Genomic DNA, 57671 nt, shown 5'->3' on the forward strand with positions numbered 1-57671 from the left:
CGCCGTGCGGTGCTCGAGGCAGCGTGGCGTCGCCGCCGCCATGCCGTCGTCGCCGTCACCACCGTACGACGGGCCAGCCCTCGTCGTCCCACTCGAGGTCGGGGAGCGCGAGGCGGAACGCGCCCCCGGCATCGGCGTCGTAGTAGTGGAACGCCAGCACGTTGTCGAACACCGACTGTCCTCCGGGCCCGACCCGCGCGCCGTCGGTCGCGAGTAGGGGCGTTCCTCCGTCCTCGAGCAGGGGAACCCCGTCGCGGTCGAGGAACGGGCCCGTCGCGGCATCCGCTCGACCGACCGCGATGTTGTAGGTGCTCTTCGCGCCCTGGCAGCAGGCGTCGCGCGAGACGAAGAGGAACCAGTCGCCGTCGTGCTGCACGAGGTACGGCGCCTCGATGGCGTTCGGCGGCGCGCCGCGGTCGGCGATGCGCCGCGGCTCGGCGTCGTCGGCACGCAACCCGGTCGGCCACGAGAGCTCGACCATGCGGATGCCGCTCCAGAAGGAGCCGAACGCCATCCACGGGGTCCCGCCCTCGTCGACCGCGATGCCGGGGTCGATCGCGTTGAAGTCGTCGGTGGTCGTCGACTCGATGACCGCGCCCCCGTCGATCCACTCGTAGTCGGGGTCGTCGGGGTCGAGCGTGGTGTTCGTGGCCAGGGCGATGAGCGAGGTGTTCTTGCCGAACCGGGAGGCCGAGTAGTAGAGGTACCAGGTGCCGTCGTGCTCGACGAGCTCGGGCGCCCAGAGGTTGTCGACGCCCTTCACGGCGTCGGTGAGCCACTCGGGCTTCTCGTCCCAGACCTCGCCCTCGTACCGCCAGGCCTTCCCGTCGGTCGAGGAGCGGATCTGGATGTTGCCGTCGGCGACGGTGCCGTTGCCCGTCGAGTACACCCACCACGTGCCGTCGTCGTCGCGGGCGAGCGCGGGGTCGTGGGTCGCGAGGTCGCCCGACGCCTCCCAGACGCCGCCCGGAGCGCTGCACCCGGCGAGCCCCGCGAGGAGGGTCGCCGCGAGCAGCGCCGCGGCTACCCTCATCGAGCCTCTCGGCCCCGGCACGGCCTGCCGCGTCGCGCTCAGCCGAGCGAGACGGCGGACCACGAGACCGGCGGCAGGGTGATCGTGAGCTCGCCGCCGTCGATCGAGATCGACTCGTTCGCGCGAGGCGCGACGCGCTCGGGCTGCTCGAGCGTGTTCTTCGCGTACACGTCGTCGTCGGTGAGCGTGTGCGACTCGAGCACCGACACGTCGCCGAGGCCCGCGATGTCGACGGTCACGGTGAGCGCCTCGGTCTGCGAGCGGTTCACGAGGAAGACGGCCGAGCGACCGTTCTCGCCGTCGTGGGTCGCGACCGCGTCGACGAGCGGCACGTCGCCGTATGCCTTGGTCGCGTACGAGGGCGCGTCGAGCTTCAGCTCGAGCGCCTCCCCCTGGGCGAGGCGCGAGGTGATCGAGAACGGGAAGAAGGTCGTCTGGCGCCAGGCGATGCCGCCGGGCTCGGTCATGATCGGGGCGATGACGTTGACGAGCTGGGCGAGCGAGGCGCTCGTGACGCGGTCGGCGTGCTTCAGCAGCGAGATCATGAGGTTGCCGAAGACGACCGCGTCGGCGACGGAGTAGACGTCCTCGAGCAGGCGCGGAGCGACGGGCCAGTTGTCGATCCCCTCGATCTTGTCGACGCCGTGGAAGCGCTCGATGTACCAGACGTTCCACTCGTCGAAGGAGATGTTGATGCTCTTGGAGCTGCCGTTCACGGCCTTCACGTGGTCGGCCGTCGCGACCACGGACTCGATGAAGTGGTCCATGTCGACCGCCGAGGCGAGGAAGGAGCCCAGGTCGCCGTCGCGCTCCTCGTAGTAGGCGTGGCACGAGATGTAGTCGACGTCCTCGTAGGCGTGGGTGAGCACGACGCGCTCCCACTCGCCGAAGGTCGGCATGTGGGCGCTCGACGACCCGCAGACCACGAGCTCGACCGAGGGGTCGAGCTGGCGCATTGCCTTGGCCGTCTGCGAGGCGATCTTGCCGTAGTCGTCGGCCGAGCGGTGACCCAGCTGCCACGGACCGTCCATCTCGTTGCCGAGGCACCACATCTTCACGCCGAACGCATCCGTGCGGCCGTTGTCGATGCGGCGCTGCGAGAGGGCCGTGCCGCCGGCGATGTTCGTGTACTCGAGCAGGTCCAGGGCCTCGAGCGTGCCGCGCGTGCCCAGGTTGACGGCGAGCATGAGGTCGCTGCCGACCTTGTCGAGCCAGTTCTGGAACTCGTGCAGGCCCACCTCGTTCGTCTCCGTCGAGTGCCAGGCGAGGTCCAGCCTGCGGGGGCGCTCCTCGCGCGGGCCGACCGAGTCCTCCCAGCGGAACCCGGACACGAAGTTGCCGCCCGGATACCGGATCGTCGAGACGCCGAGTTCCTTCACGAGCTCGACGACGTCGGAGCGGAAGCCCTCGGCATCCGCCTGCTCGTGGCCCGGCTCGTAGATGCCGTCGTAGACGTGGCGGCCGAGGTGCTCGACGAACCCTCCGAAGACCCGGCGGTCGATGCGACCGACGGCGAAGTGCGGGTCGACGGTGAGGCGTGCAGTGGTCATGATGCTCATTTCAGGTCTTGGACGCGAGGTCGCGCGGTCGAGAGGTCGGTGATGCGAGAGGTTCGTGGGGTCGAGGTCGAGGTCGAGGTCGAGGACGTCGAGGTCGGATGCCGCGGCGGCCTTACTTGATCGAGCCGATGGCCAGGCCGCCCTGCCAGTAGCGCTGCAGGAACAGGAACGACAGCACGAGCGGGATCACCGAGATGAACGAGCCCGAGGTGATGAGGTTCCAGACCTGCTCTCCGCCCGCGCCCGCATTCGAGAGCGCGGTCCACCGGTTCAGGCCGACGGTGACCGGCAGCAGCTGCGGGTCCGTCAGCACGGCGAGGGGCAGGAAGAAGTTGTTCCAGGTGCCGACGACCGAGAGGAGCAGCACCGTCACGATGGCGGGCTTCAGCATCGGCAGCGCGACCTGGAAGAAGGTGCGGATCTCGCCGGCGCCGTCGATGCGCGCGGCTTCGAGCATCTCGTCGGGCACGGCGTCCTGCGTGTAGACGCGCATGAGGTAGACGCCGAACGGGCTGAGCAGCGACGGGAGGATGACGGCCCACGGCGTGTTGATGATGCCGTACTGGCTCAGGAGCATGAAGGTCGGGATCACGAGGGCCGTGAGCGGCACCATGACCGAGCCGAGGATGACGCCGAAGACGCCGTTGCGGCCCCGGAAACGGTACTTGGCGAAGCCGTAGCCCGCGAGGATCGCGAGGATCGTCGCGCCGATGCCGCCGGCGAACGCGTAGAGGAACGAGTTCGCGAGCCAGCGCCAGTAGATGCCGCCCTGGTGGGTGAACAGCTCGGCCACGTTCGAGAAGAACGCGAAGTTGCCGTCGAACCAGAACGCCGGACTGCCGAAGAGGCCCGCGGTGTCCTTCGTCGCGGCGACGAAGAGCCACCAGATCGGCACGATGAAGTAGATCGCGAGGATGATGAGGAACACGTGGGAGCCGATGCGGCGTCCGCCCGATCGGCGATCCTTGCCGCGCGGGCCGCGGTAGGCGTGACCGGGAACACCGGTGACGGTGGTGAACGCGTCGTTCGGGGCCGTGTCGTTGGCGAAGATGGCCATCACTTGAGTCCGCTCTGCTTGCGGGTGAGGAAGAGGAAGAGGTACGAGCCCGCGAACACGAGGGCGCCGAGCGAGAACGCGATCGCCGAGGCGTAGTTGAACTGGCTGTACGAGAACGCCAGGGAGTACGCGTACATGTTCGGCGTGTAGGCGGCGTCGATCGCGCCCTGCGCGATGTTGCGCAGCACCACCGGTTCGGTGAAGAACTGGAGCGTGCCGATGAGGGCGAAGGTGATCACCATGACCATGGACGACGAGATCATCGGCAGCTTGATGCGGCTGGCCGTCTGCCAGCCGTTCGCCCCGTCGATGCGCGCCGCCTCGTAGATCGACGGGTCGATCGAGCGCAGCGCCGCGTAGATGACGACCATGTAGTAGCCCGACCACTGCCACGTGACGATGTTGACGAGGCTGCCGAACACGGTGTCGGAGGCGAGGAAGTCGGGGGTCGGCAGGCCGACGGCGCTGAAGATCGTCGCGCTCGGGCCGAACTTCGGGCTGTAGAGGAAGCTCCACATGAGGGCGCCGATGACCACTGGGATCGCGTACGGCACGAAGATGAGCAGCCGCGAGAGCTTCGAGAGCCACGACGTGAGCGAGTCGAGCACGAGCGCCGCAGCGAGCGCGACCGCGAGCTGGGCCGGGATCATGACGATCGCGAACGCGGCGACGCGGAGCAGCCCCTCCATGAAGAGCGGGTCGGAGAACGCCTTCACGTAGTTCTCGATGCCCGTGAACGTCGTGCCGGTCGCGAGCGTCGAGGTGAACAGGCTCATGCCGAAGGCGTAGAAGAGCGGGAACACCAGGAACAGGGCGAAGACGACGAGGAACGGGGTGACGAAGAGCCAGCCCCAACGTTGGCGGCGTCGTTCGAGCCGGGAGCCGCGGGGCCTCCGCGGCTGCCTGACGTCGGCGGATGCCGCGCCTGCAGCGACCCCGGGGGCCGTGCTCGCGTGCGTGGTCATTGCAGTCTTCTCCACATCGAGGGTCGTGTCGCCGCGCGGATCGCGCGGTGGTGGTCGGGGCACGATGATCTCATCGCGCCCGCCCCACCGTGGTGGGTCCCGCCCCGGCGCGGCGACGCCGGGGCGGGAGGTCGTGCTACTTCAGGGTGAAGCCCTGCTCGCTCGCGTACGCCTCGAGCGAGGCCTGCAGGTCGTCGAGCGCCTGGTCGGACTCCTTCTCCCCCTGCACCATCGCGTAGAGCTCCTCGGTGAGCTGGTCGTACGCGTAGTTCTGGAACGGGCTGAAGGTGAAGCCGGTGTAGCCGGCGGCCGCCTCGAGGAAGACGTCCTTGTTGATCTGCTGGCCGCCGAAGAACGGGTACTCGAGGTCGCGGAAGTAGTCGGACTCCAGGATGGGCTTCCAGAGCGGGAACAGCGCCGCCTCCTCGATGCCGATCTTCCACGCCTCCTCGGTGCCGAAGACCTCCTTGGCCACGACCGCCGCGGCCTCCTTGTCCTTGGCCTGGCTGGTCACCGCGAACGTCGACCCGCCCCAGTTGATCTGCACGGGGTTCGCCGCATCCCACTGCGGAACCGGAGCGGCACGCCAGACGGCGTCGCTGTCGGCGTCGGAGAGTCCGCCGAGGTAGCCGGGGCCCCAGGCCGCGGCGACGTAGATCGCGTAGCTGCCGTCGACGAGCTTCGTGTTGTAGTCGGCGGTGAACGCGTCGTCGGTCGCGACGAGCCCCTTCTGCACGAGGTCGTTCCAGTACGAGAGCACCTTCTTCGAGCCGTCGTCGTTGACGTCGATGCCGATCTCGGTGGGGTTGGCGTTGTCGTACTCGAACGGCACAGACCCGGCCTGCGCGAACAGCGCCTGGTTGTAGGCGCGGCCGTTGGTCGGGAAGTCGGCGAGCACGCCGGGGGCGCCCGCGTCCTTCAGCGTCTGCGCCGCTGCCGCGAACTCGTCCCACGTGGTGGGGGCCGCGATGCCGTACTCGTCGAGGATGTCCTGGCGGTAGAGCATGCCCATGGGGCCGCCGTCGACGGGGATCGCGTAGACCGCGTCGCCGCTGGAGACGTCCTTCCACGCCCCCTCCGTGTAGTCGCCCTGCACGTCGGCTGCGCCGTACTCGGTGAGGTCGACGAGCCCGTCCCGGATCGAGAAGCTCGAGAGCACCTCCGACTCCAGCATGATGACGTCGGGAGCGCCGGAGCCGGCCTCGAGGGCGGTCGAGAACTTCGTGTACTCGTCGTTGCCCTGGCCGGCGTTGGTCCAGCAGATCTGGACGTCGTCGTGGGTCTCGTTGAACAGGTCGACGACCTGCTCGAACGCGGGGTACCAGGCCCAGACGCTGACCTGGGTGGCCTCGGCGTTCACGATCTCGTTGGTGCATTCGGTTGCGGAGGACTCGCCTGCGCTGCAGCCGGTGAGGGCTGCGGCCGCGACGGCGACCGTGCCGCCGACGGCGATGAGCTTGCTCTTCATCGTGCGGTGCTCTTTCTGTTGCGGTGGACAACTCTGTCTGGTGTGGCCCGTGTGCTCGGGCTGTACAACGTTGTAAAGTAAACGTTGTAGAGACATGATGCCCAAGGCGGCCGACGGTGTCAAGTGCAGTCGGGACAGGAGTCCCGGAGCCCCTCGGAGGCGGTCGTCGAACCCTGCGGTAGGCGCCCGACGGTGCTTCCGGGCAGGGGAAGGGCGGGTCTGCCCCGGGCAGCGAGCCGCGCTCGAGGCCGTCAGCGCGCGACGGCCAGCGCGGCGGACTCGCGCTCGGCGATGCGGAAGTCGGCGAGCCGCAGTCGCGGCGGACCGACGACGTCTCCCCCGGCGATGCGCTCCACGAGCGTGGCCACCGCCGTCTTCGCGATCCACGCGCGACCGGGGTCGACCGTCGTCAGCGACGGGATCGAGTAGCCGGCCTCGTCGAGGTCGTCGAAGCCCATGACGGCGACGTCCTCCGGCACGCGGCGCCCCGAAACCTGCAGCACCCGCATCGCGCCGAGGGCCAGCGTGTCGTTCAGGCCGAACACCGCGTCGAACGGGACCTCCCGCTCGAGCAGCTCGGTCATCGAGCGGGCGCCGTTGGATCGATGCCACAGCGTCGTGTACCCGATGAGCGAGTCGTCGTACGCGATGCCGTGCGCCTCGAGCGCCTCGAGGTACCCCTGCATGCGGAGCGCCGCGGAACCCACCACCTCGCCCTCGTGCGCGCCGACGACGGCGATGCGACGCCGGCCCGACGAGATGAGGTACTCGGTCGCCGCTCGCGCGGCCTCGACGTTGCGCATGGTCACGTGGTCGGTCGGGCCGCCGAAGATGCGCTCGCCGAGCAGCACCAGCGGGAAGCCGACCGAGAGGCTCGCGACATCCGCCTCGCTCATGCCGAGCGCGCTGAAGATCAGGCCGTCGGTCATCTTCAGGCGTGGACTGCGCAACAGCTCGAGTTCGCGCTCGCGATCCCCGCCGGTCTGCTCGACGAGCACCACGAGGCCGGCCGCCTCGGCCGCCTCGATGACGGATGCCGCGAGCTCGGCGAAGTACGCCAGGCCGAGGTCGGGCACCGCCAGGGCGATCGCACCGCTGCGCCCGGAGCGCAGGCTCCGCGCCGTGAGGTTCGGCGTGTAGCCGAGCTCGGCGATCGCCGCCTCGACGCGCTCCTTCGTGGCCGGGCGGATGTGCGGGTAGGCGTTGATGACGTTCGACACGGTCTTGATCGACACGCCGGCCACGCGCGCCACATCGTGCAACGTCACGGACATGCGACCTCCTGGGTTCCTGCGGGTACTCTACAACGTTGTAGTCGAGGGAGGTCGCCGTCGTTCACCTTCGGGCCGGTGGCGTCACGTGCGCCTGCGCGAACGCGGCGTTCCGCTCCGAGATGCGCGCGAGCCTCGCGAGGCGCTCCCGCTCGAGCGGAACCGCGAACGCGGCCCACAGCACGAGCGCGACGCCCGCGCCCACGAGGGCCCCGCCGATCGTATCGGTGAACCAATGCACGCCGAGGTACGTCCGACTCACGGCCATGAGCACGGTGTACACGACCCCCGCGACCCAGACCCACGCGCGCGGGAAGATGATGCCGAGCGCCACCGCGATCGTCGCGGCGTTCGCCACGTGCCCCGACGGGAACGACCCGAAGTCGCTCGTGACCATCATGTCCTCGGGCCGCGGTCGGCCGACGAGCTCCTTCAGCAGTTGCACGAGGAGGGCGCTCGCGGCCGAGACCACGGCGAAGTAGAGCGCGGCCCACGGGCGGCGCAGCGCGAGCAGCACGATGATGATCGCGAGCGGGACGACCAGCACCCCGACGATGCCGCCGCCGAGCATGTTCATGAACAGTGCGAACGCATCGCCGACCGGCCCGTGGATCTCGAGGACGTCCTCGGCCCAGTCCTCGTCGACCTCGAGCGGCAGGTTGCCGTTGCGCAGGGCGATCACGAGGCCGAGCAGCGCCGCGACCACGACCGCGGCGATCCCGGCGATGAGCGGCGCCCGCCGGCCCACGCGACGCACCTGGGCCGCGCGCTGCGGCGCGCTCGGGGCCGCGTCGGCCTCCGCGCTCGTCGCCTTCGCGCTCTCGCCGCGCGCGTCGGCGTGGTCGGGGCTCGTGGTCGCGTCGTCGATCTCGTCTGGCTCGGCCATGGCCCCACGCTAGCGACGGTGACGGATGCCGCGGCGGCGGCACGCGGCATCCGTCGCCGCCGGCACCCGGGACGCGCGAGCGACGAAGGGGGCGACCAGGGGCGACCAGGGGGCGAACGGGGGCGAACGGGGGCGACCGGCAGGACGTCGCTCGCCGGGCCGGCCGCCTCAGGCGGAGGACTCGGCGAACGTCCGGGTGTCCGCCGAGCGAAGCGAATCCCACTCGCCCGCAGGAGTCCCGTTCGAGCGGGATTCCGCCGCGCCAGCGGGACTCCGCCGCGTGTGCTCCGCCCGCCGGCCGGCGTCAGTCGGTGAGCGGGGGCACCGTCCTCGGCCGCACGAGCAACCAGAGGGCGGCGATCGCGACCACCGCAGCGGCGGCCTGCACGAACGCCATCGGCACAGCGCTCCCGACGCCCATGAGGCCGATGAGCGGCGAGATGAGTCCCGCGAGGCCGAAGTTCAGCGCACCGAGCAGCGATGCCGCGGTGCCGGCCTCGGCGCCGTGGTGCGCGAGCGCGAGCACCTGCACCGCGGGGAACGAGAACCCGCAGGCGAGGATGTAGATCCAGAGCGGGATGGCGGTGCCCCAGAACCCGGCGCCCGACGAGTCGAGCACCAGGATCGCGATGGCCATCGCGAGGTGCACCACCGTGGCGATCGCGAGGATCCACTGGGGCTGCACCGGTCCGCGCATGAGCCGGGAACTCGTCTGCACGCCGATGATGATGCCGACGGAGTTGACCGCGAAGAGCAGGCCGTACTGCTGCGCGGTGAACGCGTAGAGCTCCTGGAAGAGGAACGACGACGTGGAGAGGTAGCCGAAGAGGCCGGTGAACGTCATGCCGCCGATGATCGCGGCGCCGAGGTACACGCGGTCGCGGAACAGCGCGGCATAGCGGTCGCGCAGGGTGGAGTGCCCCGCGACGTGCCGGCGCGATTCGGGAAGCGTCTCGATGATGAGGAACGCGACGGCGAGCACGACGACGACGCCGTAGATCGCGAGCACGACGAAGATGCCGCGCCAGTCCATGACGTTCAGGAGCTGCGAGCCGATCACCGGCGCGAGCACGGGCGCGAGGCCGTTGACCAGCGCGAGGCGCGAGAGCATGCGCACGAGCGGCTTGCCGCCGAAGAGGTCGCGCACCATCGCCATCGCGACGACGCCGCCCGCCGCGGCGCCGAAGCCCTGCAGGAGGCGGAAGATGCTGAGCCAGACGATGTCGGGAGCGAAGGCGGCGCCGACGGATGCCGCGATGTGGAGCAGGGTCGACAGGATGAGCGGGAGCCGGCGGCCGACCTTGTCGCTCCAGGGGCCGACGATGAGCTGGCCGAAGCCGAACCCGATCATGGTGCCGGTGAGCGTGAGCTGCACGGCCGCGGCCGAGACGCCGAGCTCGGACTGCAGCACGGGGAACGCGGGCAGGTAGAGGTCGACCGTGAACGGCCCGAGCGCCGTGAGCGCACCGAGGACGAGCACGTAGACGAGGCGCTGGCGACGCGTGAGGAGGTCGCCCGGATGGGTCGGCGCCGAGTAGTCGTCGGGGCGGATGATGGGGATTGAGGCGGTGGCAGACATGCGTGTTCCAGGCGTGCTCGAGTGCGGCGGCGCACGCCCTCGGACGCCGGGAGACAGGAAAGCGGCGCCCCTGGGACGCCGCCGTGATGAGACTCGGCCTTCGCGCGGCTCGAATCGATTCGACTGCCTTCGATTGTAGCCGGAACCCCCCTCCCCCTCGCAAGTCCGAACCCCATTCGGGTTTCCCCGGTCGGGCGCGGCCCGCCCGCACCGCCCTCGCCCGCACCGCCCTCGAACGTCTGCCCGATTCGGAGATTCGGGCGACACGCCGCGCCGAGGACGTCTTCGCCCGGCGTGTCGGCGACATCTCCGAATCCGGCAGACGCGACGAGCGAAGTGAGCGGATGCCGCGGCGCTTCGTCGCGGCATCCGCTCGGGTTCGAACGGGGTGATCCCGGTGCGCTACGCGGTCTGCGCCTCGGCGCCGGCATCCGCCCGCGTGGCGCCCGACTCGGCAGCCGCGGGCGACGTCGTGGCGGCATGCATCGCGGCGAGGTAGCCGAAGACCGCGGCGGGGCCGATCGTCGAACCGGGGCCTGGGTAGGTGCGGCCCATGACCGACGCCGACGTGTTGCCCGCGGCGTAGAGGCCCTCGATGACCGCGCCCTGCACGTCGATGACGCGCGCGTGCTCGTCGGTGAGGAGTCCGCCCTTGGTGCCGAGGTCGCCCGGCACGAGCTGCACCGCGGTGAACGGGCCCTTCTCGAGGGCGCCGAGGTTCGGGTTCGGCTTCACGCGCGGGTCGCTGTAGTAGCGGTCGTACGCGGTGCGACCGCGGCCGAAGTCGACGTCGACGCCCGTGCGGGCGAAGCCGTTGAAGCGCTCGACCGTCGCGAGGAAGGTCGCACGGTCGACGCCCATCTTCTCGGCCAGCTCGCCGAGTGTGGCGGCCTTGACGACCACGCCCTGCTCGACCAGCGCCTTGCCGCCCATGAGCAGCGCGCCGAACATGTACCGCTGCCGGTGCCGGCGGTCGACGACGAGCCATGACGGGTTCGCGGGCGAGATCGGGTCGCGCTCGAGCAGGTGGTGGCCGAAGTCGATGTAGCTCTCGGACTCGTTGAGGTAGCGACGGCCCGACTGGTCCACGACGATGCTGAACGGGTCGGAGCGCTCGTTCAGCACGAACTGCGCCTGCTTGCCCGGGATCGGCACGGAGGCCCCCCACCAGGCGTCGTCCATGAGCGCGACGTCGGCCCCCGCCGCGATGCCGGCCTCGATGGCGGTGCCGAGGTCGCCCTCGGCCGCCGAGGTGTAGCCCGGGATGCCGTGGTACCGCTGACGCCACTCGGTGTTGGCGGCGAACCCGCCCGCGCCGAGGATCACGCCGCGGCGGGCGCGGATGCGCTGCGCGCCGGTCGGCGTGGACACGACGGCGCCCACGACGCGGCCCGCGTCGTCCTTCACGAGTTCGGTGACCGGGCTGTTCAGCTGCAGCTGGACACCGCGCTCCTTCGCGATGAGCCCGAGCTGGAGCATGAGGCCTCCGCCGAAGCCGTAGAGCTTCTTGCCGGTGACGAGGCCCCCGAGCGTCCGGAACACGAAGCGGGCCCCGCGCACGAATCCCGAGAACGAGGACCACGCGCGCATGAGCAGCCACACGTCGTCGGTCTGCATGGGCGCGGGGATCGAGTCCCCGGTGCGGGAGGTCTCGCGCCAGTCGCCCAGCCTGCGGGCATCGAACGGCCTGGACTCGATGCCCCGGCCGATCTTGCCGCCCGGCCGGTCGGGATAGTAGTCGGGGTAGTCCTTCGCGACCGCCCAGCGCACGCCCAGCTGCTCGAGCCGGGTGACGAGCTCGGGGATCGTGTCGACGAAGGCGGCCCGTCGCTCGGGCGAGCTGGCCGGCCCGATGGACTCACTCGGACCGATCGCGGACTCGAGGTAGGTCAGCGCCTCCTCGCGCGAGTCGGCGATGCCCCGTCGTCGCATGACCGGGTTGTTCGGCATCCACAGCCCGCCGCCGCTGCGCATGGTGGTGCCGCCCCAGCGGTCGGTGCTCTCGACGACGAGCGTGGAGAGCCCCCGATCGGCGGCGGTGATGGCCGCCGTCATGCCAGCCGCGCCGGATCCGGCGACCAGCACGTCGACCTCGCGGTCCCAGATGTGCGTCATTGCTCCTCCTTCGACCGGACACCATTGTCCGGTTACTGGGTTGTACGCTAACACCCGTGTCGGATGCGGGGAAGCGCGAGTCGGTGAACGGGGCCGACGATGCCGCCCGGACCAAGGCGAACCGGGGGCCGGGCGCCGGCCCGGGCAACCGCCGCGCCCTCATCGCCGCCGCCCGCGAGATCTTCGCGGAGTCGGGCCTGAACGCGCCCTTCAGCGCGGTGGCCAAGCGCGCCGGCGTCGGCCAGGGCAGTCTCTACCGGCACTTCCCCGACAAGGTGGCGCTCGCGATGGCCGTCTTCGACGAGAACTTCGACGCGCTCGAGGCATCCGTCGCCTCCCCTGAGACGACGCTCGACGCGCTCATCGACGACATCATCGACCTGGCCGCCGTGTCGACCGCCCTCATCGACCTCATCTGGCAGCACCAGCACGAGGAGCGCATCGCGCACCTCACCACGCGGCTCGCGGCCATCGTCGGCACGGTCGCCGCCCGCGAGCGCGCGGCGGGGCGTCTCGGCGAGGAGGTCGCCGACGCGGACGTGCTGCTCGCGATCACGATGCTGACCGACCTGCTGTCGCGAGCGGATGCCGCGGAGCGACGCCCGCTCGCCGAGCGCGCGTGGGCGATCTTCCGGAGGTCGTTCGCGCCCTAGCGGGCCGAATCGCGGCGCGAGCCCGCATTCGCGCGGTCGGGCGCGACCGAGAAGTTTCGAGAGCTTTCGAACGGGCGCGCCCTCGGGCGCCGCCCAGCCCTCGTGCGCACGGCGCTCCGGATTCCCGCCCGGCAAGATCCGTCCCGCCGGGTTCTATTTGTTGCGCTTGACGCCAAATCCGTGCCGGGCTAGAGTTCCGATGTCCAGATCACTTTCGGCGTTGAGGCCGAAACTTTCGAGAGGTTCAACGATGAACAGACGACGCATCGGCAGGGTCACCGCCATCGGCGCCGCAGCAGCACTCGCCATCGGCGCGCTGGCGGGATGCAGCGCCGGCGGCGGCGAGGGGTCCGGCGACGGGGACGTGTCCCTGACGTTCTGGCACAACTCCACCACGGGTGACGGCAAGGCCTACTGGGAGGCGACCGCAGCCGCCTTCGAGGAGGAGAACCCGGGCGTGACGATCGACATCCAGGCGATCCAGAACGAGGACATGGACGGCAAGCTCCAGACCGCCCTCAACTCGGGTGACGCACCCGACATCTTCATGGCGCGCGGCGGCGGCAAGCTCGCGGCCGTCGTCGAGGCCGGCCAGGCCCAGGACCTCAGCTCCGCACTGTCCGAGGAGACGAAGACCGCTCTCGGCGAAGGCGCCCTCTCCGCGTTCTCGGTCGACGACAAGCTCTACGGCGTGCCGTCCTCGGTGCTCCCCGGCGGCATCTACTACAGCAAGGACCTGTTCGAGCAGGCCGGCATCACCGAGACCCCGACCACGTTCGACGAACTCGGCGACGCCGTCGACAAGCTGAAGGCCGCCGGCATCGACCCCATCGCGCTCGGCGCGAAGGACGCATGGCCCGCCGCCCACTGGTACTACTTCTTCGCCCTCCGCGAGTGCGGCCAGGACGTCATCACGGGACTCACCGACGACCCCAGCTTCTCCGACGAGTGCTGGCTGCGCGCCGGTGAGGACCTCGAGGAGTTCGCGGGCATCGAGCCCTTCAACCAGGGCTTCCTGACCACGACCGCCCAGCAGGGCGCCGGCTCCTCCGCCGGACTCGTCGCGAACCACAAGGCGGCCATGGAGCTCATGGGCGCCTGGGACCCGGGAGTGATCGCCTCGCTCACGCCCGACGAGAAGCCCCTGGCCGACCTCGGCTGGTTCCCCTTCCCCGAGGTGGACGGCGGCGACGGCGAGCCCGGCGCCCTCATGGGCGGCGTCGACGGATTCTCCTGCTACGTGGACGCTCCGAAGGAGTGCGGCGAGTTCCTCGAGTTCGCCTCGCAGAAGGAATACCAGGAGGGCTACGCGAACGCGTTCGTGACCCTGCCCGCCAACAAGGACGCCCAGGGCGTCGTGACCGACCCCGCCCTGCAGGAGGTGCTCGCCGCCGTGAACGAAGCCCCCTACGTCTCGGTCTGGCTCGACACGCTCCTCGGCCAGAACGTCGGAAACGCGCTGAACGTCGGCGTGGTCGACCTGCTCGCCGGCAAGGGCTCGCCCCAGGGCATCGTCGACGCGGTCGACGACGCGATCAAGAAGGGCTGAGGCCGAAGTCATCATGAGCGTTCGCACCAGCTCTCCCGTCGAGGGACGAGTCGACGCGGACGACGTCGCGGCCGGAGGCGGCACGCCGTCTCCGGCCGCCGGCCGGGTCGTCGCGACGTCGCCCGGCGCCCGACGTCGCCCCCGCGACCTTCGCAAGACCATCGAGATCGCCGTGCTCGTCGGCCCGGCGCTCCTCATCTTCCTGGCCTTCGTCATCTTCCCGGTGATCATGGCCGGCTACTACGGCTTCTTCCGCTGGAAGGGCTTCGGGCCGCCGACCGACTTCGTCGGCCTGCAGAACTACGTCACGATCTTCCAGGACCCCACGTTCCACGAAGCCGTCACGCACAACGCGATCATCGTCGTGATGTCGCTCGTGCTGCAGGGCCCCGCAGCGCTCCTGCTGGCCCTGCTCCTGAACCGCCCGATGCGCGGTCAGTCCGTCATCCGTGTCCTCATCTTCGCGCCGTACGTGATCGCCGAGGTCGTCGTCGGCACCGGCTGGAGCCTGATGCTCCAGAGCGAGGGCGCCCTGAACGGGCTCCTCGAGAAGATCGGGCTCGGGGCCTTCACCCAGGACTGGCTCGCCGACCCCGGCATCGCCATGTGGACCCTGCTCGGCATCATCACCTGGAAGTACATCGGCTTCGCCGTCATCCTCTTCCTCGCAGGGCTGCAGGGCATCCCGCAGGAGCTCACCGAGGCCGCGCAGATCGACGGTGCGTCGTACTGGCAGATCCAGCGTCGCATCACGCTGCCGCTGCTCGGCCCGACCCTGCGCATCTGGGCGTTCCTGTCGATCATCGGCGCATTGCAGCTGTTCGACCTCGTCTACATCATCTGGGGCCAGTACGTCGCCTCGACCGCCGGAACCTCGACGATGGCGACCTACATGGTCGCGAACGGGCGCAACGCCGGCAATTACGGCTACGGCAATGCCGTCGCGGTCGTGCTCTTCCTCATCTCGCTCGTCGTCGCCCTCGTCTACCAGCGCTTCGTCCTCCGCCGCGACACGGCCGGAGCCCTCACCGAACGGACGGACCGATGACCGCATCGATCGCCCTCCCGCGCCCCCCGCGGCCTCGCCAGACCGGCAGGCTCCCCTGGGGCAGCCCTTCGATCTACTTCGTCGCCATCGTCGTGGTCTCGCTCATGCTCGCGCCGATCGCGTACATCATCATCGGCGGCTTCCGCACGAACTCGCAGATCACGACGGACCCCTCGGCGCTCCCGGCACCGTGGGTCTTCACGAACTACGCCGACGTCCTCGTGAGCACCACCTTCTGGGGCGAGGTGCTGAACTCGACGGTCGCGGCCGTCGTGACCACGGTCGGCGTCGTCGCGCTCGGGCTCATGGCGAGCTACGTGCTCGCCCGCTACCAGTTCAAGTCGCGAGGCCTGCTGTATGCGATGTTCGCGGCGGGGCTCATGTTCCCGATGACGGTCGCCATCACGCCGCTGTACCTCGTCGTGCGCAACCTCGGGCTGATGAACTCGCTCGGCGGCATCATCCTGCCCCAGATCGCGTTCGCCCTGCCGACGACGATCATCATCCTCGTGCCGTTCCTGCGGGCCATCCCCGACGAGATCGAGGAGGCCGCGTCGATCGACGGATGCTCGCGCCTCGGCTTCTTCTGGCGGATGGTGCTGCCCCTCGCCCTCCCGGGCGTCATCACCGTGGGCATCCTCGCGTTCATCGCGAGCTGGAACAGCTACATCCTGCCCCTGTTCATCCTGAACAACGAGGCCGCGTTCACCCTGCCGCTCGGCGTCCAGGCGTTCGCATCCCAGTACTCCGTCGATACGGCGAAGGTGCTCGCCTTCACGTCGCTGTCGATGATCCCGGCGCTCGTGTTCTTCAGCATCTTCGAGCGTCGCATCGTCGGCGGCCTCACGGGAGCGGTCAAGGGATGACCGAGCCGATCGACACGGATGCCACGACCGACGCCACGACCCACGACACGACCGACGCCACGATCACGGATGCCACGATGACGAACGCCACGACCCACCCCGCCGCGACCTGGACGGCGCCCGCCACCGACGCGCCGTGGCGCGACCGGTCGCTTCCGGCCGCCCGACGCGCCGGCGCGCTGATCGCCGAGCTCACCCTCGAGGAGAAGATCGCCCAGCTCTACGGCATCTGGATCGGCGCCTCCGAGGACGGGGCCGACGTGGCTCCGCACCAGCACGAGATGAGCGGCGCGATCGACCTGGACGCCCTGCTGCCCAAGGGCCTCGGTCAGATCACGCGGGCGTTCGGCACCGCGCCCATCGACGCGGCGGTCGGCGCGCAGTCGCTCGCCCGGCTGCAGGAGCGCATCGTCGACTCCAGCCGCTTCGGCATCCCCGCGCTCGTGCACGAGGAGTGCCTCGCCGGCTTCGCCGCGCACGGCGCGACCGCCTACCCGGTGCCCCTCTCCTGGGGCGCGACCTTCGACCCCGAGCTCATCGAGCGGATGTCGCGCCGCATCGGCGAGGACATGCGCTCGGTCGGCGTGCACCAGGGCCTCGCCCCCGTGCTCGACGTCGTGCGCGACGCCCGCTGGGGCCGCGTCGAGGAGACCATCGGGGAGGACCCGTACCTCGTGGGCAGCGTCGCCACCGCGTACGTGCGGGGGCTCGAGGCATCAGGGATCGTCGCCACCCTGAAGCACTTCGTCGGCTACTCGGCATCGCGTGCCGGTCGCAACCTCGCGCCCGTCTCGGTCGGCGCCAGGGAGCTCGCCGACGTGCTGCTGCCGCCGTTCGAGATGGTCGTGCGCGAGGCGGGGCCGCGCTCCGTGATGAACGCCTACACCGACCTCGACGGCGTGCCGACGGCCGCCGACCGCGACCTCCTGACGGGGCTGCTCCGCGACACCTGGGGCTTCGAGGGCACCGTCGTCGCCGACTACTTCTCGGTCGCCTTCCTGCAGACCCTGCACGGCACGTCCGGCGACCTGTCCGACGCGGCCGTGGCCGCGCTCGAGGCCGGCATCGACGTCGAACTGCCGACCGTGCACGCCTTCGGCGAGCCGCTCGTCGCGGCGGTCGCCGACGGCCGCATCGACGAGGCCGTCATCGACCGGGCGCTCCTGCGCGTGCTCGTGCAGAAGGTCGAGCTGGGCCTGCTCGACGACCCGGCCGCACCCGCGGCCGCCACCGCGGCGAAGGGCGCCGTCGACCTCGACTCCGCCGAGAACCGCGAGCTCGCGCGCCGCATCGCGGAACGGGCGATCGTGCTGCTCCGCAACGACGGAACGCTGCCGCTCGCCTCCCCCGCCCGCATCGCCGTCATCGGGCCGACGGCCGACGACCCGCTCGCCGTGCTCGGCTGCTACGGCTTCCCGACGCACGTCGGCGTGCACCACCCCGAGAGCGGACTGGGCATCGAGCTGCCGACCCTCGTCGAGGCGCTCCGCGAGGAGTTCCCCGGGGCCGAGATCGCACTGGCGCCCGGAACCTCGATCGACGGCGGCGAGACCGACGGCTTCGCGGAGGCCGTCGAGCTCGCGGCATCCGCCGACGTCGTGGTGCTCGCACTCGGCGACCGCGCCGGCCTCTTCGGCCGCGGCACGAGCGGCGAGGGCTGCGACGCGGAGACCCTCGACCTGCCCGGCGCCCAGAAGGACCTGCTCGAGGCCGTGCTCGACGCGGGCACACCGACCGTGCTCACGCTGCTCGCCGGGCGCCCGTACGTGCTCGGCTCTGCGCCCGACCGCGCCGCCGGCATCCTGCAGGCCTTCTTCCCGGGCGAGGAGGGCACCCGCGCCCTCGCCGCCATCCTCTCGGGTCGCGTGAACCCGAGCGGCCGGCTGCCCGTGAGCGTGCCGGCCACTCCCGGCGCGCAGCCCTCGACCTACCTGGCGTCGACGCTCGCGCGGAGCAGCGAGGTGTCGAACATCGACCCCACCGCCAAGTACCCCTTCGGCCACGGCCTCGGCTACGCCCCGTTCGCCTGGGGCGACCTGGACATCGAGATCGCCGAGGCGACCACCGGGGGCAGCGTCCGGCTGTCGCTCACGATCGAGAACACCGGCGACCGCACCGGGGCCGAGATCGTGCAGCTCTACGTGCACGACCCCGTGGCCTCGGTCGTTCGACCGGTGCAGCGGCTCATCGGATTCCAGCGCGTCGAGCTCGAGCCGGGGGCATCCGTCCGGCTGGGCGTCGAGGTGCCCGCCGACCTCGCCTCGTTCACCGGGCGCGACGGGCTCCGCATCGTCGAACCGGGAACCCTGGTGCTCGGGTTCGGGCGCTCGAGCGGCGACCTGCCCCTGACGGCGACGGTGGAGCTCTCGGGCCCGGTGCGGGTGGTTGACCACACGCGCGCGCTGCACCCCGTCTGGACGGCCGGGCGCGTCGGCGGCGAGCGGAGCGGCACCGAGCGCATCGGCACCGATTCGCCGTGACCGCGGCACGCAACCCGGTGCTGCCGGGGTTCCATCCCGATCCGAGCATCTGCCGCGTGGGCGAGGACTTCTTCGTGGTGACCTCGACGTTCGAGTACTTCCCCGGCCTGCCGGTGCACCGCTCGCGCGACCTCGTCGAGTGGGAACTCGTCGGGCACGCGCTGCACCGCGAGGAGCAGCTCGACCTCTCGACGGTGGCGGCTTCGGGCGGCCTGTTCGCACCGACGGTCCGGTACCACGACGGCCGCTTCCTCGTCGCCTGCACGCTCGTCGGCGGCGAGGGCCGCCAGGGCAGCTTCGTGGTCACCGCGACGGCCCCGGAGGGCCCGTGGTCCGACCCCGCGTGGATCGACGACGCGCCGGGCATCGATCCGTCGCTGCTCATCGACGACGACGGCCGCGCCTGGTGGTGCGGCACCCGGCTCGCCGAACCGGGCGACTGGCCCGAGCAGACCGAGGTCTGGGTGCGCGAGCTCGACCTGGCCACGATGACGCTCGTCGGCGAGGAGCACGTCGTGTGGCACGGCGCCGTCGAGGGAGCGGTCTGGGCCGAGGGCCCGCACCTCTACCGGCTGGGCGATGAGGTGCTCCTCCTCGCCAGCGAGGGCGGCACCGAACGCCACCACGCCGTCAGTGCAGCCAGGGGCTCCGGCCCGACGGGCCCGTTCGCCGGATCCAAGGCCAACCCGCTCCTCACGCACCGCCACCTGGGCGGCGAGGTCGGCGTGGCCAACGTCGGGCACGCCGACCTCGTCGACGACGGCCGCGGCGGCTGGTGGGCGACCGTGCTCGCGACGCGGCGGCTCCCGCTCGGCGAGGCGCGCGCCGATGCGCTGCAGGGCCGCGAGACCTGGCTCGTGCCCGTCGCCTTCGAGGACGGGTGGCCCGTGTTCGCGCCCGGCGAGGGCCGCCTGCGCGACGAGGTCGACGTGCCGTGGTCGGACGCGGGTCCGGTCGCCCCGACCTCGCTCGCCGACGACTTCGACGGGGCGACGCCGCATCCGGAGCTGCTCACCGTCCGCACGGCGCCCGGAACGACGAGGCTCCGGCTCGGGGCGCGACCGGGCCACCTCAGGCTCGAGGCGATCTCCCGCGGGCTCGCCGAGCCCGTCCCGCACGCGTTCGCCGGGTTCCGGCTGGAACAGCCCGCCGCGAGGCTCGCGACCGTGCTCGAGACCCCGGATGCCGCGCCGGCCGGCCTCGTCGCCGGGCTCGCGCTCCGGCTCACCGATCGCCGGCACCTGCGCTTCGGCGTGCGGATCGGGGGCGGTGCTCCCGCCGATGCCCGCCGAGTCGTCGAGCTGGTGCTCCACGTCGACGGCGACGACCGGGTGCTCGCCACCGCCGACGCGCCGGCCGGCCGACTCGGACTCGCCCTCGAGGTCGACGGGTTCCTGGCGATCGCGCGCCTCGCCGGGACGGCCGTCGGCACCGCCGACGTGTCGCCGCTCAGCCCGAGCGAAGGCGGCGGATTCGTCGGGGTCGTCGGCGGCGTCTTCGTCGTCCACGAGCCCGATCTCGCCGGGCGCACCGCCCACCCACCATCCGCATGGGCCGACTTCGACCGGCTCGACCTGGAGCACGCGCCCGCGCGCTGAGGCCACCGAGCGCACGCCACCACCACCAGACACCACGCACCACTCACGCACCACCAAGCACCACGCACCACCACGCACCGACCCCCGTGGGCGCTCCGTGCACCCACCAGACAGCGCGAAGGAGCGCTCATCATGCAACGACGCACGATATCGGGAACACTCGGGCTCGCAACGGCGGCCGCCCTAGCCGCCACCCTCGGGCTGGCCGCCGCTCCGGCGAGCGCGGAACCGGTCACGGTCAGCGCGACCGACTTCGAGGACGGCTCGCTCGGCCCATGGGGTCCGCGCGGCGGGGTGACGCTCGCCGTCACGGACGCCGAGGCGCACGGAGGCGCGAAGAGCCTCTCCGTGTCGGGCCGCACGGCGAACTGGCAGGGCGTGTCGGCGAATTCGACCGGCCTGCTCGAGCAGGGCGCCTCGTACGATGTCTCGGCGTGGGTGAAGCTGCCCGCGGGAACCGAGGGCACGAGCAGCATCCACTTCACCGCGGAGCAGACCCCCGCGGCCGGCGGCTCGAACACGTACACCTGGGTGGGGTCCTCCGTGGACGCGACGGCCGACGGCTGGGTGCGGATCGGCGGCACGTACGCCTTCCCGGACGATGTCGCGAGCGCGAACATCTACATCGAGGCCGCGGCGGTCGGCACGACGCATCCGTCGTTCCTCGTCGACGACCTGGCGATCACGACCGAGGACGACGGCGGAGGGCCCGACCCCGATCCGGTCGGCGAGGTCGTGCTCGACGCCGACTTCGAGGACGGCCTCGACGGCTGGGGTCTCCGCGGCGGCAGCGGCGACACCACCGCGACCGTCGAGCTCTCAGGCGCGCAGGCGCACGGCGGCACGCAGTCCGCCGTCGTCGCGAACCGCGTCACCCAGGGCGACGGCATCGGCCACGACGTGACGGGTCTCCTCGATCCCGCCGTGACCTACGAGCTCACCGCGTGGCTCCGCTTCGGCGACGGCCAGCCCGTCGACGACGTCTGGCTGAGCCGGGCGAACACCGACGGCGGGAGCACGGCGTTCGCCACGATCGCCCAGTTCGACGGCGTGACGAACGACGGCTGGAAGCAGGTCACCGCCTCGTTCCAGGGCTCGGACGCCGAGGCCTCGCTGCTGTACTTCGAGACCCGCTGGGACAACGGCGCCGCCGGCAACACGAGCGACCTCCACGTCGACGACGTCGTGCTGCGCGTGCCCGCACCGCCCGTGGTCGAGGAGCTCACGGGCATCAAGGAGACGGTGGACTTCCCGGTCGGCGTCGCGATCGACAGCCGGGAGACGGCGGGCGCGGCATCCGAGCTGCTGCTGCGGCACTTCGACCAGGTCACGCCCGAGAACTTCATGAAGCCCGAGGCCTGGTACGACGCCGACGGCGCCTTCGTCGAGGCGAATGCCGAGAGCGACGCGCTGATGGACTTCGCGCAGGAGCACGACCTCGGCGTCTACGGGCACGTGCTCGTCTGGCACAGCCAGACGCCGGCCACCTTCTTCACGGATGCCGCGGGCCGGCCGCTCACGACGTCCGACCCCGACCGCCAGGTGCTCCGCGAACGGCTCCGCACCCACGTGTTCGCCGTCGCCGAGTACCTCTCGAGCCGCTACGGCGCGTTCGGCGCCGAAACGAACCCCCTGCGCGCGATCGACGTCGTCAACGAGGTCGTCTCCGACGGCGGCGAGTTCGCCGACGGCCTGCGCCGGAGCGAGTGGTACCGCATCCTCGGCGAGGAGTTCATCGACCTGTCCTTCGCCTACGCGGACGAGGCGTTCAACGACGTCTACGCGGCCGCGGGCTCGGACCGCCCGGTGACGCTGTTCATCAACGACTACAACACCGAGCAGGGCGGCAAGCAGCAGCGCTACCACGCGCTCGTGTCCCGGCTCATCGAGCGCGGCGTGCCGGTCGACGGCGTGGGCCACCAGTTCCACGTGAGCCTCGCGATGCCGGTCTCGGCCCTCGAGGACGCGATCGTCGCATTCGAGGACCTGCCCGTCACGCAGGCCGTCACCGAGTTCGACGTGACGACCGGCACGCCCGTCACGCAGGCGAAGCTCGTCGACCAGGGCTACTACTTCCGCGACGCGTTCCGGGTGTTCCGCGAGCACGCGGACGACCTGTTCTCGGTCACGGTGTGGGGCCTCACCGACGGCCGCAGCTGGCGGGTCGACAACGGTGCACCGCTCGTCTTCGACGACGCCCTGAAGGCCAAGCCGGCGTACTTCGGCGCGGTGGACGGCGAGCTGCCGGCGCCGTTGCGCACCGCGAACGTGTTCGCGGGCGACGTGCCCCTCGACGCGGCGGCGACGACCTCGCCCGAGTGGGCCAGGCTGCCGCTGCACGACCTCGAGGGCACGGCGGGCTTCCAGTTGCGCTGGGCCGACGACCACCTCACGGCCTACGTATCGGTCGATGACCAGAGCCCGGATGCCGCGGACGGCGTCGAGTTCTCCGTGGGCGACGCGAGCTACCGCGTGGCGCGCGACGGCTCGGGCGACCCCTCGGCGATCGCCACGGAGCGCGATGGAGGGTACGACCTCGTCGCCCACCTCCCGGTGACGGATGCCGCGGAGGGCGGGACGCTCGGGTTCGACGTCCGGGTGACCGGCGTCGAGGGCGGCACGGTCGCCTGGAACGCGCCCGGCGTCGCCGGCACGCTCACCCTCGTCGAGCCGCTCTCGTTCGTCGAGGTCGTCGAGGCGGGCGACGCGCCGGTCGTCGATGCCGCGATCGACGAGGCCTGGTCCGACGCGAACGCCGTCACCACGTCGAAGCAGGTGCAGGGCACCGACGGCGCCGTCGCGAACGTGCGGACGCTGTGGAAGGGCGACACCCTCTACGTCCTCGCCGAGGTCGCCGACCCCGTCGTCGACGTGTCGGGATCCGACCCGTGGACGCAGGACTCGGTGGAGGTCTACGTCGACCCGGGCAACGCGAAGAACGGCTCGTACCGCTACGACGACACGCAGATCCGCATCAGCGCGGCGAACGCGGTGTCCTTCGGCACGGGCGACGAGGCCTTCCAGCAGGCGCGCGTGCAGACGGCCACCGCCACCGTCGAGGGCGGCTACCTCGTCGAGGCGTCCGTCGATCTCGGCGACTTCGGCGGTGCGGGCTCCATCCACGGCCTGGACTTCCAGGTCAACGACGCGTCGGGCGGGCAGCGCACCTCGATCCGCAACTGGGCGGACCCGACGGGCGCCGGCTACCAGTCGACCGCCCGCTGGGGCGTCGGCCGCTTCGTGGCCGGGGTCGAGGAGCCAGATCCCGTGCTCGAGAACGTCGTCGCACCGAGGATCGTGGGCGACGCCGTCAAGGGCACGAGGGTGACCGCCGACCCGGGCGAGTGGTCGCTCGACGGCGCGTCGTTCACGTACCAGTGGTACGTCGACGGCGTCGCCGTGAAGAAGGGCACGGGCGATGCGTACCAGGTGAAGAAGGCCGATGTGGGCCATCGCCTGACGGTGACCGTGACGGCGACGGTCGACGGGCTCGAGCCGGTCTCGGCGACCTCGGAGCCGGTCACGGCGGTCGACAAGAAGCCCGCGAAGACGCCGAAGCAGGTCGTCACCGCGATCCTGGCGTCGCTGTTCGACTGGCTGCGCGGCCTCTTCGGATAGCCCGACGGATGTCGCCGGCCGGGGTTCGATCGGACTCCGGCCGGCGGCATCCGCCTGCCGTTCGACTCCCGCCGCCGACCGGCCGTGCCGACCCTGCTGCCGCGGTCAGCGCGCCGAGGCCGTCAGGATGCCGGCGGTGCGGTGCTCTCGCGCACGACGAGGTTCGTCGCGAGGTCCATGCGCGGGGTCGTCGTCGGCTGCTCGCCGCTCAGGCGGATCGCGAGCCGGGCGGCCTCCTCGCCCATGCGTCGGAGCGGCTGGTGCACGGTCGTGAGCGGCGGGCTGACCCACGGCGCAAGCGTGATGTCGTCGTAGCCGACGATCGAGAGGTCGCGGGGAACCGAGAGTCCCGCGTCCCGCGCCGCATCGATGGCGCCGAGCGCCTGCAGGTCGCTGCCCGCGAAGATCGCCGTCGGCCGTCGATCGGCCGGAAGCGCGAGCAGTTCGCGCGCACGGTCGCGGCCGCCGCCGACCTCGAAGTTGCCGTAGCTGACCCACGCCGGGTCGATCTCGAGACCAGCGGAGTTCATCGCGCTGCGATACCCGTCGAGCCGGGCGAGCGAGCACATCATGTCCTCAGGCCCGGTGACGGCGGCGATGCGCCGGTGCCCGAGCTCGATGAGGTGCCGGGTCGCGGCGAGCCCGCCCGACCAGTTCGCCGAGCCCACGCTCGGCACGTCGGGCGACGGGTCGCCGGCGGGATCCACGATCACGAACGAGATGGCTCTCGCGCGCAGCCGTTCTCGGTACTCGGGCGAGAGCTCGGAGAACACGAGGACCACGCCGACGGGCCGGCGCCGGATGACGCCCTCGATCCAGTCGGGGTCCGGTGCGTGCCGGTCGCCGCTCACGGTGAGCACGACGCTCAGTCCGTGTTCCTTGGCCACGGCCTCGACGCCGCCGATGAGCTCCATCGACCAGATCGGATCGAGGCCGTGGAAGACGAGCTCGAGCAGTTCGGGCCGGGATTCGGACCGGCCCGCGCCGCGGCGCACGTATCCGCGCTCGTGCAGCACGCGCTCGACGCGCTCCCTCGTGTTCCTCGACACGTCGGTGCGGCCGTTGAGCACCTTCGAGATCGTGGACAGGCTCGCGCCGGTCTCCTCGGCGATCTCGGCGAGGGTGACCCGCTCGCCCGCGGCATCCGTCTTCATGTTTCGAATCATAATCACGAAAGTTGCGTAAAGCGAGCGCATTCACGCGAACGTCGGACCTTTCTTTCGAAACGCTTCGACGACATACTGGACCGGACCACGTCCACGAATCCGGGAACAGCCATGCCGATGACCACGCAACCCGCCCAGCCGCTGCTCGGCGATCATCCTCGCGACTCCCGGCCGGCCGCAGCATGAGCGGCACGGCAGAGGTCGTCCCGGTCGTCCCCGGGTTCCACCCCGACCCCAGCGTGTGCCGTGTCGGCGAGGACTACTACCTCGCGAACTCCTCGTTCGAGTACGTGCCCGCGGTGCCGATCTGGCACTCGCGGGACCTCGTGAGGTGGACGCAGATCGGCAACGCGCTCGTGCGCGACACCCAGTTCCCGGCGGGCCGGGCGCGCGACAGCGGCGGCATCTACGCGCCCACGCTGCGCCACCACGACGGCTGGTTCTGGCTGATCACGTCCGACGTCGGCGACGCGCACGGCGGACAACGGCTGTTCCGGGCCGCCGACGCCGCCGGACCCTGGTCCGACGCGATCGAACTGCCCGAGCTCCGCGGCATCGACCCCGACCTCTGCTGGACCGACGACGGCGAGTGCCTGGTCAGCTACTGCTCCTGGTCGAGCGGTCCGTCCGCCATCTGGCAGGCCGCCATCGACCCCGAGACGGGGCGGGTGCTGGAGGAGCCGCGGCTCCTCTGGACCGGTACCGACCTCGGGCACACGGAGGGCCCGCATCTGCTCCGCCACGGGGACTGGTGGTACCTGGTGGCCGCCGAGGGCGGCACCGAACGGGGGCACGGGGTCTCCGTCGCGCGCTCGCGCGACCCGCGCGGCCCCTTCGAGGCTGCGCCGTCCACCCCGGTCTACTCCCACCGCAGCACCGAGCACCGCGTGCAGAACATCGGCCATGCCGACCTGGTCGAGCGGCCCGACGGAACCTGGGCGGCCGTGCACCTCGGGGTGCGCCCGCGCGGCATGACGCCGTCGTTCCACGTCAACGGGCGCGAGACCTTCCTCGCCGAGGTCGACTGGGTCGACGACTGGCCGGTGTTCCGGCCGTCGGAGGCCGTGCCGCCCGAGCGGGCCTGGGACGTCGACGACGCCTTCGATCGCCTGCATCCGCGCTGGATCTCGCCGCGCGCACGGATCGAGACCTTCGCGAACACCGTACCGGGCGGACTCGAGGTGGCGGCAGCCGATGGAGCGGGCGTGTACGCCCGGCTCCAGGCGATGCACTGGGGGTCCGTGTTCGAGCTCGACCCCCGCCGCGACGCGGTCGTGCACGCCGAGGTGCGGTTCGACGACCGCAACCGGGTCGGCGTGCGCATCGCCGACGGCGGGGCCACCGCCGTCTGGACGGTGGGCGGCCGCGTCGTCGAACTCGGTCATGTCGATGCGTTCGACGGGCGGGTGGAGATCGCCTCGGTGCCGGCTTCGGCCATGGGACCCGACGACCTCGTGCTCTCGGCCGGCGGGCGAGCGCTCGGCACGATCGACGGCCGCTACCTCTCGACCGAGGTCGCGACGGGCTTCACCGGCCGTGTGGCGGGGGTGCGCGTCGAGCGGGGCATCGCCCTCGTGCGGCGCATCTCGATCAGCGAGGCGTGACGGGTGCCCGTGCGCGAAACCGCACGGGCACCCTGACCAGCTCAGCCGAGGCGCTCCCACGGGCCGTTCCGGTCGCCCGGACGGTCGCCGCGCGACCACCACTCGGCGCGCCAGAGCTCGCCGTCGTGCTCGACGACGTCGCCGGAGCCGAAGATGCGCGACGACGTCCACTGGGAGACCCCGCTCGACGCCGTGGCGATCTCCTGCCACGGGCCGCGCGCGGCGCCGGGCTCGTCGTCGCGGCTCCACCAGGTGGCGACCCACGGCGAGCCGTCGAAGGTCACGACGTCCCCCTCGCCGTAGGTGGCGGAGGCACTCCACGCCGCGGGTTCCGACGGCGACGCATCGTCGCCGACGACGATGCCTCGCCCATTGGTCGCGACGTAGACCCGGCCGAAGACGTCCGGATCGCCCTCGATGTCGGCCCCGATCCAGCCCCACTGGTGATCGTCGTCATTGATGCGCGTCCAGCTCGCACCCCCGTCGGTCGAACGGAACACGCCGCGCACCCCGTCACGTCGCGCGGCCGTGAAGATCGTGGGATGCGTCGAGCCCGGGGCGGCCATGCCGAAGCCGACGGTGTCGGCCTGGTCGAAGCCGCTGACGCGCTCCCACTCGCCGCCGCCGTCGACGGAGCGCCACAGCCCGTACGCGCCGTCGGCGTCGCCGCCCGCGAGCCAGACCTCGCCGATGCGGCCGGGCATCGCGGCGAAGCGGACGTTCCCTTCGACCGGGAGGGTCGCGGAATCGAGTGCCGTGAAGCTCGAACCACCGTCAACGGAGCGGTAGAACGTCCCGCCGGCGAAGCCGTAGACGGCGTCCGCGTCGACGCGATCGGCCTCCACGCGCGCCCCGTCCGGGAGGCCGGAGACCGGCGACCAGCTCGCGCCGCCATCCGCGGTGACCTGCGGCGTCGCATCCGCCGGAGCCCAGACCGCTCCCCCGCCCTCGGCCGTCACCGCAACGGTGCCGCCGCCGGTGGCGCCGTCGACCACGGGCGAGGAGGCCCAGGTCGCGCCGCCGTCGCCCGAGAACGCGGCCCGGTGCGCGCCCGCGCCGTCGGTTCCCGCACGCGCGATGGCGCCCTCGGCGAGGCCGGCCGCGTCGACCGCGGTGGCACCGCCGAAGTACGGCTCCTGGAACGTGTTCGTCACCCGGCCGATGTCCTCGTGGACGAAGCCGCCGAGATCGAGCATGGCCGAGACGAGGTCGACGTCCCCGAGCGGGGCGACGAGATCCTGGATCGCGGTCTCCTCGATGCCGTCGGCCGCCGGTGCGAGGTGGATGCGGCCGTCGGGGCGATCCCACTCGGTGAGGTCGTTCGCCCGGTAGATCGTCGCGCCGGTGCCGTACATGAGCTCATCCGAGTTGTGGGGGTCGATCTCGAGCGAGGAGACCATCCAGCCGAGCTTCGGCGTCGGTTCGCTCCACGGGACGGGTTCGCCCGGCTCCTTGCCGAACGCGAGCCAGGGCACGTCGTCGATCGACTGCTCGTACCGGCGCTCGACCGAGGCGGCGCCGTCGCCGCCGTAGGCGTAGTCCCAGATCGGCGACCAGGTCTCGCCGCGGTCCGTGCTGCGGAAGATCAGGATGTCCGGCCACCACTGGATCTGCGTGGCGACCATGATCGTGTCGGGATCGTTGCGATCGACGGTCAGGCCGCCGAACCCGAAGTCGCCGCCCACCGGCCGCTGCATCGGCGTGATCTCGGTCCATTTCCCGTCGTCGAGGCCGTACCGCCAGACCTCCCCGTCGGACCCGTCGTAGGGTCCGCTGGTGTCCGTCGTGGTGATGTAGAGGACGCGGGCCTCCTCGTCGATGACGCCGCGCTGCGGGATGAACCCGGTCGGTGCCCCCTCCACCTCGGACCAGGTCGCGCCGGCGTCGTCGGAGCGGTAGAGGATGTGGTCCTTGTCGGCGACGGCCGTGAAGATCGTCGACGTCGCACTGCCCGACGGCGAGGATGCCGTGTCGAAGGCGCTCCACAGCACGCCGAGTTCGCTCGTGAGGTACGAGTTCTCGGAGGCCGGGTCGGGTGCGTAGTCGCCGACGTTCGGGAAGCTCCCCACCTGCTCGAACGTCGCACCCGCGTCGGTCGAGCGCCACAGGCCCTGGCCCTGCTCGGCACCGAAGTAGAGCACGTCGTTGTCGTTCGGGTCGACCTGCAGGCGTTCGCCGATGCCGCGGCCGGGCATGTTGCCGCCGACCTTGAACGGCAGCTCCGCCGCCTGCCAGGTCTCGCCGTGGTCCGAGGATCGGAGGATCGCGCCGGCGTTCGGGTCCCAGTCGTTCGTGTACATGCCGACGGCGGCGTACACCCGTGCGGTGTCGACGGGGTCGGTCGCGAGGCTCAGGACGCCCAGCCGATTCCAGTCGTCCCAGCCGACGTGGTCGAGCAGCGGCACCCAGCGCTCGGTGTCGCGGTCGAGCCGGTACGCGCCGCCGATGTCGGTCCTGGCGTAGACGAGGCCCTCCTCGGTGGGGTTGTAGACGATCCCCGGGACGTACCCGCCGCCCGAGATCGCCGCGTTCGACCACTCGTACCCGGCGGCGACGGTGGCGGCATCCTCCACCGCGGATGCCGCGGGCACGGCGCCGGCCGTGACCGCGGCCCCCGCGACGAGCATCACCCCCGCGGCGAGGGACGCGGTCCCGGTCCTGGTTCGTGTCCTGCCATGCAGCATGCGCACACTCCTTCGTGTCGTCGTGGATCGCGGTGATCCGTGGGTGACGCTATCGAAGCGCTTCGAGCCGCACAAGGGGCCGGGCCGTCCGGCGAAGCGAGGGCGCTCGGGACGGCCGGCCGCCGGCGGCCGCGGCCGAGCCGACCACGCCTCGACGCGGCCTCGGCCAGGGTGGTGCGACGCTCAGCCCTGAACTTCGCCGGCCGCGCCGTCCTCGCCCGTGATCGGGATCACGGCGCCCTCGCGGATCCACAGCGGCACCGTGTCGAAGCCGTGCGTCTCGCGGCGCCACGCGCCGCCCTCGACCACCTCGCGCGTGAACCAGTTGGTCCAGCGCCCGGCCGGCAGGTAGTACTCGACGTCGCCGGCGTCCGAGAAGACCGGCGCCACGAGCAGGTCGGGTCCGAGGAGGTACTGCCGGTCGAGATGCGCGACCGCCGGGTCGTCGGGGAACTCGAGCACCATCGGCCGCATGACCGGACGCCCCGTGCGGTGCGCCTCCTCCCCCGCCGCGACGAGGTAGGGCCTGAGCGACCGCTTCAGCTTCGCGAAGCGGCGTGCCACCTCCACCGCGCTCTGGCCCGGCGCCTCGTCGCCCGTGTCGAATGCCCACGGCACCCGGTAGCTCGTCGATCCATGCAACCGGGAGTGGCTGGAGAGCAGCCCGAAGGCGAGCCAGCGCTTGAACACGGCCGCGTCGGGGTCGCCCTCGAAGCCGCCGATGTCATGGCTCCAGTATCCGAACCCGCTGAGGGCGAGCGACAGCCCACCCCGCAGGCTCTCGGCCATCGAGACGAAGCTGGACGAGTTGTCGCCGCCCCAGTGGACGGGCATCGACTGCCCCCCGACCGTCGCCGAGCGGGCGAACAGCACCGCCTCCCCCGGGCCGCGCACCTCCTCGAGCACCTCGAAGACGGCCCGGTTGTAGAGCTGGGTGTAGCGGTGGTGCATGGCTTCGGGGTCGCTGCCGTCGTGCCAGACGAGGTCGGCCGGAACACGCTCGCCGAAATCGGTCTTGATCGCGTCGACGCCCTGCGCGAGCAGCCCGCGCACGTGCTCCTGGAACCAGGCGGTCGCGGCCGGATTCGTGAAGTCGACGAGGGCCATGCCCGCCTGCCAGAGGTCCCACTGCCACACCGAGCCATCTCGCCGCTTGACGAGGTAGCCGGCCTCGAGCCCCGAGTCGAACAGCGAGGAGCGCTGCGCGATGTACGGGTTGAGCCAGGCGCTGACGCGGAGTCCGCGATCGTGCAGGCGCCCGAGCATGCCCTCGGGATCGGGGAAGACGCGCGGGTCCCATTCGAAGTCGGTCCAGTGGAACTCGCGCATCCAGAAGCAGTCGAAGTGGAAGACCTCGAGCGGGATGTCGCGCTCGGCCATGCCGTCGATGAACGCGTTCACGGTCTGCTCGTCGTACTCGGTCGTGAAGCTCGTCGAGAGCCACAGCCCGTACGACCAGTCGGGCACGAGCGCCGGGCGCCCGGTGAGGCGGGTGTATCGATCGAGCACCTCGGCGGGGGTCGGCCCGGCGATCACGAAGAACTCCAGGGCCTCCCCGGCGACCGAGAACTGCACCTGTTCGACCGCCTCCGAGCCCACCTCGAACGAGACATGGCCGGCGTGGTTCACGAGTACGCCGTAGCCTCGGCTCGAGAGGTAGAACGGCACGTTCTTGTACGACTGCTCACTGGAGGTGCCGCCGTCGGCATTCCACACGTCGACCGCCTGGCCGTTCTTCACCATGGGCCCGAACCGCTCGCCGAGGCCGTAGACGAGCTCGCCGACGTCGAGTCCGAGCTGGGCGTGCAGGTAGTGCTCGGCCCACGGCCGGCCGTCGGGCGAGACGCCGGCGGGACCGACCGGTTCGGCCGACACGGCCGCGCCGGGCGAGAGCGTGAGCGAGCCGATCGACTTGTGGCCGCTCCGCGTGTACGTGCCGCCGTCGTGCTCGAACGACAGCGACCAGGGCGTGCGCCGCGAGAGCCGCGCCCGCAGCGCGCCGGCGTCGACCACGCCGTCGTCGCCCTCGACCGAGACCACGGCACGGTGCGAGGCATCCGTCACGACCTCGAAGCCCGGATCGGCCTGGCGCCCGCGGTGGCGCTCGACGCGCACCCGAACGACGCCCTCGGCGGGGCTGCCGATCGTGACGGTCAGCGCCCCGCGGTTGAGCACGTCGCCGCGGTCCCGGATCACCCGCGTGGGTGCGAGGGCGACCAGTTCGTCGTCGTGCGCCTCGAGCTCGTAGGCCTCCTGCGCGTACTGCGCCTCCACCCCGGGACGCAACTGCCAGAACCCGTCGGTGAACTTCATCGCCCGACCGCCGTCGCGTGAGGGGTGGTGCTCGTCATTGATGCCTCCGTGGTGCCCGGACGCGTCCGGGATGTGCTGGTGGGAAGCGCGGTCGAATCCATTCGAATCGAACGGATCGAAGCGCTTCGATGCAGCGTAGACGGAATTCGCGCGGCCGCGCAAGTCCGGTTGGCCGCGCGGCTCGCCTGGGTTCTCGAGCCGAACGGCTCAGGCGGGCGCGATCCCCGATTCGGGGTCGTCGAGCAACGGTGCGAAGGCCAGTTCGGCGGCGCCGATGGCGAGCCGGCCCTCGCCGAGCGCCGCGACCCGCAGCTGCACCCCCTCGGCGGCAGGGCTCATCGCCTGGGCGACGACCGCGTCGACGAGGGCGTCGTGATCCCGCTCGGCGATCGTCGCCAGGAAGCCGCCGAGCACCACGACGGCGGGGTTCAGGACGTTGATCGCATTGGCCAGCGCGGTCGACAGGATGCGGCGCTGCCTCGCGAGCTCGTTCGCGACCTCGGGCGAATCGGATGCCTCGAGCGCGGCCTTGAGCGTCGGCTCGTCGGCGCCGGCGAGGCCGACGACCTGGAGCAGCCTGGCGCGGGCGACCTCGTCCTCGAGCACTCCGCCTTCGGCGCGCCGATCGCCGGCCGCGGCGATTCCCGGCCGGTTCTGGCCGAACTCGCCCGCGTAGCCGCCCGCACCGGACACGACGATGCCCCCGATCACGAGACCGCCGCCGATGCCGCTCGCGCCGCCGTTCAGGTAGACGAGGTCGTCGACGCCGCGGCCGGCGCCGAAGAGGTGCTCGGCGAGGGCGCCGAGGCTGGCGTCGTTGCCGACCGCCACCGGCAGCCCGGTGGCGGACTCGACGATCTCGCGGAGCGGCACCTCTCGCCATTCCAGGTGGGGTGCGGCGCGGACGAGTCCGTCGGCCGCGCGCACGAGGCCGGGCACGGCCAGGCCGATGCCGACGATCCGCGCCGACCGGAGGAGGTCGGCGCGCCAGTGCTCGAGCGTCGTGGCCACGAGCTGCGCGACCTCTTCGGGCGAGACCAGGTGATCCACCTCGACCCGTTCGGACACCGGGATGCGGCCGTCGAGGCCCACCGCCGCGATCGTGACGGCATCGACCTCGGGATTGACCGCGATCGCCATGACCCCGGGATGCGCGGCGACCACGGGCGACGGGCGGCCGACGCGATTGGTGGGATCGGGGGCGCGCTCCTCGACGAGACCGGCTTCGACGAGCTCGCCGACGAGCGCCGCGACGGTCGAGCGATTGAGGCCGGTGGACGTGGTCAGCGCGGCCCGCGACCGCGGCCCGTCGAGGTGCACGAGACCGAGGACCTTCGCCAGGTTCCGACGGTGCACCCCGTCGAAGGTGCCGCTGCGCTCTGCCATTCGATCACTCTAGGGGGCTCGCCAGTCGCCTCCGCAGATGTGTCGCGGTCAGCGCGGAACCCGCTGCACGGCGTATCCTCGAAGCGCTTCGACTTCCACTCGCTCGAGGCATCCGTCTCTCACTGGAGGACCCCATGACCACGACGCCGTCCGTCGACTCCGGCGACCGCTCGCACGCCCTCGCACCGATCGAGTCCGTCGCCCAGATCTCGAGCGCCCTGCGGGACACCGACCCGACGCTCGATCCACGGCTCGCAGCGAAGGCGCGGCAGGCGGCGGCCGACGGCGTCGTGCTCCTGCGGAACGACGGCGTACTGCCCTTCGGCGAGCGGACGGTGGCCGTGTTCGGGCGGGTCCAACTCGACTGGTTCGCGGTGGGGTACGGCTCCGGCGGCGACGTGAAGGTGCCCTACGTGTGGAACCTGCTCGCCGGCCTCCGCGACGCCGGTGTGCGGGTCGACGACGCGCTCGCCGACCGGTACGCGAGCTGGACCGCCGCGAACCGCCCCGAGATCTCGACCGAGTGGGGGCGCTGGCCGCACCACTTCGCCGAGATGCCGGTGGAGGCCACGGTCGCCGAGGCGGCCGCCGAGCGGGCCGAGGTCGCGGTCGTGGTCCTCGGGCGGGCGGCCGGCGAGGCGCGGGACAGCCTCCTCGAGCCCGGCAGCTACTTCCTCGCCGCCGAGGAGACCGAGCTGCTCGACCGGGTCACGGCCGCCTTCGAGCGCACGGTGGTCGTCATCGACGCGGGCAACGTGATGGACCTCGGCTGGCTCGACCGCTATGGCGACCGCATCGCCGGCCTCCTGTACGCCTGGCAGGGCGGCATGGAGGGGGCGCGCGCCGTCGCCGGCGTCCTCGCCGGGGAGATCGCTCCGAGCGGCAGGCTGACCGACACGATCGCCACGCGCTACGACGATTACCCGAGCGCCGAGAACTTCGGAGACGCCGAGGTCACGGTCTACGCCGAGGACATCTTCGTCGGCTACCGCTACTTCGAGACCTTCGCGCCGGAGCGGGTGCTGTTCCCCTTCGGCTTCGGGCTCGGGTACGCCGAGTTCGAGGAGAGGGTGGTGGATGCCTCGGTGACGGCGGATCGCGTCGAGGTGATCGTCGAGGTCGCCAACGTCGGCACGCGGCATCCCGGCAGGCAGACCGTGCAGCTCTACGTGGCGAAGCCCGGACGGGCGCTCGCCCAGCCGGCACGCGAGCTCGCCGGCTTCGCCAAGACCTCGCTCCTCGCGCCCGGCGATCGCGAGCGCGTGACGATCACCGTCGAGCTCGCCGAGCTCGCCTCGTACGATGACGCCGGCTCCACCGGTCACCGCAACTGCTGGGTGCTCGAGGCGGGCGAGTACGACTTCCTCATGGGCACCGACGTGCGCCGGGCGACATCCGCCGCGTCCGTCACCCTCGACGACCTCCGCGTCGTGCGCCGCGTCCAGGAGGCGGCGGCCGTCGACCCCCGGACGCCCTTCCGGAAGATGACCGCGGCGCGCGACGGCGAGGGGCGGGTGCGCGTCGCGTGGGAGGACGCGCCGACCTCGACGGTCGATCGGCGTGCGCGCGTGCTCTCGGACCCGCTGCGGCTCGTCCCGCCGACGGGCGACCGGGGCATCCGCCTCGATGCGGTCGCAGCGGGGACCGCGACGCTGGACGACTTCATCGCCCAGTTGACGATCGACGAACTCGCAGACCTCGCGCGCGGCGACGTGATCATGGACAGCCCGCTCGGCACGCCGGGCAACGCCGGCGTGCTCGGCGGGGTGTCCGCCTCACTCCGAGCCAAGGGTGTGCTGCCCGTGACGACGGCAGACGGGCCGAGCGGCATCCGGTTGTCCGCATACGCCTCGCTCCTGCCGTCGGGGACAGCCCTCGCCTCGACCTGGGACCCGGAACTGGTGCGGGAACTCGCCGAGCTCCACGGCCGGGAGATGGTGCGCAAGGGCGCCCATGTGCTCCTCGGCCCCGGCATGAACCTGCACCGGAACCCGCTCTGCGGGCGCAACTTCGAGTACTTCTCCGAGGACCCGCTGATCACCGGCCGGCTCGCGACGGCCGTCGTGGCCGGCCTCCAGTCGCAGGGCGTCGCGGCCTGCCCCAAGCACTTCGCGGCGAACAACCAGGAGGAGTCGCGCACGCTCAACGATTCCCGGGTGTCGGAGCGCGCGCTCCGGGAGCTGTACCTGCGCGGCTTCGAGATCTGCGTGCGCGAGGCACGGCCGTTGGCGATGATGACCTCGTACAACAAGGTCAACGGCGTCTGGTCCCACTACCACCGCGACCTCGTCACCACGATCCTGCGCGAGGAATGGGGCTTCGAGGGGTGCGTCATGACCGACTGGTGGATGGAGTCGGCGGTGGATCCCGACTTCCCCGCGCTCGAGGACAACGCGTACCGCGTCCGCGCCCAGGTCGACGTGCTGATGCCGGGCGGCGTGAAGGACGAGGGCGGCCGGCAGTCGTACGTCGACCGCACGATCCAGGACTCCGTCGCGCGCGAGGGCGGGCTGAGCCTCGAGGAACTGCAGCGCGGGGCGCGCAACGTCCTGCGCCTGGTCCTGGCGCTCGCGCCCGTGATCACCGCGCGGGCGTGACGACGGCGGCATCCGCCCGTGAGCAGGCGGGCATCCGTCCGTGCGCTCCGAGCACCCGTCCGCACCCCCGGCCGTCCAGGCCGCGAGCACCGCGGCTCGAAAGGTTTGACGGATCGCCGTGCGTCTGACTATCCTCAGTCGAAGCGGTTCGATAGTTGGAGTTTCGAACAAATACTCGAACCGCGTTTGTCCCACAAAGGAGTGACATGAAAGAGTGTGCGATCGCCCGTCGGTCGGCGCCGGGAACGGCGACCCGATGACCACGTCAGGCGTCATCCAGGAGCTCACGGCCACCGGCCTCGAGGAGAGCCCGAAGGCCGAGCAGGCCGAGCGCAGGCGCAAGCAGCGGGGCGGACGGCGGCCCTCCTTCACCATGTTCCTCGTGATCGTGCCGTTCCTGGTGCTGATCTTCCTCTTCTCCTACTTCCCGCTGTACGGCTGGATCTACTCGCTCTACGACTACAAGCCGGCACTCGGGCTGCAGGGCAGCGAGTTCGTCGGACTGCAGTGGTTCCAACTGCTCGTCGGATCGCCGACCCAGGTCGCCCAGATCGGCCAGGTGCTGCTCAACACCCTCGCGATCAGCTTCCTGGGCATCGCGACCTCGGTCCTGCCGCTCGCCTTCGCGATCTTCCTCAACGAGGTCAAGGCGCCCTGGTTCCGAGGCGCCGTGCAGACGCTGACCACCCTGCCGAACTTCATCTCGTGGGTGCTCGTCTACATGATCGCGTTCTCGCTCTTCTCGAGCACCGGTCTCGTGAACGGCGTGCTCTCGGACATGGGCCTCATCACCGTTCCGGTCAAGTTCCTCGACAGCGACGAGAACGTCTGGATCACCATGACCCTGTGGAGCGTCTGGAAGGGACTCGGCTGGGGCGCGATCATCTACCTCGCGGCCATCAGCGGCATCGACCGCGAGCTCTACGAGGCGGCGGAGATCGACGGCGCGGGGCGCTTCCAGCGGATGTGGTACATCACGGTCCCGCAGCTGATGCCGACGTACATCGTGCTGCTCCTGCTCTCCGTCGCGAACCTCCTGAACAACGGCATGGAGCAGTACTACGTGTTCCAGAACGCCTTCAACAAGGAGCACATCCAGGTGCTCGACCTGTACGTCTACAACATCGGCATGACCGGCAACAACCTGTCGATGGCCACCGCGATCGGCATGCTCAAGAGCCTCATCTCGGTCGCACTCCTGTTCACCGTCAACGGCATCGCGAAGCGTGTTCGCGGCCAGTCGATCGTCTGAGGGGGCCGAGATGACCACCACCACCTCCACCACCGCGCTCACCGCCGTCAACCCGACGCAGCAGCCGCGGACCCCCGCTCCCCGCCGCACCCCGGGCTCGATCGCCTTCACGATGCTGAACGCCCTCGTGTTCGTCCTGCTCGCGTTCGTGTGCGCGTACCCCTTCTACTACCTCATCATCAACTCGGTCAGTGCCAACGATCTGGCCGCCCTCGGCGAGGTGCGCTGGTTCCCGCAGGGCTTCCACCTCTCCAACTACGAGCAGGTGTTCCAGCTGAACGGCCTGCCGATGGCGGCGATCGTGACCGTCGCCCGCACCGTGATCGGCACCGCCGCGACCGTGCTCGCCTCGGCGTTCCTCGGCTTCATGTTCACGCAGGAGCGCATGTGGGCCAGGCAGTTCTGGTACCGGTTCACGATCATCACGATGTACTTCAGCGCCGGACTCATCCCCGTGTTCATCGTCATGAAGAACCTCGGGCTGACGAACAACTTCTGGGTCTACGTGCTGCCGTTCATCGTGCAGCCGTTCTTCATCATCCTCGTGAAGACCTACGTGGAGTCGATGCCGGCGTCGTTGCAGGAGGCCGCCGAGGTCGACGGTGCGAACATCGTGCAGATCTTCTTCCGCATCTACCTGCCGAACATGACCCCGATCCTCGCGACGGTCGCCATCTTCTCCGGCGTCGCCCAGTGGAACAGCTTCCAGGACACGCTGATCTACATCACCGACCAGAGCCTGTACACGCTGCAGTACCTGCTCTACATGTTCATCAACCAGGCGAACAGCCTCGCCCAGGCGATGGCCAACTCGGGCGGCAATGTGGGCGCGATCGTGGATGCCGCGACCTCGCAGACGCCGACCTCGATCCGCATGACGATCTCGGTCATCGTCGTGCTGCCCATCATCTTCATCTACCCGCTGTTCCAGCGCTTCTTCGTCAAGGGCATCATGCTCGGCGCGGTCAAGGGCTGACCGGCACCCCTGCACCATCACACCACCAGAGAGGAAAGCAATGAAGCTCCGAAAGAAGGTCGCCGCAGTGGCGTCGGCTCTGGCCACGATCGGCATGTTGGCCGCCTGCACCCCCGGCGCCGCCCAGGAGGACCGCGCCGCGGTCTCCGAGTTCCCCACGAGCTGGGACGAGGAGATCACGATCGACGTCTTCGACGGGCTCGCGAACTACCAGGGCATGCAGGAGGGGTGGTTCGGCAAGCTCGTCAAGGACAAGTTCAACATGAAGCTGAACATCATCGCCCCGAACGTGGCCGGTGGTGGCGACACCCTCTTCAACACGAGGGTGACCGCAGGGGACCTCGGCGACCTGATCATCACCGACCAGGGCGAGAAGCTGGACGAGCTCATCGCGGGCGGCCTGGTCCTCGACTCGGCGCCGTACTACGGCGCCATGGACGACGCCGCCCGCTTCGATGCCGCCGTCGCCCGCATCAACGAGGAGAGCGGCGGCACGTACGCCTTCCCCTCGCAGGTCTCCTCCATCAAGCCGACGGAGCCCTCGGAGGGCCTCGACCCCACGTTCGGCCCCTACGTGCGCTGGGACCTCTACAAGGAGGCCGGCTACCCCCAGCTCGACACGCTCGAGGACCTGCTTCCCGCCCTGCAGAAGATGCAGGAGATCCAGCCGACCGCCCCGAACGGCCAGAAGACGTACGCCATCTCGCTCTTCAAGGACTGGGACGGCAACATGATGAACAACGCGAAGCAGCCGACGACGTTCTACGGCTACGACGAGCTGGGCTTCGTGCTGGCGAAGGCCGACGGCGAGGACTACCAGGGCATCCTCGACGAGGACGGCGAGTACTTCCGCGCGCTGAAGTTCTACCACGACGCCAACGCGCTCGGCCTGGTCGACCCCGATTCGACCACCCAGAACTACGACACGCTCTGGACGAAGTACCAGAACGGACAGGTGCTGTTCTCGTTCTGGCCGTGGCTCGGGCAGGCCGCCTACAACACCGAGGAGAACACGGCCGCCGGCCGGGGCTTCATGATCGCCCCGCTGCAGGACCAGACCATCTTCTCGTACGGCGCTCCGGCGTACGGCGGCAAGCAGGTGCTCGCCATCGGCTCGAAGGCGGAGGACCCCGAGCGCATCGCGGCCTTCATCGACTGGCTCTACTCCCCCGAGGGCACGCTCTCGAACAACAGCCAGACCATGGGCGCCGCCGGCCCCGAGGGCCTCACCTGGGAGATGGACGGAGACGAGCCGGTCCTGACCGACTTCGGCAAGGAGGTCTTCCTCAACGGTGACGCCGAAGTGCCGGCCGAGTGGGGCGGTGGCAGCTACATCGACGGCACGTCGGCCCTGAACATCAGCGCGGTCCTGCCCATCGACGTCGACCCCGAGCGCGGCTTCCCGTACAGCTACAAGCTGTGGCCGTCCTACCAGGCGCTGATCGAGACGCCGCTGAGCACGGACTGGTCGACCAACATGGACGACGCCTCGACCACGATCGACTACCTCACGAAGAACGAGCAGATCATGGTCGCCCCCGGTGCGAGCTACACGGCCCCCGCCGACAGCTCCGAGATCGAGACCCTGCGCAACCAGGTGAAGGCCACGGTCGTGCAGTACTCGTGGCAGATGATCTTCGCCGAGAGCGAGGCGGAGTTCGACTCGCTGAAGGCGAAGCTGCAGGAGACGGCCGACGGCCTCGGGTACGAGCAGGTGCTCGAGTTCGACATGGCGAACGCCGAGGACCAGAACGACCTGCGCGTCGAGGTCGCGAAGGAGTTCGGCTGATCACGATGCGGCGATGAGGAAGCCCGGGGCAGGCGCCCCGGGCTTTCCTCATGTCCGCGCCAGGCGCGCGTCAGTCGCGGTGTCGTGCGTGGACCGCGCGGAACAGGAACGCACTGCCGTAGGCGCCGAGCGAGCAGCCGATGGTCGCGACCACCAGGACGAACGGCGGGAAGATCACCGCGAGGCATCCGATGGTCACCGGGATGAGCAGCAGCCCCAGGGTGCGGATCGGCTCCGCGGCCGGCAGGAGCAACGCGTTCTTGAGCGTCTGGCGGAACGAGTTGCGGTACGCGGCCACCAGCGCCATGGCGTGCAGGAACGCGGCGAACGCGTACGCCGCAGCCAGGAAGGCGATCGCGGCGAGCGCCGTGACGAACGGCTCGGGGTTGAAGAGCCAGAAGAGTCCGCTGAAGACGAGCGCGGCGGCCGGCACGAGCAGGCACAGCATCAGCAGCGTGGCTTGGACGAAGTTGCGGCCGAACGCCGGGAAGTAGCCGGCGACGGGCCGGCCGCGCTCCTCGTCGGCATAGCGGATCGTCACCTCGTCGAGCGCGCTCACCGCGGCGCCGATCGTCACGATCGGCACGCAGCTCACGAGGAAGATCACGTTGAGCGCGATGAACGCGAGGAAGGTCGTGAGGCCGTCGAGCGCCTTGTTCTCGGGGTCGATGCGCACGCCGTCAGGCCTCGTCCACGGCGAGCTTCGAGGTCACCAGACGAGGCGCGAGCAGGTTGACCCGTTCGGTCGGCTCGCCCGCCAGGAGCGCCTCGAGGACCCGTGTCGCGGCGGCGCCGATCTCCTCGGCCGGAAGGTCGATGACCTCCGTGAGCCCGCCGACCGCGTGCGCGACCTCGGGCGGGCACAGGGCGATGAGGTCGATCGCCGCGGCGGCGGGCGCCCCGACCGCACGCGCACGGAGCCGATCGGCCACATGGGGAAGCGCGCCCTCGTTGTGCACGAAGAGACCGCTGATCGAGGAGTCGTGATCGAGCACCTCGTCGAGCAGTCGGGCGGCATCGGCACCGCTCGGCGACGGGTGGATGCTCCCCTCGACCCCGAAGGCCGCGCAGGCCTCGGTGAAGCCCCTGGCGAGCCGGTCGGCGTACGACGTGTGGCGGGTCACCACCTCGGGCGGCGACCCGACGAGTGCGATCCGCCGATGCCCGCGCTCGACGAGTCGCTCGACGGCGAGCGCCCCGGCGGCCTGGAAGTCGAAGTCGACGCAGGTCAGGTCCTCGGCGCCGGCCGGCAGGCCGATGAGCACCGCCGGCGCACCGAGCGCCGCGATCGTGGCGAGCCTCGTGTCGTCGGATTCGACGTCCATCACGAGGAAGGCGTCCACGCTCGACGAGCGGTCGGCGCGCTCGAGCCCGCTCGCGTCGTCGCTCGCGAGCAGCAGGATGTCGTACTCCTGCTTGCGCGCCTCGCTCACGACGCCCGCGACGATCTGCATGACGACCTGCACGTCGACGCCCGCGCGCAGCGGCGCCTGCAGGCCGATCACGTGGCTCGCCTGCGAGGCCAGGGATCGTGCGCCGGCATGCGGCCGGAAGTCGAGCTCCTCGATCGCGCGGGCGACCCGCTCCTGCGTCTTGACCGAGATGGTGCGCTTGCCGCTCATCACGTAGGACACGGTGGAGATCGAGACCCCCGCTGCCTTCGCGACATCCGCGATCGTCGTCATGACACCCCTTCTGCTAGATGACCGACCGGTTGGAGTCGGGTGACCGCGCCGGGGCGGAGCTCGCACCCGAGCGCCTCGATGCCGGGCCCCAGCACGTCGATCCGGCACGGGCCCTCGGCGTGGAGCTCGACGGTGAGGATCCGTCCTTCGGACCAGTGCAGGTCCACCGTAACGCCCCCGCGGGCCCGGATCCCGTGGACGCGCCCCTCGACCCAGCCGGGCGGCAGGGCGGGCAGCAGGCGGAGCACCCCGCCGTGCGACTGCACGAGCGCCTCGGCGATCGCGGCCGTGAGCCCCAGGTTGCCGTCGACCTGGAACGGCGGATGCGCGCTGAACAGGTTGCCGTAGAGCCCGCCGCGGTGCTCGCCGGCGACGTGGCCGTGCCCGTCGGCGGCCGGAGGTCCGTCGCCGTCGGCGGGACGCAGCGCGAGCGCGAGCTGGCGCTCCACGCGATCGCCGTCGCCGAGGCGAGCCCACATCGCCGCCCGCCAGGCGAGCGCCCACCCGGTGGACTCCTCGCCGCGGCCGAGGATCGACGCCCTGGCCGCATCGGCGAGCTCGGGAGTGCGCTCCGGGGTGATGCGGGCGAAGGGGAAGAGGCCGACGAGGTGCGAGAGGTGCCGGTGGCCGGGCTCGGCCTCGGCGAGGTCGCGCGACCACTCGGCGAGGGTCCCGTCGCCCCTGACGCGCAGGCTCGGCAGGAGCCCGGTCGTCTCGACGAGTTCGGCGATGAGCGCGGTGACCTCCTGGTCGCGCTCGTCGAGCACCGCGGCGGCGGAGGCGCAGACGTCGCCGAGTTCGCGCAGCAGTTCGCAGTCCATGGTCGACGACTCGTCGACCGAGCGCATGGCGCCCGTGGCATCGAGGTAGTGGTTCTCGGGCGAGGTCGACGGGCTCGTGCGGGCGCCCGCTCGGTCGCGCTGGATCCAGGAGCGGGCGAAGCGCGCCGCGCCGACGACGGCCGGCCATGACGCCCGCAGCTCGGCGACGTCGGCATCGGTGCCCGGGCTGAAGGCGAAGTGCTCCCACGCGTGCAGCGCGAGCCACACTCCGCCCATGGGCCAGAACGCCCACGCGGGGTCGCCGGCTCCCGCTCCCACCGGTGCGGCGTGGCCCCAGACGTCGGAGTTGTGGTGCATGGCCCAGCCGTCGGCGCCGTGCAGGTCTCGCGCGACGACGGCCCCGGGCCCGGCGGCAACCTCGCGCACGAAGCGCAGGAGCGGTTCGTGGCACTCCCCCAGCGCCGTCACCTCGGCGGGCCAGTAGGCCATCTGGAGGTTGATGTTCGTCGTGTACGCGCTCGACCAGGGGCCGGGCAGTTCGGCGTTCCAGAGCCCTTGGAGGGTGAGCGGTCGGCCCCCGGGCTGCGATCCGGCCATGAGCAGGTACCGGCCGTAGTGGAAGGCGAGCGCGGCGAGCCCCGGATCGGGCCGCTCGGAGGCGCGCCGCACGCGTTCGTCGGTGTCGAGCATCGCGACGTCGGGGTGGGAGGGCAGTTCCAGCGAGCAGCGCAGGTACTGCTCGCGATGCACCGCGATGTGGGCCTCGCGCAGCGCCGCGCCGTCGCGCTCCCGTCGCGGCGCCGCGACCGTCGTCGACGCGGCGTGCGCCTCCGGGGCGGCGGGTCCGACTCGCGTGAGCACGCGCACGAGGTGCTCGGTCGCAGGCGGGGTCAGGACGCCGTCGTCGGATGCCTCGCAGCGGGCGCCGACGGACACGGTGACGGTCGCGACGCGGCCGCGCTCGACGTCGTAGCGGATCGGCTCGGCGGGTTGCTCGTGCCCGGGCGCGACGTCGACGGGCAGCCACCACTCGGCCTCGAAGCCGTCGCCGGTCGGCGTGTTCGCCCGGCGGCGCCTGAGCCGCGCGTCATGCGCGAGGCGCAGCCGCACGGGCCGGGAGGCGACGACCCGGTGGAGGATCGCCCCGGTCGGGCGATCGGCCCAGGTCTCGTGCTGCACGCGGCATCCGTCGATCCCGTAGTGCTGGCTCGCGATGCCGGTCGTGAGGTCGAGCGCCCGGTGGTAGCCGCTCGCCTCGCCGGTCGGGCCGGCGACCTCGACGTCGACCCGTCCGAGCGGCAGGAATGCCTGCACCCACGGCGTCTGCTGGCGCTGGAGCAGGCGCTCGGCCTCAGCCGCGTCGCCGTCGTCGACCGCGCGCCGGACCGCGGCGAGCGCGTCGGCTGCGCGGTCCTCGACACCGGCGAGCGGGTCGGCCCCTGGGAGCCCCGACCACGCCTCCAGGTCGTTGAGCCAGAGTCGTTCGTACCCGGCACCGCCGGCGCACATCGCACCCCGTCGCCCGTTGCCGACGGGAAGCGCGTCGGTCCAGGCGCGGGAAGGATGCGCGTACTGCAGCGTGTGCAGCGACGCGCGGGCCTGCGTGGACATGGTCACCCGAGTAGTATATGTTCGCGATGTTGAAGCGCTTCGACACGTCCAGCAGTGAGGCTCACGTCATGTCATCATCGTCACCCCGGCAGGGGCATCACGCCTTCTCGGCCCTGACCGCCGACCGGGGCATCCTCTTCGGCGGGGACTACAACCCGGAGCAGTGGCCTCGCGAGGTGTGGCGCGAGGATGTCGCGCTCATGCAACGGGCGGGGGTCAACTTCGTCACGGTCGGCGTCTTCAGCTGGGCGCTCATCGAACCGCGCCCCGGGGCCCGCGAGTTCGCCTGGCTCGACGAGGTGCTCGAGCTGCTCCACGGTGCCGGCATCGCCGTCGACCTCGCCACGCCGACCGCCTCGCCTCCCCCGTGGCTCGGGGTGCACCATCCCGAGGTCCTCCCGGTCGATGCCGACGGCGTACGGCTCGTCGCCGGATCGCGCAACCAGTTCTCGCCCGCCTCGCGGGTGTACCGCGAGCGTGCGCTCGCGATCACCCGCGACCTCGCCGCTCGCTACGCGGGGCACCCGGCGGTGCGCATGTGGCACGTCGGCAACGAGTTCGGCCAGGTCGACTTCGGCGATGAGGCGGCGCGCGAGTTCCGCGACTGGCTGCGCGCCCGCTACCGCACGGTCGACCGACTGAACGAGGCCTGGGCGACGAGCTTCTGGTCGCAGCGGTACGACGACTTCGACGAGGTCCTTCCCCCACGCCGCATGCCCTACGTCGTGAACCCGACGCAGTCGCTCGACTTCCGCCGCTACACCTCCGACCAACTGCTCGCCTGCCACCGCGAACTCCGCGACGCGATCCGCGCGAGCGGGGCGACCCAGCCCGTCACGACGAACTTCATGGGCCTGTTCCCGCTCGTGGACTACCGCTCCTGGGCGGATTCGGTCGACGTCGTCGCCGACGACCAGTACCCCGACCCCGCCGATCCGCGCTCGCACGCCGACGTCGCACTCGTGCAGGACCTGATGCGCTCGCTCGGCCACGGCAGGCCGTGGATGCTCATGGAGCAGGCCGTCAGCGCGGCCTCGTGGCGTGCGCACAACCTGCCCAAGTCGCCGGCGCAGGCGCGCCTGGACTCGCTGCAGGCCGTCGCCCGCGGAGCCGACGCGATCTGCTACTTCCAGTGGCGGCAGTCGAAGGCCGGTTCGGAGCGGTTCCACTCGGCGATGCTGCCGATCGCGGGGCCCGACACCGAGGTGTTCCAGGGCGTCGTCCGCCAGGGCGCAGAACTCGCCTCGCTGCGCCCTGTCGCGGGCTCGACCGTCGAGACCGAGGTGGCGGTGCTCTTCGACTGGCCCAGCTGGTGGGCCGGCGAGGAGTCCAGCCGTCCGACGGAGCGCCTCTCGACGCTCGAGCAGCTGCGTCGCTGGTATCGAGAGCTCTGGCGTCGTGGCGTCACGCCCGACATCCTCGCCCCCGGCGACGACCTCTCGGGGTACCGCGCGATCCTGATGCCGCACAGCTACCTCGTCGAGCCGGGCGCGGCCGAGTCGTTGCGATCCGCGGTCGCGGCGGGCGCGCACCTCGTCGTCGGCCCGTTCAGCGGGGTCGCGGATGCCGACGCGCACCTGCTCCCAGGACGCTCGCCCGTGCTGCTGCGCGACCTGGTCGGCGTGAGCGGCGAGGAGTGGTGCCCGCTGCCCGACGGGACGACGCGGTTGGACCTCAGCCGGGACTGGGCCGTCGGCGACGACGTCTCGGCGTCGTCCTCGGCGTCGATCCTCGGCGAGAAGCTGCGCAGCGACGGTGCGGAGGTGCGCGCGACGTTCGCCGAGGGCCTGCTCGCCGGCCGCCCGGCGATCACCCGCAACCCCGTCGGGGCGGGTGCGGCGTGGTACCTCGGCACCGTGGCGAGCGATGCCCTCCTCTCGACCGTGATCGGCACGGCGCTCGGCGACGCCGGCGTGCGCGGGACGATGGGGCCGGCAGGCGCGGCATCCGCCCTGCCCATCGGCCTCGAGGCCGTGCGCCGGGGCCGGCTGCTCTTCCTGCTGAACCACGGAGATGCCCCCGCGTCGGTCGACGTGGCCGCCGGCGCGGTCGACCTGCTGAGCGGCGAGCGCAGCGCCGGCACCGTCGTCGTCGCCCCGGGCGACGCCGTGATCCTGAACGAATCCCCGAGCGAAGGACTCCCCGCGTGACCGACGAGACCGAGCCGAACGAGGCGACGACCGAGGCGACGACCGAGGCGATGACGGCCGCCGCGTTCCGCGATCCGAGCCGGCCGAGCGCCGAACGCGCCGCCGACCTCGCGGGCCGGCTGACCCGCGAGGAGCGCATCGCGATGCTGCACCAGGTGGCGCCCGCGATCGATCGCCTGGGCGTGGGCGCGTTCCACACCGGGTGCGAGGCGCTGCACGGGGTGGCCTGGCTCGGCACGGCGACCGTCTTCCCCCAGCCGGTCGGGCTCGCCGCGAGTTGGGACCCCGAGCTCCTGCGCCGCGTCGCCGAGGTCGCCTCGACCGAGGTGCGCGCCAAGCGCGCGGCCGATCCGAGCGTGAGCCTGAACACGTGGGCCCCGGTCGTGAACGTGCTGCGGCACCCGCTGTGGGGCCGCAACGAGGAGGGCTACTCCGAGGACCCGCACCTGACCGCGCATCTCGCCACCGGCTACTGCCGCGGCCTCCGCGGGGACCACGAGCGCGTGTGGCGCACGGTGCCCTCGCTCAAGCACTTCCTCGGCTACGGCAACGAGACCGACCGCTCGGCGACATCCTCCGAGCTGTCCCTGCGCACCCTCCACGAAGAGGAGCTGCCCGCGTTCCGGGAGCCCATCGAGGTCGGCGTCGCCGGGAGCATGATGCTCTCCTACAACCGGGTCAACGGCGTGCCCGCGCACACCCAGCCCGAGCTCGTCGCCGAGGCGCGCAGCTGGACCGACGATTCGCTGGCGATCGTGTCGGATGCCGGTGCGCCGACCTTCCTCGTCACGGTGCAGCGTGCCCAGCCCGACGCGACGCACGCCGCCGCCGCCCTGCTGCGCTCGGGGGTGGACTCGTTCACCGACGACAACGCGGATGCCGGGCCCACCGTCCGCAACGTGAACGCGGCCCTCGAGGCGGGCCTCGTCCACCAGGACGACGTCGATCGCGCCGTCCTGCGCCTGCTCGAACTGCGCGTGCGCACGGGCGAGTTCGACGGCGCCGCAGACCCGTACGCGACGATCGGCGCCGAGGCCGTCGACGAACCCGCGTCGCGCGAACTCGCCCGGGAGGCCGTCGCTCGCTCGGTCGTCCTGCTGCGCAACGAGCTCGGCGTGCTCCCGCTGCGAGCGCCGTCCTCGATCGCCGTCGTCGGCCCGCTGGCCGACGCCGTGCTCACCGACTGGTACTCGGGCACGCCGCCGTACTCGGTCGGCATCGCCGCCGGCCTCGCCGACCGGTATCCGGAGGCTGCCGTCGAGGTCGTCACGGGCGCCGACACGGTCGGGCTGCGCGCCCGATCGGCCGGGCGGTTCGTCGTCAGCGACGCGGACGGCCTCGTCGTCGCCGCGTCGGGCGAGGCATCCGACGGCGAGCCGGTGCCCACCGAGGCGCGCTTCGACGTCACCGACTGGGGCGACGGCATCCTCACGCTCCGGTCGCAGGCGAGCGGCCGGCTCCTCACGGGCGGCGCCTGGCCGATGAGGGCCGACGCCGGACGGGTCGGCGGGTGGGTGGCGCAGGAGACCTTCATGCGCCACGTGCACGCCGACGGCACCTGGTCGCTCCTGCACCGCGGGTCCGGTCGCTGGGTTCGCGTGGCCCGCGAGGTGGGCCTGCTCGTCGCCGAGGCGCCGACGCTCGTCGAGGCCGAGCGCTTCGAGCCGGTCGTCGTGCGCGACGGCCTCGCCGCGGTCGCGGAGGCGGCATCGCGAGCCGAGGTCGTCGTCGTGGCCGTCGGCAACGACCCCCACATCGCCGGTCGCGAGACCGAGGACCGCCCGCACCTGATGCTGCCCGATGCCGCCGTCGCGGTGTGGAAGGCAGCCCGCGGAACCGGTGCAGGCGCCGAGCGCGCGGTGCTCGCGATCGTCTCGAGCTATCCGTACGTCCTCGGCGAGGCGGACGACGCGGCGACCGTGGTGTGGTCGAGCCATGGCGGGCAGGAGCTCGGGCACGGCGTCGCCGACGTGCTCTCGGGAGCACGTGAACCTGAGGGCCGGCTCGCCCAGTCCTGGCCGGCCGATCCGACGCAACCGGGCGACCTGTTCGACTACGACACGCTGCGCCAGCAGGCGACGTACCGCCACCGTCCGGGCCGGGCGGCGTTCGCATTCGGTCACGGCCTGACCTACTCGAGCGTCGTCTACGACGACGTGCAGCTCGGCACCGCGGAGGGGACCGCCCCGCCGCCGACGCATCGGCACGCGCCGCTCGGCGCCGTGCTGCGGGGTGCGGAGGATCGAGGCCCGGCGGCCGAGGGCCTTGTGCGCGCACGCGTGACGGTGCGCAACACCGGCGATCGCGACGCCGAGGAACTGGTGCAGCTCTACGCCCTGCCCGACCCCGACCTGCCGCTGCCCACGCCCCTCCGGCTGCTGGTGGCCTTCGAGCGGGTGCGGCTCGCGCCGGGCGAGCGTCGCGAGCTCGACCTCTCCTTCGCGATCGACCGCCTCGCGGTGTGGGATGACGCGCTGCGCATCGACGGCGCCCCCGACGACTGGCTGCATGCCGGGGCGCTGCGGGTGCAGGCCGGCGAGTACCGGATCGCGGCCGGGCCCTCGTCGGAGGACCTTCCCGCCTCCACCCTGCTCCTGGTCTCCTGACACGTCTCCGCCCCCGGTCGAGGGGTTGCGAGTTCGGCCTGCTCCGCGTTATGTTGTCGTGACCAACAAATCACTCGACGTTTCATCGATGACGCTGAAAGGCAGCCCCACCATGGCTCTCGCGCCCACCCGCGACGACAAGTTCTCCTTCGGCCTCTGGACGGTCGGCTACAACGGCACCGACCCGTTCGGCGGCCCGACCCGGAAGCCCCTCGACGTCGTGCACGCCGTCGAGAAGCTCGCTGAGCTCGGCGCCTACGGCCTCACGTTCCACGACGACGACCTGTTCGCGTTCGGCTCGAGCGACGCCGAGCGCCAGACCCAGATCGACCGCCTGAAGGGCGCCCTCGAGTCGACCGGGCTCATCATCCCGATGGTGACCACGAACCTGTTCAGCGCGCCCGTGTTCAAGGACGGCGGCTTCACCGCCAACGACCGCGACGTGCGCCGCTACGCCCTGCGCAAGGTGTTCCGCCAGCTCGACCTCGGCGCCGAGCTCGGTGCGAAGACCTTCGTCATGTGGGGCGGTCGCGAGGGCGCCGAGTACGACGCCGCCAAGGACATCCGCCAGGCGCTCGAGCGCTACCGCGAGGCCGTGAACCTGCTGGGCGACTACGTCACCGACAAGGGCTACGAGATCAGGTTCGCGATCGAGCCGAAGCCCAACGAGCCCCGCGGCGACATCCTGCTGCCGACGCTCGGCCACGCGATCGCGTTCATCGACTCCCTCGAGCGCCCCGAGCTCGTCGGCCTGAACCCCGAGGTCGGGCACGAGCAGATGGCGGGCCTGAACTTCGCCGCCGGCATCGCGCAGGCGCTGTTCCACGGCAAGCTCTTCCACATCGACCTCAACGGCCAGCGCGGCATCAAGTACGACCAGGACCTCGTCTTCGGCCACGGCGACCTGCACAACGCGTTCGCGCTCGTCGACCTGCTCGAGAACGGCGGCCCCGGCGGCGTGCCCGCCTACGAGGGCCCGCGCCACTTCGACTACAAGCCCTCGCGCACCGAGGACGAGAAGGGCGTGTGGGAGTCGGCGGCGGCCAACATGCGCACCTACCTGCTGCTGAAGGAGCGTGCCGCGGCCTTCCGCGCCGACCCCGAGGTGCAGGAGGCGCTCGAGGCCGCCCGCGTGCCCGAGCTCGCGGTGCCGACGCTGAACGAGGGCGAGACCTACGCGGAGTTCCTCGCCGACCGCTCGGCCTACGAGGAGTTCGACGCCGACGCCTACTACGGCGGCAAGGGCGGCGGCTTCGTGCGGCTGCAGCAGCTCGCGACCGAGCACCTGCTGGGCGCGCGCTAGCCTCGCGAACGCGGGGGGCAGTCGAGGCCCATGGAGGCGCGTCAGCACCGAAGGGCGTGCTACGGCAGCCTCGGGATCGCGACGGATGGGCCCGCCTCGGAAAGCCCCTCGATGACCACCCCTGCGCCGCGTTCGACGACGCGGCGCAGGGGTCGACCCGGTTCAGGAACACCTCAGAGAAAAGGGGGCGGGCGATGCCGCTCGTCGCAGGAGTCGACTCGTCGACGCAGTCGTGCAAGATCGTGATCCGGGATGCCGCGACCGGCGCCCTCGTGCGGTCGGGCCGCGCTCCCCATCCCGACGGCACCGAGGTCGATCCCGCCGCGTGGTGGGGTGCCCTGCTCTCGGCGATCGGCGACGCCGGCGGACTCGAGGGCGTCGAGGCCATCGCGATCGGCGGCCAGCAGCACGGCATGGTCGCCCTCGACGCCGACGGGCGCGTCATCCGCGACGCCCTCCTCTGGAACGACACGCGCTCGGCGCAGGCCGCGCTCGACCTCATCGCCGAGGTCGGGGCTGGCGAATACGCCCGGCGCACGGGCGTCGTGCCGGTCGCCTCGTTCACCGCGACGAAGCTGCGCTGGCTCCGCGACGCCGAGCCCGAGAACGCCGCTCGGGTCGCGGCCGTGGCGCTCCCCCACGACTGGTTGACCTGGCGCCTGCGGGGCTACGGTCCGACCGGCGAGTCGGTGCTCGGCCCGGTGCTCGACGAGCTCACCACCGACCGCTCCGATGCGAGCGGAACCGGGTACTGGGGCGCCGACGGCTACGACCGGGACCTCCTCGTGCAGGCCCTGGGCCACGATGCCGTGCTGCCGAGGGTGCTCGGCCCCGCCGAGGCGGCCGGCCGCACCCCCGACGGGATCCTCGTCGGCGCCGGCGCGGGCGACAATGCCGCGGCGGCGCTCGGCCTGGACGCGGCATCCGGCGACGTCGTCGTCTCGATCGGCACGAGCGGAACCGTCTTCGCCGTGACGGATGACGCGATCGCCGACGCCTCGGGCACCGTGGCGGGGTTCGCCGACGCGACCGGGCGCTCGCTGCCCCTCGTCGCCACACTGAACGCCGCACGGGTCCTCGACGCCTTCGCGCGCGTGCTGGGCGTCGACCACGACGAGCTCGGCCGGCTGGCGCTCGAGGCCGGGCCCGGGGCATCCGGTGCCGTGCTCGTGCCCTACTTCGAGGGCGAGCGGACGCCCAACCTGCCCGACGCGACGGCCCGCCTCGAGGGCCTCACCCTGGCGAGCACGACGCGGCCCAACCTCGCGAGGGCCGCCATCGAGGGCATGCTCTGCGGGCTCGCCGACGGACTCGACGCGGTGACCTCGCTCGGCGTCGTCGCCGACCGGATCCTGCTCATCGGCGGAGCCGCCCAGAACCCCGCGGTCCGCACGGTCGCGTCGCAGGTGTTCGACGCCCCCGTCGTCGTACCCGCCCCCGGCGAGTACGTCGCCGACGGTGCGGCGCGGCAGGCGGCATGGGCGCTCACCGGGACCCGCCCGACGTGGCCGATCGAGGTCGCGGCGCACCTGCCGAGCGACCACCGCGCGCACATCCGCGAGCGCTACGCGAGGGCCGCTGCCGACCGAATCGATTCGACTTCCGCAGACCGCCGAACCCGTCGAGAGGAGTCCCCTTCGAGCATGTGACAGGGCCATCGTTGCCAGCACTGACGAAGACCGCTTTCCGCCTCTGATGTGACGTGTCACATCACTCCCGGTGTTACCCGATCGTTATCGAATCCGGACTACCGCTCTCCTTACAGAGCGGTCAGTATCCTCATGCCGCAGTCAGTGCAGACACGGCAGCAGTGAATGTCCTGCACACTCACAACGAGAAGGGGAGAACGATGAAGAAGTCTTCATTGATCTCGATCACAGCCCTCGCCGGAGCATCGATGCTGATGCTCGCCGGGTGCTCCAGCAACAGCGGCGGCGAAGGCGAGGGCGGCGGAGAGGCTGCCACCCGTGCCTGCGTCATCCTCCCCGATGCGGCATCATCGCCGCGCTGGGAGAACGGCGACCGCCCCGCCCTCGAGAAGGCCATCACCGACGCCGGCTTCGAGGCCGACATCCAGAACGCCCAGGGTGACACCAGCAAGTACGCCACCATCGCCGACCAGCAGCTCAGCAAGGGCTGCGGCGTGATGCTCCTCGTCGACTACAACGGCGCCGCCGTCGCCGTCACGTCCAAGGCGCAGGACCAGGGCATCCCGGTCATCGCCTACGACCGCCCGATCGAGGGCGCCGACTACTACGTCTCCTTCGACAACGAGCAGGTCGGCGCGCTCGAGGGGCAGTCGATCCTCGACGGCCTCGAGGCCGCCGGCAAGGACCCGGCCAGCGCGGTCGTGGTCTACATGGGCGGCGACCCCGCCGACGGCAACGCGAAGATGTTCCACGACGGAGCCGTCGGCGTCATGGAGCCCGCCGGCATCACGCCCGCGCAGGAGCCGCCCGGAGTCTGGGACGGCGACAAGTCCGCGACGAACTTCGAGCAGGCCCTCACCGCCCTCGGCGGCAAGGTCGACGCCGTCTGGGTCGCCAACGACACGAACGCCGCGGGCGTCATCACGATCCTCGACAAGAACGGCCTCACCGTTCCCGTCTCGGGTCAGGACGCCTCGATCGCCGGCCTGCAGAACGTGCTCCTCGGCAAGCAGACGGCCACGGTCTACAAGCCGTTCGCACTCGAGGCCGACGCCGCCTCGGAGCTGGCCATCCAGCTCCTGAACGGTGAGAAGCCCTCGGTCGACAAGCAGCTCGAGGACGGCACGCCGTACATCGCGGTCACGCCGATCCTCGTCGGACCCGACGACGTGCAGAAGGTCGTCGACGACGGCAACGCCGACGCCGCCGAGATCTGCACCGACGAGGTCGCCGAGGCCTGCACGACCCACGGCGTGGGATAGCACCACACCACCAGACGGGAGGCTCCGGGACGAACGATCGTCCCGGAGCCTCCCGCTCCCGCTTGACGACATCCCGGGACAGCGCAGTTCCCCAGAGAAAGGACCCGGCATGGACATGCCGATCATCGAGCTGAAGGGGGTTGTGAAGAGCTTCGGCCCCGTCGATGTGCTGAAGGGCGTGAACTTCACGGCGTATCCCGGAAAGATCACCGCCCTCGTCGGCGACAACGGCGCCGGCAAGTCGACGCTCATCAAGGGCCTCGCCGGCGTGCAGCCCTACGACGGCGGCGAGGTGCTCTTCAACGGCTCCCCCGTGCACCTGCACAGCCCTCGCGACGCGGGCGCGCTCGGCATCGAGGTCGTCTACCAGGACCTCGCGCTGTGCGACAACCTCGACATCGTGCAGAACATGTTCCTCGGTCGCGAGGAGCTCTCGGCCGGCACCTTCGACGAGGGCCGCATGGAGCGCGAGGCGGCCGAGACGCTGCGCCAGCTCTCCGTGCGCACCGTGAAGTCGGTGCGCCAGAAGGTCTCCTCACTCTCGGGCGGCCAGCGCCAGACGGTGGCCATCGCCCGGTCGGTGCTGAAGAAGGCGAAGGTCGTCATCCTCGACGAGCCCACCGCCGCCCTCGGCGTCGCCCAGACGGCGCAGGTGCTCGCCCTCGTGAAGCGCCTCGCCGAGCAGGGCGTCTCGGTCATCATCATCAGCCACAACCTCGTGGACGTCTTCGAGGTCGCCGACTACATCAGCGTGCTCTACCTCGGCCAGATGGTCGCCTCCGTCAAGACGAGCGAGACGAACAACGAGGACGTCATCGGCTACATCACCGGCGTGAAGACCTACGAGGGGACCTCCGCATGAGCGCGGCCGACGGCGGCGCTCCGGCGACCGAGTCGACGACGGTGCTCTCCGCCCTCAGCACCGAGCAGCTGATCGGCAGCGGCCAGGAGGGCGGACTGATGGACCAGGTCCGCGCCTGGGTGCAGCGGGTGCGCGGCGGCGACATGGGCGCGCTTCCGGCCGTCGCCGGGTTCGTCGTGCTCAGCGTCCTGTTCACGGCGCTCAGCCCGTTCTTCTTCACCGAGCGGAACTTCGCGAACCTCCTGACCCAGGCGGCCACGCTCGTCATGCTCGGCATGGCGCTCGTGTTCGTGCTGCTCCTCGGCGAGATCGACCTCTCGGCCGGCGTCACCGCGGGCCTCACGATGGTCATCTTCGTGGTGCTCGTGGCGGTCGTGAACCTGAACTGGATCCTGGCCCTCGCGATCGCGTTCCTCACCGGCATCGCGATCGGCACGTTCATCGGCTTCTTCGTCGCGAAGGTCGGCATCCCATCGTTCGTGGTGACACTCGGCCTGTTCCTCGGGTTCCAGGGCCTCGAGCTCATCATCATCGGAGCGGGCGGCCTGTACCGCGTCGAGACGCCCGAGATCCTCGCGATCCAGAACGGCACGCTGCCCACGTGGGGCGGCTGGGTGATGCTCGTGGTGATGCTCGCCGTCTCGGCGACGACGTCGTGGATCGACCGCTCCCGGCGCACGCGCGCCGGGGTCCCGAACCGCACGATCGCCCTCGTCTGGGCGAAGCTCATCACGATCGCCGTGCTCGGCGGCGTCGTCGTGCTGATCCTCAACCAGAACCGCGGCACCGGATTCAAGGCGATCGAGGGCGTCCCGATCGTCGTGCCGATCACGCTCGCGATCCTCTGGCTCGGCACGTTCGTGCTCGACCGCACGAAGTTCGGCCGCTACATCTACGCCGTCGGCGGCAACGCCGAGGCGGCGCGGCGCTCGGGCGTCAAGGTCGCCGCGATCCGGTGGTCAGCGTTCATCGTGTGCTCCTCGCTCGCGGTCGTCGCGGGCCTGTTCAGCATCAGCAAGGTCGGATCGGTGGATGCCGCGGCCGGGCGCGACATCGTCCTCAGCGGCGTGGCGGCGGCCGTCGTCGGCGGAGTCAGCCTGTTCGGCGGCCGCGGTCGCCTGATCCACGCCGCCATCGGCGCGCTGGTCATCGCGGTCATCACGAACGGCCTCGGCCTGCTGAACCTGCCGGCCGGCGTGAACTACGCCGTCACGGGCGGCGTGCTCATCCTCGCCGCGACGATCGACGCGGTCTCGCGCAAGCGCGCCGGCGGGTCGATCCTGCGCACCTGACCAGCTGACGGCGAACGTGGAACGGGCCCGTGCGGATGTCGCCGGGCCCGTTCCACGTTCCGCGTCCGCGAGACGCGCTCAGGGGAGGTCGCGGGCCAGTCGTGCCCCGGCCTCCTCGAGCCAGCGCACGCCGTCGGCCATGGCGCCGGCGGCACCGCCCGCGAGCTCGGTCAGCGAGACGGATGCCGCGAAGCGGGCCGGTTCGGCCGTGATCGCCCCGGCGACGAGCGCCACCGGCACCCCGGCCTGCTCGGCGAGGCAGGCGACCTCGGTCGGGGCCTTGCCCGCCTCGGACTGCCCGTCGTAGCGGCCCTCCCCCGTGATGACCAGGTCGGCGTCGGCAAGCGCGCCCGGCAGGCCGATGGTTCGGGCGATGAGCTCGGCGCCGCCGCCGAGCCGGGCACCCCATGCGAGCATGGCGAAGCCCGTGCCGCCCGCGGCGCCCGTGCCGGGCGCGCCGGCGTCGGCGTCGACGAGGCCGGCCAGCCGGGCGAGGTTCGCCTCGAGGAACTCGACGGTCGCGGCATCCGCTCCCTTCTGCGGCCCGAAGACCGCCGCGGCTCCGGTGGGTCCGAGCAGCGGGTTCGTCACGTCGCCGAGCACGACGGCGCCCCCGGGCGGCAGGGCGCGAAGCGAGCCGAGGTCGACGGCGGCCAGGTCCGCGAGGCCGCGGTTGCCGGGCCGGACGGGCTCGCCCGCGGGATCCGCAAACCTCGCGCCGAGCGCTGCGAGGGCGCCGGCACCGCCGTCGGTCGTCGCGCTGCCGCCGAGCCCGAGCAGCAGTCGCTCGACCCCATGATCGAGGGCCGCCGCGATCGCCTCGCCGAACCCGACCGTGTGCGCGTCGAGCGGCTGCAGCGGATCGAGCATCGTGATGCCCGAGGTCGACGCCAGCTCGACGACGCCCGTGCCGTCGGGCAGGAGCACCCAGTTGGAGGGCACCAGCCGGGAGTCGGGGCCGAGCACCTCGACGGGCACGCGCGTCGCACCGGGGACCGCGGCGAGGAAGGCGTCGAGCGTGCCCTCGCCACCGTCGGCCATCGGCATCTCCACGAGTTCGTCACCCGGCCGGGCCCGCGCCCAGCCGCGGGCCAGCGCCGCGGCGACATCGGTCGCCTCGACGGTGCCCTTGAACGAGTCGGGCGCGATGACCACGCGCATGTCAGCGGGCCGCCGGGTTGCGGTCGGTCCGGTCTTCAGGGGCGGGCGCGGCCTCGGGGGCGGACGCGGCCTCCGCGCCCGACGTGGCATCCGCCGCGGTGAGCACGAGCGCCCAGTCGTAGGCGCCGAGCGTCACGCCGTCGATCGGGCGCCCGCTCACGGCATCCGTGCCGACGATGGCCACCTCGACGAGGTCCGCGCCACCGTGGTTGATGAGCGTCAGCAGTTCGCCTCGGCGCGCGGCCTCGACGTGCTCGGGCAGTCCGGCGACGACGGGCTCGACACCCGCGTCGGCGAGGACGTGGTCGACGACCGCCTGCACGCCGGCTTCGTCGGGCACCGTCGCGAGGTAGCGGGCCGCCCCCGCCCCGCTGGGGCCCGAGCGGCGCAGCGTGAGCGCGGGATCGCCGTCGCGGCGTCCGCCGGAGAACGCGGCCTCGACCGTGGCATCCGTCACGTGGATCTCCTCGGCGAGCAGCGTGCCGACCGACTCGGGCAGTGGGGAGGATCCGCCGCCGAAGTGCGCTCGCCTGGCCCCCGGCTCGGACTCGGGCGCATCGGGCGCGACGAGCGCGCCGAAGTCCTCGAGCCGCACGCCGAAGGTCGCGCCCAGTTGGGTCAGGAACCCGCCCACGCGGAACCGGTCGACCTCGTCGACGACGTCGGTGTAGGGGCCCGCCAGGAGGTGACCGCCACCCTCGACGAACGCGGCGAGCGCCGCGGCATCCGCCTCGCGCACGAGGCCGAGCAACGGCGCGATCGCCACCTGGTAGCGGTCGTCGACGCGGGCTGCCGGCACGATGTCGACCTGCACGTGGCGCCGGTGCAGCGCGCGGTACCAGCGCTGCACGACGGCGAGGTAGTCGACGCCGTTCATCGGGTGGTCGGATGCCTCGACGGCCCACCAGTTCTCCCAGTCGAAGACGAGCGCGACGCGGGCGTCACGGCCGCCCACGGGCAGCTCGGGCAGGGCCCCGAGCGCGTCGCCGAGGGCGGTGACCTCGCGCCAGGTGCGCGTGTCGGTGCCCGCGTGCGGCAGCATCGCCGAGTGGAACTTCTCGGCCCCGGCACGGGACTGCCGCCACTGGAAGAAGAGGATGCCGTCGGCGCCGCGCCCGATCGCCTGGGCGCTGAGCGCGGCCATCTGCCCGGGAGCCTTCGGCGCGTTCGACGGGCGCCAGTTGAGCGCGTTCGTCGCCTGCTCCATGAGGTACCAGGGCACGTCGGGCTTGAAGGAGCGCACGAGGTCGCGCTGGAACGCCGCGGCGCGGAAGCTCTCGGGATCGTTCGGGTCGGGGTAGCAGTCGTCGCTGATGACGTCGAGGTGCGGCGCCCACTGCTCGTAGTTCGCCGGCTTGAACGCACCCATGAAGTTCGTCGTGATGGGCTGCGTGGCGCCCGCGGCGCGGATCAGGTCGCGTTCCATGAGGTAGCACTCGAGGAGCATGTCGCTCGTGAACCGCCGGTAGTCGAGCATCTGCCCGGGGTTCAGGCTGTACGGCGCCTTGCGCGGCGGGAACACCTCGTCGAAGGACTGGTAGCGCTGCGCCCAGAAGTTCGTGCCCCATGCCGCGTTCAGCGCGTCGACGTCTCCGTAGCGATCGGCGAGCCACCGCCGGAACGCGTCGCGCGCGGCATCCGAGAAGTCCATGTTCAGGTGGCAGCCGTACTCGTTGTTGACGTGCCACATGACGACGGCCGGATGCTGCGCATAGCGCTCCGCGATCGCGCTCACGAGTTCGCCGGCGAGGCGCCGGTACACGGGCGAGGACGGCGCGAACTGCTGGCGGCTCCCG

Annotated in this window: 37 protein-coding genes (1 of these 37 running past the window's edge); 19 read left to right on the forward strand and 18 right to left on the reverse strand. The window is 71.4% G+C overall.

Annotated elements, in window-relative coordinates; translation table 11 throughout:
- Positions 1 to 55: 55 nt before the first annotated feature.
- The 9 genes from GQQ95_RS00265 to GQQ95_RS00305 form a co-directional block, all read right to left on the reverse strand.
- The gene (locus GQQ95_RS00265; protein ID WP_157425640.1) at positions 56 to 1033 is read right to left on the reverse strand and encodes an arabinan endo-1,5-alpha-L-arabinosidase; all 978 of its coding nucleotides are present in this window, start codon (positions 1031 to 1033) and stop codon (positions 56 to 58) included.
- A gap of 38 nt (positions 1034 to 1071) precedes the next feature.
- Positions 1072 to 2583, reverse strand: a complete 1512-nt coding sequence (gene arfA / locus GQQ95_RS00270; protein ID WP_157425641.1) for an arabinosylfuranosidase ArfA — start codon at positions 2581 to 2583, stop codon at positions 1072 to 1074.
- Between the two features lie 121 nt (positions 2584 to 2704).
- Positions 2705 to 3649: a carbohydrate ABC transporter permease gene (locus GQQ95_RS00275; RefSeq protein ID WP_157425642.1), complete on the reverse strand. Its 945-nt coding sequence runs from the start codon at positions 3647 to 3649 to the stop codon at positions 2705 to 2707.
- Positions 3649 to 4614: a carbohydrate ABC transporter permease gene (locus tag GQQ95_RS00280; RefSeq protein WP_157425643.1), complete on the reverse strand. Its 966-nt coding sequence runs from the start codon at positions 4612 to 4614 to the stop codon at positions 3649 to 3651. Before GQQ95_RS00280 ends, GQQ95_RS00275 begins: the two co-directional genes overlap by 1 nt.
- Positions 4615 to 4750: 136 nt before the next feature.
- On the reverse strand, positions 4751 to 6082 hold the full coding sequence (locus GQQ95_RS00285) for an ABC transporter substrate-binding protein (RefSeq protein ID WP_170296914.1): 1332 nt from the start codon (positions 6080 to 6082) through the stop codon (positions 4751 to 4753).
- 251 nt (positions 6083 to 6333) lie between these two features.
- Entirely contained in the window at positions 6334 to 7356 is a 1023-nt protein-coding gene (locus GQQ95_RS00290) for a LacI family DNA-binding transcriptional regulator (RefSeq protein WP_157425645.1), read from the reverse strand.
- Positions 7357 to 7417: 61 nt separating this feature from the next.
- Positions 7418 to 8239, reverse strand: coding sequence for a phosphatase PAP2 family protein (locus tag GQQ95_RS00295; protein ID WP_157425646.1), 822 nt, complete (start codon positions 8237 to 8239; stop codon positions 7418 to 7420).
- 304 nt (positions 8240 to 8543) lie between these two features.
- Positions 8544 to 9818: a multidrug effflux MFS transporter gene (locus tag GQQ95_RS00300; RefSeq protein WP_157425647.1), complete on the reverse strand. Its 1275-nt coding sequence runs from the start codon at positions 9816 to 9818 to the stop codon at positions 8544 to 8546.
- A 402-nt stretch (positions 9819 to 10220) separates the two neighbouring features.
- Positions 10221 to 11933, reverse strand: coding sequence for an FAD-dependent oxidoreductase (locus GQQ95_RS00305; protein WP_157425648.1), 1713 nt, complete (start codon positions 11931 to 11933; stop codon positions 10221 to 10223).
- 56 nt (positions 11934 to 11989) lie between these two features.
- Between GQQ95_RS00305 and GQQ95_RS00310 the strand changes: the two genes are divergently transcribed.
- The 7 genes from GQQ95_RS00310 (at position 11990) to GQQ95_RS00340 (ending at position 23745) form a co-directional block, all read left to right on the forward strand.
- Positions 11990 to 12586: a TetR/AcrR family transcriptional regulator gene (locus GQQ95_RS00310; RefSeq protein WP_246205113.1), complete on the forward strand. Its 597-nt coding sequence runs from the start codon at positions 11990 to 11992 to the stop codon at positions 12584 to 12586.
- 250 nt (positions 12587 to 12836) lie between these two features.
- The gene (locus GQQ95_RS00315; protein WP_157425650.1) at positions 12837 to 14135 is read left to right on the forward strand and encodes an extracellular solute-binding protein; all 1299 of its coding nucleotides are present in this window, start codon (positions 12837 to 12839) and stop codon (positions 14133 to 14135) included.
- A 13-nt stretch (positions 14136 to 14148) separates the two neighbouring features.
- Positions 14149 to 15183, forward strand: a complete 1035-nt coding sequence (locus GQQ95_RS00320; RefSeq protein WP_157425651.1) for a carbohydrate ABC transporter permease — start codon at positions 14149 to 14151, stop codon at positions 15181 to 15183.
- The gene (locus GQQ95_RS00325; RefSeq protein ID WP_157425652.1) at positions 15180 to 16049 is read left to right on the forward strand and encodes a carbohydrate ABC transporter permease; all 870 of its coding nucleotides are present in this window, start codon (positions 15180 to 15182) and stop codon (positions 16047 to 16049) included. Before GQQ95_RS00320 ends, GQQ95_RS00325 begins: the two co-directional genes overlap by 4 nt.
- Positions 16050 to 16126: 77 nt before the next feature.
- Entirely contained in the window at positions 16127 to 18529 is a 2403-nt protein-coding gene (locus GQQ95_RS00330) for a beta-xylosidase/alpha-l-arabinosidase (RefSeq protein WP_157426102.1), read from the forward strand.
- Complete coding sequence (locus GQQ95_RS00335; RefSeq protein ID WP_157425653.1) at positions 18526 to 20127, forward strand: glycoside hydrolase family 43 protein; 1602 nt, start codon at positions 18526 to 18528, stop codon at positions 20125 to 20127. The genes GQQ95_RS00330 and GQQ95_RS00335 overlap by 4 nt, the downstream gene beginning before the upstream one ends.
- Positions 20128 to 20259: 132 nt before the next feature.
- Positions 20260 to 23745 (forward strand): endo-1,4-beta-xylanase, encoded by a 3486-nt coding sequence (locus GQQ95_RS00340; RefSeq protein ID WP_157425654.1) that lies wholly within the window; start codon positions 20260 to 20262, stop codon positions 23743 to 23745.
- A 122-nt stretch (positions 23746 to 23867) separates the two neighbouring features.
- On the opposite strand, the gene GQQ95_RS00345 is transcribed toward GQQ95_RS00340, so the two are convergent.
- Positions 23868 to 24899 (reverse strand): LacI family DNA-binding transcriptional regulator, encoded by a 1032-nt coding sequence (locus GQQ95_RS00345; RefSeq protein WP_212275196.1) that lies wholly within the window; start codon positions 24897 to 24899, stop codon positions 23868 to 23870.
- 194 nt (positions 24900 to 25093) lie between these two features.
- Here GQQ95_RS00345 and GQQ95_RS00350 point away from each other — a divergent pair, with 194 nt between their 5' ends.
- Positions 25094 to 26515 carry a glycoside hydrolase family 43 protein gene (locus tag GQQ95_RS00350; RefSeq protein WP_157425655.1) on the forward strand — a complete coding sequence of 474 codons (1422 nt, stop codon included), beginning with the start codon at positions 25094 to 25096 and terminating at the stop codon, positions 26513 to 26515.
- Positions 26516 to 26556: 41 nt separating this feature from the next.
- Here the strand turns inward: GQQ95_RS00350 and GQQ95_RS00355 are convergent, their stop codons facing one another.
- From GQQ95_RS00355 to GQQ95_RS00365, 3 genes are all read right to left on the reverse strand, one after another.
- The gene (locus GQQ95_RS00355) at positions 26557 to 29199 is read right to left on the reverse strand and encodes a carbohydrate-binding protein (RefSeq protein ID WP_157425656.1); all 2643 of its coding nucleotides are present in this window, start codon (positions 29197 to 29199) and stop codon (positions 26557 to 26559) included.
- Between the two features lie 183 nt (positions 29200 to 29382).
- Entirely contained in the window at positions 29383 to 31512 is a 2130-nt protein-coding gene (gene yicI, locus GQQ95_RS00360) for an alpha-xylosidase (protein ID WP_157425657.1), read from the reverse strand.
- 207 nt (positions 31513 to 31719) lie between these two features.
- Positions 31720 to 32898, reverse strand: a complete 1179-nt coding sequence (locus tag GQQ95_RS00365) for an ROK family transcriptional regulator (protein WP_157425658.1) — start codon at positions 32896 to 32898, stop codon at positions 31720 to 31722.
- Positions 32899 to 33032: 134 nt separating this feature from the next.
- Here GQQ95_RS00365 and GQQ95_RS00370 point away from each other — a divergent pair, with 134 nt between their 5' ends.
- The 4 genes from GQQ95_RS00370 (at position 33033) to GQQ95_RS00385 (ending at position 39512) form a co-directional block, all read left to right on the forward strand.
- Positions 33033 to 35495, forward strand: a complete 2463-nt coding sequence (locus GQQ95_RS00370; RefSeq protein ID WP_157425659.1) for a glycoside hydrolase family 3 protein — start codon at positions 33033 to 33035, stop codon at positions 35493 to 35495.
- A gap of 256 nt (positions 35496 to 35751) precedes the next feature.
- Complete coding sequence (locus GQQ95_RS00375) at positions 35752 to 36747, forward strand: ABC transporter permease (protein WP_157425660.1); 996 nt, start codon at positions 35752 to 35754, stop codon at positions 36745 to 36747.
- 10 nt (positions 36748 to 36757) lie between these two features.
- Entirely contained in the window at positions 36758 to 37723 is a 966-nt protein-coding gene (locus tag GQQ95_RS00380; RefSeq protein ID WP_157425661.1) for a carbohydrate ABC transporter permease, read from the forward strand.
- 40 nt (positions 37724 to 37763) lie between these two features.
- Positions 37764 to 39512: a type 2 periplasmic-binding domain-containing protein gene (locus GQQ95_RS00385; protein ID WP_157425662.1), complete on the forward strand. Its 1749-nt coding sequence runs from the start codon at positions 37764 to 37766 to the stop codon at positions 39510 to 39512.
- A 70-nt stretch (positions 39513 to 39582) separates the two neighbouring features.
- Here the strand turns inward: GQQ95_RS00385 and GQQ95_RS00390 are convergent, their stop codons facing one another.
- Genes GQQ95_RS00390 through GQQ95_RS00400 form a run of 3 tightly spaced genes read right to left on the reverse strand, consistent with a single transcriptional unit; the run spans position 39583 to position 43590 of the window.
- On the reverse strand, positions 39583 to 40188 hold the full coding sequence (locus GQQ95_RS00390) for a DUF624 domain-containing protein (RefSeq protein ID WP_157425663.1): 606 nt from the start codon (positions 40186 to 40188) through the stop codon (positions 39583 to 39585).
- 4 nt (positions 40189 to 40192) lie between these two features.
- On the reverse strand, positions 40193 to 41197 hold the full coding sequence (locus tag GQQ95_RS00395) for a LacI family DNA-binding transcriptional regulator (protein WP_157425664.1): 1005 nt from the start codon (positions 41195 to 41197) through the stop codon (positions 40193 to 40195).
- Positions 41194 to 43590: a glycosyl hydrolase family 95 catalytic domain-containing protein gene (locus GQQ95_RS00400; protein ID WP_157426104.1), complete on the reverse strand. Its 2397-nt coding sequence runs from the start codon at positions 43588 to 43590 to the stop codon at positions 41194 to 41196. Before GQQ95_RS00400 ends, GQQ95_RS00395 begins: the two co-directional genes overlap by 4 nt.
- Before the next feature lie 68 nt (positions 43591 to 43658).
- Between GQQ95_RS00400 and GQQ95_RS00405 the strand changes: the two genes are divergently transcribed.
- The 7 genes from GQQ95_RS00405 (at position 43659) to GQQ95_RS00435 (ending at position 54714) form a co-directional block, all read left to right on the forward strand.
- Entirely contained in the window at positions 43659 to 45740 is a 2082-nt protein-coding gene (locus tag GQQ95_RS00405; RefSeq protein WP_157425665.1) for a beta-galactosidase, read from the forward strand.
- Positions 45737 to 48346: a glycoside hydrolase family 3 C-terminal domain-containing protein gene (locus GQQ95_RS00410; RefSeq protein WP_246205115.1), complete on the forward strand. Its 2610-nt coding sequence runs from the start codon at positions 45737 to 45739 to the stop codon at positions 48344 to 48346. The genes GQQ95_RS00405 and GQQ95_RS00410 overlap by 4 nt, the downstream gene beginning before the upstream one ends.
- Before the next feature lie 112 nt (positions 48347 to 48458).
- A complete protein-coding gene (xylA, locus tag GQQ95_RS00415; RefSeq protein ID WP_157425666.1) occupies positions 48459 to 49649 on the forward strand; it encodes a xylose isomerase in 1191 nt (396 codons plus the stop codon).
- Positions 49650 to 49843: 194 nt separating this feature from the next.
- A complete protein-coding gene (locus GQQ95_RS00420) occupies positions 49844 to 51298 on the forward strand; it encodes a xylulokinase (protein WP_157425667.1) in 1455 nt (484 codons plus the stop codon).
- Positions 51299 to 51498: 200 nt separating this feature from the next.
- Positions 51499 to 52560, forward strand: coding sequence for a sugar ABC transporter substrate-binding protein (locus tag GQQ95_RS00425; RefSeq protein ID WP_157425668.1), 1062 nt, complete (start codon positions 51499 to 51501; stop codon positions 52558 to 52560).
- Between the two features lie 109 nt (positions 52561 to 52669).
- A complete protein-coding gene (locus GQQ95_RS00430; protein ID WP_157425669.1) occupies positions 52670 to 53422 on the forward strand; it encodes an ATP-binding cassette domain-containing protein in 753 nt (250 codons plus the stop codon).
- Positions 53419 to 54714 carry a sugar ABC transporter permease gene (locus tag GQQ95_RS00435; protein WP_157425670.1) on the forward strand — a complete coding sequence of 432 codons (1296 nt, stop codon included), beginning with the start codon at positions 53419 to 53421 and terminating at the stop codon, positions 54712 to 54714. Before GQQ95_RS00430 ends, GQQ95_RS00435 begins: the two co-directional genes overlap by 4 nt.
- A gap of 78 nt (positions 54715 to 54792) precedes the next feature.
- On the opposite strand, the gene GQQ95_RS00440 is transcribed toward GQQ95_RS00435, so the two are convergent.
- Both GQQ95_RS00440 and GQQ95_RS00445 read right to left on the reverse strand, forming a co-directional pair.
- Positions 54793 to 55875, reverse strand: a complete 1083-nt coding sequence (locus tag GQQ95_RS00440; protein ID WP_157425671.1) for a glycerate kinase — start codon at positions 55873 to 55875, stop codon at positions 54793 to 54795.
- A 1-nt stretch (position 55876) separates the two neighbouring features.
- Positions 55877 to 57671, reverse strand: partial view of a beta-galactosidase gene (locus GQQ95_RS00445; RefSeq protein ID WP_157425672.1) — the 3' portion only. Its footprint extends 299 nt past the window's final position; the window shows 1795 of its 2094 coding nt (coding positions 300-2094); the start codon falls outside the window, past its right edge; its stop codon occupies positions 55877 to 55879.

The organism is Agromyces salentinus (assembly GCF_009749395.1).
Taxonomy (GTDB): domain Bacteria; phylum Actinomycetota; class Actinomycetes; order Actinomycetales; family Microbacteriaceae; genus Agromyces; species Agromyces salentinus.

Bases quoted from the DNA above. Each gene is read 5' to 3' on its own strand.
- GQQ95_RS00265 (WP_157425640.1), bottom strand. From the start codon at position 1,033: ATGAGGGTAGCCGCGGCGCTGCTCGCGGCGACCCTCCTCGCGGGGCTC.
- arfA (WP_157425641.1), bottom strand. From the start codon at position 2,583: ATGACCACTGCACGCCTCACCGTCGACCCGCACTTCGCCGTCGGTCGC.
- GQQ95_RS00275 (WP_157425642.1), bottom strand. From the start codon at position 3,649: ATGGCCATCTTCGCCAACGACACGGCCCCGAACGACGCGTTCACCACC.
- GQQ95_RS00280 (WP_157425643.1), bottom strand. From the start codon at position 4,614: ATGACCACGCACGCGAGCACGGCCCCCGGGGTCGCTGCAGGCGCGGCA.
- GQQ95_RS00285 (WP_170296914.1), bottom strand. From the start codon at position 6,082: ATGAAGAGCAAGCTCATCGCCGTCGGCGGCACGGTCGCCGTCGCGGCC.
- GQQ95_RS00290 (WP_157425645.1), bottom strand. From the start codon at position 7,356: ATGTCCGTGACGTTGCACGATGTGGCGCGCGTGGCCGGCGTGTCGATC.
- GQQ95_RS00295 (WP_157425646.1), bottom strand. From the start codon at position 8,239: ATGGCCGAGCCAGACGAGATCGACGACGCGACCACGAGCCCCGACCAC.
- GQQ95_RS00300 (WP_157425647.1), bottom strand. From the start codon at position 9,818: ATGTCTGCCACCGCCTCAATCCCCATCATCCGCCCCGACGACTACTCG.
- GQQ95_RS00305 (WP_157425648.1), bottom strand. From the start codon at position 11,933: ATGACGCACATCTGGGACCGCGAGGTCGACGTGCTGGTCGCCGGATCC.
- GQQ95_RS00315 (WP_157425650.1), top strand. From the start codon at position 12,837: ATGAACAGACGACGCATCGGCAGGGTCACCGCCATCGGCGCCGCAGCA.
- GQQ95_RS00320 (WP_157425651.1), top strand. From the start codon at position 14,149: ATGAGCGTTCGCACCAGCTCTCCCGTCGAGGGACGAGTCGACGCGGAC.
- GQQ95_RS00325 (WP_157425652.1), top strand. From the start codon at position 15,180: ATGACCGCATCGATCGCCCTCCCGCGCCCCCCGCGGCCTCGCCAGACC.
- GQQ95_RS00330 (WP_157426102.1), top strand. From the start codon at position 16,127: ATGACGAACGCCACGACCCACCCCGCCGCGACCTGGACGGCGCCCGCC.
- GQQ95_RS00340 (WP_157425654.1), top strand. From the start codon at position 20,260: ATGCAACGACGCACGATATCGGGAACACTCGGGCTCGCAACGGCGGCC.
- GQQ95_RS00345 (WP_212275196.1), bottom strand. From the start codon at position 24,899: ATGAAGACGGATGCCGCGGGCGAGCGGGTCACCCTCGCCGAGATCGCC.
- GQQ95_RS00350 (WP_157425655.1), top strand. From the start codon at position 25,094: ATGAGCGGCACGGCAGAGGTCGTCCCGGTCGTCCCCGGGTTCCACCCC.
- GQQ95_RS00355 (WP_157425656.1), bottom strand. From the start codon at position 29,199: ATGCTGCATGGCAGGACACGAACCAGGACCGGGACCGCGTCCCTCGCC.
- yicI (WP_157425657.1), bottom strand. From the start codon at position 31,512: ATGAAGTTCACCGACGGGTTCTGGCAGTTGCGTCCCGGGGTGGAGGCG.
- GQQ95_RS00365 (WP_157425658.1), bottom strand. From the start codon at position 32,898: ATGGCAGAGCGCAGCGGCACCTTCGACGGGGTGCACCGTCGGAACCTG.
- GQQ95_RS00370 (WP_157425659.1), top strand. From the start codon at position 33,033: ATGACCACGACGCCGTCCGTCGACTCCGGCGACCGCTCGCACGCCCTC.
- GQQ95_RS00375 (WP_157425660.1), top strand. From the start codon at position 35,752: ATGACCACGTCAGGCGTCATCCAGGAGCTCACGGCCACCGGCCTCGAG.
- GQQ95_RS00380 (WP_157425661.1), top strand. From the start codon at position 36,758: ATGACCACCACCACCTCCACCACCGCGCTCACCGCCGTCAACCCGACG.
- GQQ95_RS00385 (WP_157425662.1), top strand. From the start codon at position 37,764: ATGAAGCTCCGAAAGAAGGTCGCCGCAGTGGCGTCGGCTCTGGCCACG.
- GQQ95_RS00395 (WP_157425664.1), bottom strand. From the start codon at position 41,197: ATGACGACGATCGCGGATGTCGCGAAGGCAGCGGGGGTCTCGATCTCC.
- GQQ95_RS00400 (WP_157426104.1), bottom strand. From the start codon at position 43,590: ATGTCCACGCAGGCCCGCGCGTCGCTGCACACGCTGCAGTACGCGCAT.
- GQQ95_RS00405 (WP_157425665.1), top strand. From the start codon at position 43,659: ATGTCATCATCGTCACCCCGGCAGGGGCATCACGCCTTCTCGGCCCTG.
- xylA (WP_157425666.1), top strand. From the start codon at position 48,459: ATGGCTCTCGCGCCCACCCGCGACGACAAGTTCTCCTTCGGCCTCTGG.
- GQQ95_RS00420 (WP_157425667.1), top strand. From the start codon at position 49,844: ATGCCGCTCGTCGCAGGAGTCGACTCGTCGACGCAGTCGTGCAAGATC.
- GQQ95_RS00425 (WP_157425668.1), top strand. From the start codon at position 51,499: ATGAAGAAGTCTTCATTGATCTCGATCACAGCCCTCGCCGGAGCATCG.
- GQQ95_RS00430 (WP_157425669.1), top strand. From the start codon at position 52,670: ATGGACATGCCGATCATCGAGCTGAAGGGGGTTGTGAAGAGCTTCGGC.
- GQQ95_RS00435 (WP_157425670.1), top strand. From the start codon at position 53,419: ATGAGCGCGGCCGACGGCGGCGCTCCGGCGACCGAGTCGACGACGGTG.
- GQQ95_RS00440 (WP_157425671.1), bottom strand. From the start codon at position 55,875: ATGCGCGTGGTCATCGCGCCCGACTCGTTCAAGGGCACCGTCGAGGCG.